General features: G+C 72.8%; 55 protein-coding genes and 1 pseudogene. 24 read left to right on the top strand and 32 right to left on the bottom strand.

What is annotated here, in order from left to right; genetic code table 11:
• Positions 1-24: 24 nt before the first annotated feature.
• A complete protein-coding gene (locus Aau02nite_RS11820; protein WP_212988418.1) occupies positions 25-912 on the bottom strand; it encodes an IniB N-terminal domain-containing protein in 888 nt (295 codons plus the stop codon).
• Between the two features lie 290 nt (positions 913-1202).
• Between Aau02nite_RS11820 and Aau02nite_RS11815 the strand changes: the two genes are divergently transcribed.
• From Aau02nite_RS11815 to Aau02nite_RS11795, 5 genes are all read left to right on the top strand, one after another.
• Positions 1203-2405 carry a hypothetical protein gene (locus Aau02nite_RS11815; protein ID WP_212988417.1) on the top strand — a complete coding sequence of 401 codons (1203 nt, stop codon included), beginning with the start codon at positions 1203-1205 and terminating at the stop codon, positions 2403-2405.
• Complete coding sequence (locus Aau02nite_RS11810) at positions 2402-4909, top strand: helix-turn-helix domain-containing protein (protein WP_212988416.1); 2508 nt, start codon at positions 2402-2404, stop codon at positions 4907-4909. Before Aau02nite_RS11815 ends, Aau02nite_RS11810 begins: the two co-directional genes overlap by 4 nt.
• Complete coding sequence (locus tag Aau02nite_RS11805; protein WP_212988415.1) at positions 4906-6621, top strand: sensor histidine kinase; 1716 nt, start codon at positions 4906-4908, stop codon at positions 6619-6621. The genes Aau02nite_RS11810 and Aau02nite_RS11805 overlap by 4 nt, the downstream gene beginning before the upstream one ends.
• Positions 6618-6986 (top strand): DUF742 domain-containing protein, encoded by a 369-nt coding sequence (locus Aau02nite_RS11800; RefSeq protein WP_212988414.1) that lies wholly within the window; start codon positions 6618-6620, stop codon positions 6984-6986. The genes Aau02nite_RS11805 and Aau02nite_RS11800 overlap by 4 nt, the downstream gene beginning before the upstream one ends.
• 84 nt (positions 6987-7070) lie before the next feature.
• The gene (locus Aau02nite_RS11795) at positions 7071-7826 is read left to right on the top strand and encodes a cellulose binding domain-containing protein (RefSeq protein ID WP_212988413.1); all 756 of its coding nucleotides are present in this window, start codon (positions 7071-7073) and stop codon (positions 7824-7826) included.
• 10 nt (positions 7827-7836) lie between these two features.
• On the opposite strand, the gene Aau02nite_RS11790 is transcribed toward Aau02nite_RS11795, so the two are convergent.
• From Aau02nite_RS11790 to Aau02nite_RS11780, 3 genes are all read right to left on the bottom strand, one after another.
• Positions 7837-8625, bottom strand: coding sequence for an SAM-dependent methyltransferase (locus Aau02nite_RS11790; RefSeq protein ID WP_212988412.1), 789 nt, complete (start codon positions 8623-8625; stop codon positions 7837-7839).
• A gap of 169 nt (positions 8626-8794) precedes the next feature.
• Positions 8795-10138, bottom strand: a complete 1344-nt coding sequence (locus Aau02nite_RS11785; RefSeq protein WP_212988411.1) for a DNA polymerase IV — start codon at positions 10136-10138, stop codon at positions 8795-8797.
• Between the two features lie 52 nt (positions 10139-10190).
• Complete coding sequence (locus tag Aau02nite_RS11780; protein WP_212988410.1) at positions 10191-11624, bottom strand: sugar porter family MFS transporter; 1434 nt, start codon at positions 11622-11624, stop codon at positions 10191-10193.
• Positions 11625-11893: 269 nt separating this feature from the next.
• On the opposite strand from Aau02nite_RS11780, the gene Aau02nite_RS11775 reads away from it, so the two are divergent.
• Positions 11894-12274 (top strand): ATP-binding protein, encoded by a 381-nt coding sequence (locus Aau02nite_RS11775; protein ID WP_212988409.1) that lies wholly within the window; start codon positions 11894-11896, stop codon positions 12272-12274.
• Between the two features lie 15 nt (positions 12275-12289).
• On the opposite strand, the gene Aau02nite_RS11770 is transcribed toward Aau02nite_RS11775, so the two are convergent.
• A complete protein-coding gene (locus Aau02nite_RS11770; protein WP_246595068.1) occupies positions 12290-13501 on the bottom strand; it encodes a PP2C family protein-serine/threonine phosphatase in 1212 nt (403 codons plus the stop codon).
• Positions 13502-13600: 99 nt separating this feature from the next.
• Here Aau02nite_RS11770 and Aau02nite_RS11765 point away from each other — a divergent pair, with 99 nt between their 5' ends.
• The gene (locus Aau02nite_RS11765) at positions 13601-14416 is read left to right on the top strand and encodes an SAM-dependent methyltransferase (protein ID WP_246595067.1); all 816 of its coding nucleotides are present in this window, start codon (positions 13601-13603) and stop codon (positions 14414-14416) included.
• A 9-nt stretch (positions 14417-14425) separates the two neighbouring features.
• On the opposite strand, the gene Aau02nite_RS11760 is transcribed toward Aau02nite_RS11765, so the two are convergent.
• Both Aau02nite_RS11760 and Aau02nite_RS11755 read right to left on the bottom strand, forming a co-directional pair.
• Positions 14426-15100: a response regulator gene (locus Aau02nite_RS11760; RefSeq protein ID WP_212988408.1), complete on the bottom strand. Its 675-nt coding sequence runs from the start codon at positions 15098-15100 to the stop codon at positions 14426-14428.
• Positions 15097-16464, bottom strand: a complete 1368-nt coding sequence (locus tag Aau02nite_RS11755) for a sensor histidine kinase (protein ID WP_246595106.1) — start codon at positions 16462-16464, stop codon at positions 15097-15099. Before Aau02nite_RS11755 ends, Aau02nite_RS11760 begins: the two co-directional genes overlap by 4 nt.
• A gap of 135 nt (positions 16465-16599) precedes the next feature.
• On the opposite strand from Aau02nite_RS11755, the gene Aau02nite_RS11750 reads away from it, so the two are divergent.
• Positions 16600-17232, top strand: coding sequence for a DedA family protein (locus tag Aau02nite_RS11750; RefSeq protein WP_212988406.1), 633 nt, complete (start codon positions 16600-16602; stop codon positions 17230-17232).
• 8 nt (positions 17233-17240) lie between these two features.
• Here Aau02nite_RS11750 and Aau02nite_RS11745 read toward each other — a convergent pair whose 3' ends face one another.
• From Aau02nite_RS11745 to Aau02nite_RS11725, 5 genes are read right to left on the bottom strand one after another with little or no spacing between them, the layout of a single operon-like run.
• Positions 17241-17663, bottom strand: coding sequence for an SHOCT-like domain-containing protein (locus Aau02nite_RS11745; protein ID WP_212988405.1), 423 nt, complete (start codon positions 17661-17663; stop codon positions 17241-17243).
• 11 nt (positions 17664-17674) lie between these two features.
• Positions 17675-17932, bottom strand: coding sequence for a hypothetical protein (locus Aau02nite_RS11740; protein WP_212988404.1), 258 nt, complete (start codon positions 17930-17932; stop codon positions 17675-17677).
• Positions 17932-18309, bottom strand: a complete 378-nt coding sequence (locus Aau02nite_RS11735) for a DUF2089 domain-containing protein (RefSeq protein WP_246595066.1) — start codon at positions 18307-18309, stop codon at positions 17932-17934. Before Aau02nite_RS11735 ends, Aau02nite_RS11740 begins: the two co-directional genes overlap by 1 nt.
• A gap of 25 nt (positions 18310-18334) precedes the next feature.
• A complete protein-coding gene (locus Aau02nite_RS11730; protein ID WP_212988403.1) occupies positions 18335-19144 on the bottom strand; it encodes an alpha/beta fold hydrolase in 810 nt (269 codons plus the stop codon).
• Between the two features lie 11 nt (positions 19145-19155).
• On the bottom strand, positions 19156-19821 hold the full coding sequence (locus tag Aau02nite_RS11725; protein ID WP_212988402.1) for a DUF4097 family beta strand repeat-containing protein: 666 nt from the start codon (positions 19819-19821) through the stop codon (positions 19156-19158).
• A 231-nt stretch (positions 19822-20052) separates the two neighbouring features.
• Between Aau02nite_RS11725 and Aau02nite_RS11720 the strand changes: the two genes are divergently transcribed.
• Positions 20053-20766, top strand: coding sequence for a helix-turn-helix domain-containing protein (locus Aau02nite_RS11720; protein WP_212988401.1), 714 nt, complete (start codon positions 20053-20055; stop codon positions 20764-20766).
• A gap of 3 nt (positions 20767-20769) precedes the next feature.
• On the opposite strand, the gene Aau02nite_RS11715 is transcribed toward Aau02nite_RS11720, so the two are convergent.
• The gene (locus tag Aau02nite_RS11715; protein ID WP_212988400.1) at positions 20770-21804 is read right to left on the bottom strand and encodes an aminotransferase class V-fold PLP-dependent enzyme; all 1035 of its coding nucleotides are present in this window, start codon (positions 21802-21804) and stop codon (positions 20770-20772) included.
• 78 nt (positions 21805-21882) lie between these two features.
• Positions 21883-22062, bottom strand: a complete 180-nt coding sequence (locus Aau02nite_RS11710; protein WP_212988399.1) for a hypothetical protein — start codon at positions 22060-22062, stop codon at positions 21883-21885.
• A gap of 108 nt (positions 22063-22170) precedes the next feature.
• Here Aau02nite_RS11710 and Aau02nite_RS11705 point away from each other — a divergent pair, with 108 nt between their 5' ends.
• The 5 genes from Aau02nite_RS11705 to Aau02nite_RS11685 all read left to right on the top strand — a co-directional run bounded on the left by Aau02nite_RS11705 (position 22171) and on the right by Aau02nite_RS11685 (position 26598).
• Positions 22171-22740 carry a TetR/AcrR family transcriptional regulator gene (locus tag Aau02nite_RS11705; RefSeq protein ID WP_212988398.1) on the top strand — a complete coding sequence of 190 codons (570 nt, stop codon included), beginning with the start codon at positions 22171-22173 and terminating at the stop codon, positions 22738-22740.
• Entirely contained in the window at positions 22737-23954 is a 1218-nt protein-coding gene (locus tag Aau02nite_RS11700) for a GDSL-type esterase/lipase family protein (RefSeq protein ID WP_212988397.1), read from the top strand. The genes Aau02nite_RS11705 and Aau02nite_RS11700 overlap by 4 nt, the downstream gene beginning before the upstream one ends.
• A gap of 528 nt (positions 23955-24482) precedes the next feature.
• A complete protein-coding gene (locus tag Aau02nite_RS11695; protein WP_212988396.1) occupies positions 24483-24647 on the top strand; it encodes a hypothetical protein in 165 nt (54 codons plus the stop codon).
• A gap of 157 nt (positions 24648-24804) precedes the next feature.
• Positions 24805-25485 carry a lytic polysaccharide monooxygenase auxiliary activity family 9 protein gene (locus tag Aau02nite_RS11690; protein WP_212988395.1) on the top strand — a complete coding sequence of 227 codons (681 nt, stop codon included), beginning with the start codon at positions 24805-24807 and terminating at the stop codon, positions 25483-25485.
• 129 nt (positions 25486-25614) lie between these two features.
• Positions 25615-26598 carry a methyltransferase gene (locus Aau02nite_RS11685; RefSeq protein ID WP_212988394.1) on the top strand — a complete coding sequence of 328 codons (984 nt, stop codon included), beginning with the start codon at positions 25615-25617 and terminating at the stop codon, positions 26596-26598.
• Positions 26599-26605: 7 nt separating this feature from the next.
• Here Aau02nite_RS11685 and Aau02nite_RS11680 read toward each other — a convergent pair whose 3' ends face one another.
• Positions 26606-27211 carry a TetR/AcrR family transcriptional regulator gene (locus tag Aau02nite_RS11680; protein ID WP_212988393.1) on the bottom strand — a complete coding sequence of 202 codons (606 nt, stop codon included), beginning with the start codon at positions 27209-27211 and terminating at the stop codon, positions 26606-26608.
• A gap of 89 nt (positions 27212-27300) precedes the next feature.
• Here Aau02nite_RS11680 and Aau02nite_RS11675 point away from each other — a divergent pair, with 89 nt between their 5' ends.
• From Aau02nite_RS11675 to Aau02nite_RS11665, 3 genes are all read left to right on the top strand, one after another.
• A complete protein-coding gene (locus Aau02nite_RS11675; RefSeq protein WP_212988392.1) occupies positions 27301-27510 on the top strand; it encodes a hypothetical protein in 210 nt (69 codons plus the stop codon).
• A gap of 11 nt (positions 27511-27521) precedes the next feature.
• Entirely contained in the window at positions 27522-28610 is a 1089-nt protein-coding gene (locus Aau02nite_RS11670; protein ID WP_212988391.1) for a Kelch repeat-containing protein, read from the top strand.
• Positions 28611-28710: 100 nt separating this feature from the next.
• Positions 28711-29415 carry a GTP pyrophosphokinase gene (locus Aau02nite_RS11665; protein ID WP_212988390.1) on the top strand — a complete coding sequence of 235 codons (705 nt, stop codon included), beginning with the start codon at positions 28711-28713 and terminating at the stop codon, positions 29413-29415.
• A gap of 12 nt (positions 29416-29427) precedes the next feature.
• Here Aau02nite_RS11665 and Aau02nite_RS11660 read toward each other — a convergent pair whose 3' ends face one another.
• Positions 29428-30414, bottom strand: coding sequence for a helix-turn-helix transcriptional regulator (locus tag Aau02nite_RS11660; RefSeq protein WP_212988389.1), 987 nt, complete (start codon positions 30412-30414; stop codon positions 29428-29430).
• 62 nt (positions 30415-30476) lie between these two features.
• Here Aau02nite_RS11660 and Aau02nite_RS11655 point away from each other — a divergent pair, with 62 nt between their 5' ends.
• The 3 genes and pseudogenes from Aau02nite_RS11655 to Aau02nite_RS11645 all read left to right on the top strand — a co-directional run.
• Positions 30477-31049: a DinB family protein gene (locus Aau02nite_RS11655; RefSeq protein ID WP_212988388.1), complete on the top strand. Its 573-nt coding sequence runs from the start codon at positions 30477-30479 to the stop codon at positions 31047-31049.
• Positions 31046-31507 (top strand): VOC family protein, encoded by a 462-nt coding sequence (locus Aau02nite_RS11650; protein ID WP_212988387.1) that lies wholly within the window; start codon positions 31046-31048, stop codon positions 31505-31507. Before Aau02nite_RS11655 ends, Aau02nite_RS11650 begins: the two co-directional genes overlap by 4 nt.
• A gap of 272 nt (positions 31508-31779) precedes the next feature.
• A pseudogene (locus Aau02nite_RS11645) lies at positions 31780-32211 on the top strand (alpha/beta hydrolase); the annotation flags it as partial.
• A gap of 298 nt (positions 32212-32509) precedes the next feature.
• Here the strand turns inward: Aau02nite_RS11645 and Aau02nite_RS11640 are convergent.
• Positions 32510-33391 (bottom strand): hypothetical protein, encoded by an 882-nt coding sequence (locus tag Aau02nite_RS11640; protein ID WP_212988385.1) that lies wholly within the window; start codon positions 33389-33391, stop codon positions 32510-32512.
• 129 nt (positions 33392-33520) lie between these two features.
• On the opposite strand from Aau02nite_RS11640, the gene Aau02nite_RS11635 reads away from it, so the two are divergent.
• Positions 33521-34387: an alpha/beta fold hydrolase gene (locus Aau02nite_RS11635; RefSeq protein WP_212988384.1), complete on the top strand. Its 867-nt coding sequence runs from the start codon at positions 33521-33523 to the stop codon at positions 34385-34387.
• Here Aau02nite_RS11635 and Aau02nite_RS11630 read toward each other — a convergent pair.
• From Aau02nite_RS11630 to Aau02nite_RS11615, 4 genes are all read right to left on the bottom strand, one after another.
• Entirely contained in the window at positions 34377-35252 is an 876-nt protein-coding gene (locus tag Aau02nite_RS11630) for a helix-turn-helix transcriptional regulator (protein WP_212988383.1), read from the bottom strand. The genes Aau02nite_RS11635 and Aau02nite_RS11630 overlap by 11 nt on opposite strands.
• 19 nt (positions 35253-35271) lie before the next feature.
• Positions 35272-36270, bottom strand: coding sequence for a type I glyceraldehyde-3-phosphate dehydrogenase (gene gap, locus Aau02nite_RS11625; protein WP_212988382.1), 999 nt, complete (start codon positions 36268-36270; stop codon positions 35272-35274).
• Between the two features lie 77 nt (positions 36271-36347).
• Positions 36348-37286, bottom strand: a complete 939-nt coding sequence (locus tag Aau02nite_RS11620; RefSeq protein ID WP_212988381.1) for a GlxA family transcriptional regulator — start codon at positions 37284-37286, stop codon at positions 36348-36350.
• Between the two features lie 7 nt (positions 37287-37293).
• Positions 37294-37920 carry a TetR/AcrR family transcriptional regulator gene (locus Aau02nite_RS11615; protein ID WP_212988380.1) on the bottom strand — a complete coding sequence of 209 codons (627 nt, stop codon included), beginning with the start codon at positions 37918-37920 and terminating at the stop codon, positions 37294-37296.
• A 95-nt stretch (positions 37921-38015) separates the two neighbouring features.
• On the opposite strand from Aau02nite_RS11615, the gene Aau02nite_RS11610 reads away from it, so the two are divergent.
• Both Aau02nite_RS11610 and Aau02nite_RS11605 read left to right on the top strand, forming a co-directional pair.
• Positions 38016-39062: a hypothetical protein gene (locus Aau02nite_RS11610; RefSeq protein ID WP_212988379.1), complete on the top strand. Its 1047-nt coding sequence runs from the start codon at positions 38016-38018 to the stop codon at positions 39060-39062.
• A gap of 149 nt (positions 39063-39211) precedes the next feature.
• Positions 39212-40480 (top strand): vanadium-dependent haloperoxidase, encoded by a 1269-nt coding sequence (locus Aau02nite_RS11605; RefSeq protein WP_212988378.1) that lies wholly within the window; start codon positions 39212-39214, stop codon positions 40478-40480.
• Between the two features lie 35 nt (positions 40481-40515).
• On the opposite strand, the gene Aau02nite_RS11600 is transcribed toward Aau02nite_RS11605, so the two are convergent.
• Positions 40516-41472, bottom strand: coding sequence for a class I mannose-6-phosphate isomerase (locus tag Aau02nite_RS11600; protein WP_212988377.1), 957 nt, complete (start codon positions 41470-41472; stop codon positions 40516-40518).
• A complete protein-coding gene (locus Aau02nite_RS11595; RefSeq protein WP_212988376.1) occupies positions 41469-41630 on the bottom strand; it encodes a hypothetical protein in 162 nt (53 codons plus the stop codon). The genes Aau02nite_RS11600 and Aau02nite_RS11595 overlap by 4 nt, the downstream gene beginning before the upstream one ends.
• Positions 41631-41684: 54 nt before the next feature.
• On the opposite strand from Aau02nite_RS11595, the gene Aau02nite_RS11590 reads away from it, so the two are divergent.
• Complete coding sequence (locus Aau02nite_RS11590) at positions 41685-42395, top strand: Clp protease N-terminal domain-containing protein (RefSeq protein ID WP_212988375.1); 711 nt, start codon at positions 41685-41687, stop codon at positions 42393-42395.
• A gap of 69 nt (positions 42396-42464) precedes the next feature.
• Here the strand turns inward: Aau02nite_RS11590 and Aau02nite_RS11585 are convergent, their stop codons facing one another.
• From Aau02nite_RS11585 to Aau02nite_RS11545, 9 genes are all read right to left on the bottom strand, one after another.
• On the bottom strand, positions 42465-45812 hold the full coding sequence (locus Aau02nite_RS11585) for a 3-keto-alpha-glucoside-1,2-lyase-like domain-containing protein (RefSeq protein ID WP_212988374.1): 3348 nt from the start codon (positions 45810-45812) through the stop codon (positions 42465-42467).
• A 169-nt stretch (positions 45813-45981) separates the two neighbouring features.
• Positions 45982-46758: an amino acid ABC transporter ATP-binding protein gene (locus Aau02nite_RS11580; RefSeq protein WP_212988373.1), complete on the bottom strand. Its 777-nt coding sequence runs from the start codon at positions 46756-46758 to the stop codon at positions 45982-45984.
• A 5-nt stretch (positions 46759-46763) separates the two neighbouring features.
• Positions 46764-47558: an amino acid ABC transporter permease gene (locus Aau02nite_RS11575; protein WP_212988372.1), complete on the bottom strand. Its 795-nt coding sequence runs from the start codon at positions 47556-47558 to the stop codon at positions 46764-46766.
• An 8-nt stretch (positions 47559-47566) separates the two neighbouring features.
• Positions 47567-48391, bottom strand: coding sequence for an ABC transporter substrate-binding protein (locus tag Aau02nite_RS11570; RefSeq protein ID WP_212988371.1), 825 nt, complete (start codon positions 48389-48391; stop codon positions 47567-47569).
• 112 nt (positions 48392-48503) lie between these two features.
• Positions 48504-51095, bottom strand: a complete 2592-nt coding sequence (gene rph, locus Aau02nite_RS11565) for a rifamycin-inactivating phosphotransferase (RefSeq protein ID WP_212988370.1) — start codon at positions 51093-51095, stop codon at positions 48504-48506.
• Positions 51096-51214: 119 nt separating this feature from the next.
• Positions 51215-52387 (bottom strand): alpha/beta hydrolase family protein, encoded by a 1173-nt coding sequence (locus Aau02nite_RS11560; RefSeq protein WP_212988369.1) that lies wholly within the window; start codon positions 52385-52387, stop codon positions 51215-51217.
• Positions 52387-52737 (bottom strand): transcriptional regulator, encoded by a 351-nt coding sequence (locus Aau02nite_RS11555; protein ID WP_212988368.1) that lies wholly within the window; start codon positions 52735-52737, stop codon positions 52387-52389. Before Aau02nite_RS11555 ends, Aau02nite_RS11560 begins: the two co-directional genes overlap by 1 nt.
• The gene (locus Aau02nite_RS11550) at positions 52734-53459 is read right to left on the bottom strand and encodes a hypothetical protein (protein WP_212988367.1); all 726 of its coding nucleotides are present in this window, start codon (positions 53457-53459) and stop codon (positions 52734-52736) included. Before Aau02nite_RS11550 ends, Aau02nite_RS11555 begins: the two co-directional genes overlap by 4 nt.
• 66 nt (positions 53460-53525) lie before the next feature.
• Positions 53526-54230: a VanZ family protein gene (locus tag Aau02nite_RS11545; protein WP_212988366.1), complete on the bottom strand. Its 705-nt coding sequence runs from the start codon at positions 54228-54230 to the stop codon at positions 53526-53528.
• Between the last annotated feature and the right edge of the window lie 413 nt (positions 54231-54643).

Below are 54643 nucleotides of genomic sequence, written 5' to 3'. Positions count from 1 at the left end.
GACCCCGGACCGGCGCCGCGTGCCTTACGGGTGCAGCCCGCCCAGCAGGCCGTGCGACGGCTCACTGTCCTCCGCCGGGTTGGTCACGCTGTGCAGCACGCCGCTGGTGACGTCGTGCCCGGCGCTGCCGACGCTGCTCAGGGTGCTGTCGAGGCCCTGAACCGGGTCGTGCGGCAGGACCCGGTCCAGGTCCGGCTTGATCAGGGACCCGACCGAAGAGGTTGCCCCGCCGACCCCGGCGACGTCAAGGTCCGGCGCGTGATCGAGCGAGATCGAGGCCGGCAGATTCGTGACCGTGCCCAGGCCACCGTCCAGAATGCCGACCGGGCCCGCGTCGGTGCCGGGAACCACGTGGTCCACGCCACTGACCACGTTGGTCACGCTGTGCTCGACCGGGGCCACCACAGTGTTGTCCAGGTGCAGGCCCGGGTCGTTGCCCGCGGACAGCCCGCCGACGTCCACCGGCACGGCCGCGGTCACGCCGCCACCGATCCCGGCCAGGCCGAGCGAGTTGCCCGACAGCACCGAGCCGCCGACCACGTCGTCACCGGCCACCGTGAGCACCGTGGCGTTGACGCCGGCCAGCGTGTTGGCGACGTTCAGATCGCCCGCGACCTGGCCCGGCATGACGGCCACCTGCGAGGTGATCGCCTGCAGCTGGGACACCGCGCCGGCGACGTCCAGGTTGGCCACCCCGGTGGTGAGGTCGTCGGCGCCGGTCACGCCGAACAGGCCGGTGACCGGGGCGGAGTCGACCACCAGCGGGATCACCTGCTGCACGTCGGCCGCGGTGACGTCGCCCAGGCCGGCGGCGTGCAGGGCGGTCTCCGGGTCGAGCTCGAAGGCCGAGCGGGCGGCCGGGTCGTAGATCAGGTTGAGGACGAAGTCCTGCAACGTCGGGGACGAGTCCATGAGGCTCCTTCGAGAACCGGGCTTGTGCGGCACCGGGGTCCGGCACCGCAGCAAACCGTACGGAGGGTGACCGGCGCGGGCATCGGGGTTGGTGCCCCCGGTCCCGCCGCGCCGATCGGTGATCCCGCCCGGCCCGGCGTTAGGGGGTTAGGGGATTCGCCGGCTTGATTTTTTGGGGGACGATCCACGAGCCGTCTTCTGGTACGAACATGTGGACCTATCCGGCCGAATGACGCCCACCGCGCTGTCACATCCGCAGTAATGGCCGTCGGTGATGGAGGAGTAACGACGTGCCCTACGTCCTGGGGATCGACATCGGCGCCGGCGCCACCAAGGCCGCCGTCTGCCGGCGCACCGACGGCGCCGGCGGAGGCTGGGGCCCGGCACAGCCGGTGACGCTGGGCCTGCGCTCGCGCACGGTCAGCTCAGGACTGGTGATGACCCCGGAGGGCGACGTCGTACCGGCCGACCACGGCCGCTCGCCGGCCGCCACCTCGGTCGGCGGCTACCTGCACCGCGTCGGCGACAGCCTGCCGATGCTGTTCGGCGACGACTACTTCCCGGCTCACGGCCTGGTCGCGGCGATGGCCCGCTGGGTGGTCGACCGGGTCTGGCAGCAGCTCGACGAGCCACCCGAGCGGATCGCCCTGGCGTACCCGTCGGTCTGGGGCCACGGAAGGCTGCACCTCGTGCACTCGGCGCTGGGCGAGGCCGACCTGGCGCAGACCGCGCTGGTCACCCGGGCCCGCGCGGTGGTCGAGACCCACCAGGCCGCGGGCCGGGTGCCGGCGGCCGGCGGCATGCTGCTGGCCTACCGGATCGGCGGCTCCAGCTGCGAGATCTCGGTCGTCGTGGTGCACGGGCCGGGCCGGCTCGAACTGCTCGGCTGCGCCGAACTGGCCGAGGTCAGCGGCTTCGATCTGCGCGACGCGACGCCGGCCGACGCCCGCGCGGTCATCCAGTCCACCGTGGACCTGGCTCTGCACACCGTGAGCAGCTGTGGCGCCACCCGAGGTGACCTTGGCGCGGTGCTGATCGCCGGCGGCTCCGACGACGTATATCCGCATGTGTCCGACCTGTTGTCCGCGGCGTTCCCGGTGCCGGTGCTGCGTGATCCCGATCCGCCGATGACGGTGGCCGCCGGAGCCGCGCTCGCGGTCCGGCCGCTGGTGCGCCGGCCCGCCCCGCCGGCCGCCCCCTCCACCGCGATCACGTCCCGCTCGCCGGGCGGCCAGCCACGCGGGGGTCAGCCGCCGCAGGGTCAGCTGCCGAACGGTCAACTGCCGGGCGGTCAGCTGCCGGGCGAGCACGTGCCGGGCGGTCCCATGCCGGACGGTCACATGCCGGGCGGTCATGGGCCGGACGGTCAGCTGTCCGGCGTCGTGGGCCGGCCGACCGCGTCGTGGCCCGAGATCACCCGGGACGACCGCGCGCCGGACCGGCCACCGCGGCCGCCGGTCGACGTCGCCGCGGTGCGGGTGGGCGAGCGATGAGCACACCGACATTGGCCGGGGCCGTGGCCGGTTCGCCCGCCGCCGACCTGCTCGCCGAGGTCGCCGCCGACCCCTTCGCCCCGCTGCAGGCGACGGTCGGCGCGCCGGGCGGTTTCGGCAAGACGGCGCTGCTGCGGGAGCTGGCCGGGGTCTGGCAGCGGGCCGGGGTCACGGTGGTCACCCCGTGGCGGCCCGCCGGCACCACCGGCGAGCAGGTGCTGCTGGCCGACGACGCGCACCGGCTGCCCGCGGCGCGGCTGGACGAGCTGCGGGCGTACGCGGAACGGCCGGAGGCCCGCATCGTGGTCGCGTACCGACCGTGGCCGCGCCCGGCCGGCCTGCCGGCCCTGATCGACGTGCTGCGCCGGGCGCGGCGCCCGGTGCAGCTGAGCGCGCTCACCGCCGGGGAGATCCACGCCCGGCTGGCCGCCGTCGTCCCGGACCCCTCCCCCGACCTGGTCGCCTTCGTGGCCGAGCGGACCGGTGGGGTGCCGCGCCACGTCGCCCGGGTGGCCGGGGCGCTCACCGCCGCCGACGCCGCCGCCCGCCGGGTGCCGGTCGCCGCGCTGAGCGCCTTCGCGACCGACCTCGACGAGCTCGACCCCGACCTGCGCACCCTGCTGCTGGCCGTGGAGGCCGGCGCCGGGCTCTCCTTCGACCTCGTCGCGGCGCTGCTCGAGCGGGACGCCGAGACGGTCGCCGGCCTGGTCGACGCCGGCCGGGCGAGCGGGCTGCTGGCCGCCGACGGCACGCTCGTGCCGCTGGCCCGGCAGGCGATCGCCGCGCTCGGCCCGATCGGGCACCGGATCGACGTGCGCCGGCGTCTGGCCGGCCTGCAGCTCGAACGGGGCGGCGCGGTGCTGCCGCTGGTGCGGCCCCTGCTGCGCGACGCCGGCGACACCGCGGGCGGCCTGGTGCCGGGCGCCGCGGGCACCGGGCTGGGCGAGGTCTACGAGGCCGCCGGCGAGGAAGCGCTGGGCGACGATCCGGAACTGGCCGCCCGGTTGTTCGCCGCGGCGGCCGGCGCGGGCCGCACCACCGCTGCCCGCCGGGCGCTGGCCACCGCGCTGGCCGGGGACCTCGACGAGGCGTCCCGGCTGGCCGATCAGGCCCTGGCGACCGGCACCGCGCAGCAGCGGGCCGAGGCGGCGTACGTCGCCGCCGCCGTGCTCACCCACCGCGGGCAGACCGCCCAGGCCGCGGCCCTCTACCAGTGGTCGCCCTCCACGGTCACCGCCGGCTTCGGCGCGGTCGCGCTGATCGGCGTCGGCCGGCCGGCCGACGCCGAGGCGCTGGACGCCTCGGGCACCGGGGAGCCGCCGACCTCGCTGAGCGCGGCCGCGGCGCTGATGGCCCGTGGCATGGCCGAGTCGGTCCGGGGCACCCCCACCGCGGCGCTGTCCACGCTGGTGCAGGCGGCCACCATGATGGAGCCGGCCGGACCGGCCGTGCTGCTGCCGGACAGCCCCGCCGCGCTCGGCGCGACCATCGCCCTGCACAGCGCCGAGCTCGACACCGCCGACGCCCTGCTGGCCCGTGCCGTGCAGGCGGCCACCGGCGGCACCCTGCTGGCCGACCGGCACCGGCTGCTGCAGGCCTGGACGCTGCTGCTGCGCGGCCGGATCGGCGACGCCCGGGCGGCGGTCCTGCCCGGCCGGCGCGGGCGGGACCGGTTGTTCGCCACCGCGCTGCAGGTCGGGCTGAGCCGGCGCGGCAGCGACCTGGTCGGCCTGCGCAGCGCCTGGCCGGACGCCTGCCACGCGCTGATCGGCCAGCCGGTCGACCTGTTCACGCTGCTGCCGCTGGGCGAGCTCGCCGTGGCCGCGGCCCGGCTCGGCGAACAGCACCGGGTCGCCGGGCACCTGGCCGAGGCGGACCTGCTGCTGGCCGCGCTGGGCGATCCGCCGCTGTGGAGTGCACCGCTGCACTGGAGCCGGTTGCACGCCGCGGTTCTCGTCGAGGACCACGACGCGGCGGCACGGCACGCGCGGGCGCTGGCCGGCCTGCGCGCCTTCAGCCCGTACACGGAAGCGGTCGCCGAGGCCGCCGCGCAGTGGGTCGAGGTCCTGGCCGACACGGCCGACCCGGACGCCGTGGTGGCCGCGGCCCGCCGGCTGAGCGGGCTCGGCCTGGCCGGCGACGGTGCCCGGCTGGTGGGCCAGGCGGCGATCCGCACCGCCGACCGCAAGGCGATGACCCTGCTGCTCGACTGCGCCCGCGCCCTGCAGGAGCGGATCGCCGGGCCGCACGAGTCCACCCCGGCCGCGGGCACCCGCTCGCGCGCCACCGAGGGCGGCCCGCAACTGCTCAGCGAACGCGAGCGCGAGGTCGCCGCCCTGGTCCTGGACGGACTCACCTACAAGCAGGTGGCCGAGCGGCTCTACCTCTCGGCCAAGACCGTGGAACACCACATGGCCCGCATCCGGCAGCGCCTCGGCGTCACCGACCGGCAGGCCCTGCTGACCCGGCTACGCGCCCTGATCGGTACGGGGGAACAACGATGAGCACGCGTACGAAGGTCATCACCGGCCTGGCCCTGCTGGTCACGCTCTGGGCGGCGGCCGCCGTGCCCGCGCTCACCGAGGCGGTGCAGGTGATGTCGGCGCGGCTCACCGCGAGCCACCTGAGCCGGCCGCTCGGCTCGCTGGTCCTGGCGCTCGAGGCCGAACGCCGGCTGTCGGCGGGCGACGCGCCGGCCGGACCGGAGCTGGCCGCCCAGCGGGCCCGTACCGACCGGACCCGGCAGGAGCTGCGGACCACCCGGGACAGCTGGATCTCGTGGCTGGCCGACTCGGACGCCACCCGGCAGACCGACGAGCTGCTGCGGCGCACCGAGGGGCTGGCCGGCGTACGGGCCGCGGTGGACGGTGCGCAGGTGCAGCGGGACCGGGTGGTCGGCTCGTACACCGCGCTGATCGACCCGGCCGGGGTACGGACACCGACGGTCTTCCCCGACCAGCTGGCCGGGTCGGCGGCCGGGTTGTCGGCGCTGAGCCGCTCCCGTGAGCTGCTCGCCGAGCAGGACGCGCACCTGGCCGCGGCGGCCGGGCGGCGCGGCGGGCTCACCGAGGCGGACCGGGCCCGGTTGTCGACGCTGGCCGGGGCGCGGCACACCCTGTTCGCGGCGGCCGGCAGCGATCTGCCCGCCGCCGCCATGACCGGGTACCGGCGGCTCGCCGGCGACACCCGGCTGGCCGAGGCCGAGAGCCGGTTGCTGGCCGGCACCGGCGGCGAGCCGGACTGGTCCGCGGCGTACAACCAGGTCAACACGGGGCTCTGGGAGCTGCAGGCGAGCGGGACCCGGGCGGCGGCGGACGCGGCCACCGGGCACGCGGTCGTGACCGTGGTGCGGGCCGGGGTGGTGGGCGGGGTCGGGCTGATCGCGGTCATCGCCGTACTCCTGGTCGCGCGCCGGGCAGGCAACCGGGCGACCGCTCCCGGCGGCGCGGGCGGTCCGGGCGCCGACCGGGCGGCCGGCGCCCCGCCGCCCCGGCTCGCGCCGCTGCTGCGCGATCTCGAACGGCGCAACCAGGGACTGCTGCACCGGCAGTTGCGGCTGCTCGACGCGCTGGCCCGGCGGGAGTCGGACGACGAGACGCTGGGTGATCTGTTCCGGGCCGACCACCTGGCCAACCGGATGCGGCGCAACCTGGAGAAGTCGATCACCCTGGCCGGTGGCACCCCGGCCCGCCGCTGGCGCAACCCGGTGCCGATCGCCGAGGTGGTCCGCGGGGCCGCGTCCGAGATCGCCGAGTACGGCCGGGTGTCCACCTCCCAGGTCGAGCCGGTCCTGCTGGCCGGGACTGCGGTGACCGACCTGATGCACCTGCTGGCCGAGCTGATCGAGAACGGGACGACGTTCGCACCGGCCGAGACCCGGGTCCGGGTGACCGGCTCGGGACAGGACACCGGATACCGCGTCACCGTGACCGACGTCGGGCCGGGGATGGACGAGGACGACCTGGTCACCGCGGCCCAGGTGATGGACGATCCCGACCCGCCGGCCGGCGGCACCTGGTGGGGCCTGTACGCGGTGGGCCGGTTCGCCGCCCGCCACGACATCACCGTGGTGCTGCGCAACGGCGACGACGGTGGCCTGGCCGCCGAGGTGATCGTCCCGGCCGCACTGATCAGCCCGGCCCCGGACGACCCGGCGGAGCAGCCGGCCGGCACCGACCCGACGCTGGACGAGCTGGAGCCGGTGATGCAGCCGTGACGATCTCCGACGAGGCATGGTACGACGAGGACGCCGGCCCGCTGGTCCGCCTGTACGCCCGGGTCGGCGGCCGGACCACGGTGCCGCACGATCTCGAGCTCGGCACGATCATCCACTGCGCACCCGGCGTCACCGCCCCGGACGGGCTGTCGGCCGACCAGCAGGCGGCGCTGCGGCTGTCCCGGCGGCCGATGGCGCTGCCCGAGCTGGCGGTGCACCTGGGCCTGCCGATCGGGCCGACCCGGCTGCTGCTGGGTGAGCTGCGCGAGGCGGGCCTGATCCTCACCGGCCGGCCGGCCGAGGTCCGGCGCGGCTCGTCCCCCGCCGTGCTGCAGCGGCTCCTCAGCGGGCTGCGCGCGCTGTGAGGACCGCCCTGCTGGACACTGTCGACTTCCGAAGCACCTTCGACGTCCGATGCACCGTCGGCTTCCGCTCACCGAGGGCTTGAGATGAACGACACCGATTCCCGGCCGCGGCGGTCCCTGGTCGTGGTGCTCCTGGACGGGGTGCTGCGGCTGGTCGCGGCCGTGCACTCCGGCGCGACGCCGACCCCCAAGGTGCGCGAGGCCGGCGGGCGGCGCGGCGCCGGGCGGTATCTGCTGGTGGCCGGGGTGCTGGCCGCGCTGGCCGGCACCGCCGTGCTGGTCGTGATCCTGGTGCGGGCACCCGACGGCGGCACGCCGCCACCCGATCGGGCGGCCGCGCTGCCCGGACCGCAGTCCCCGGCGGCAGCGCCGAGCGTGGCCGTGACGACCACTCCCACTGTGCCCGGCACGACGGCGACGCCGGGTGCCACCACGACCGCACCCACCACCGTGACCACCGCACCGGCGCCGTCGCTCACGTCCAAGGTGCCGATCACCGAGAATGCGCCGGTGCCGCTGACCGCGTCGTACCGGACGTCGTCGGTCACGGCCGGGCTGCTCGGCTACCGGATGACCGTCTCGGTGGCCAACCCCGGAAAGGCCGCGAAGGACGGCTGGACCGTGACGGTGATGCTCCCCCGGTCGACGCTGCGGGTCTCCGGGGTCGACGGCGCCACCGCGGCTCAGGACGGGCCGGTGTGGACGTTCACGCCGGACACCACGACCGCGCTGGTGCCGGCGGGCGGCGCGGTCGAGCTGGCTTTCGAGGTGCACGGCGCGACGCTGATCAACGCGGCCCCGCAGGACTGCCGCGTCGACGGCAACCCCTGCGGGGACTGAGCGCCGGTTCCTACGGCTTGCGGCCCACCGCGCCGTACTGGTCGATCTCGGGTGCCTCGGTGTCCGGGCGCCACCGGGTGACCGGGACCAGGCCGGGCTCCACCAGCTCCAGGCCGTCGAAGAGCTGAGCCAGGCGGGCCGGGCTGCGCAGGTGGTACGGCAGCGCGGCGGACTGGTTCCACAGGCGGGCCGCCTCGACGACCTCCGGACTGGTGTCGGTGCCGTCGTACAGGGCGAGGTAGCTGCCGGACGGCAGGTCCGCCAGCGCCTTACCGACCATGCCCCGGGCGACGGCGTCGTGCTCGACGTGGCCGAGCACGCCCATGAACAGGACCGCGACCGGCTGGGAGAGGTCGAGCGTCTTGGCCGCCTCCCGCAGCACCAGGTCGATGTCGTGCATGTCGGCGTCGATGTAGCTGGTGGCGCCCTCGGGCTTGCTGGTGAGCAGGGCCCGGGCGTGGGCGAGCACCAGCGGATCGTTGTCGACGTAGACGATCCGGCTGTCCGGGGCCACCGACTGGGCGACCTCGTGGGTGTTGTTGGCGGTCGGCAGGCCCGTACCGATGTCCAGGAACTGGCGGACACCGGCCTCCCCGGCGAGATAGCGCACCGCCCGGGCCAGGAACGCGCGGCTCAGCCGGGCGTTCTCGGCCAGCGCCGGCTGACCGACGAGGATCTGGTCGCCGACCGCCCGGTCCACCGCGAAGTTGTCCTTGCCCCCCAGCAGGTAGTTCCAGATCCGGGCGGTCTGGGGCACCGAGGTGTCCAGGGTGGGGTGCTGCTGCTCGTCGTTCGCCACGTGCCACTCTCCGAATCGGACGGTACAGGCCGGCAGGTCGGCGCCAGCCTAGACTGCGGCGTCACGCTACAGCGACACCCGATCGCAGGACACCGCCACAACGGACCGGGAGCCGGCCGGGGCTGAAGTCGAGCGCGACGCCCTGGCCGTCGCAGCAAGTCGCCGCGCCTCAGGCCGGTACGGTCCAGTCCGGCGGCTCGGCGGGATGCAGTTTCGCGTCGTCGACCGCGAAGGTCCGCACGGGTCCCGGCGGCGTGGCCGGTCCCTCGAAGCGCACGGTGACCCGGCCCAGCCCGCTGCCCCAGACCCAGCCCGGACCGTGGTCGTCGTGCCGCACGTCCTGCCCGGGGCGCCACTGCGCCGACACGGGCTCGACGGGCTCCGGCGCCACCTCCGCCGCCTCCGCGACGACCGCGTCGACGTCCGGCGCGGCGGGCGAGGACGAGCTGAACAGGTCGTCCTGCGCGAAGTCGGTCAGGGTGGTCATGCCGACCCCGAGCAGCCGGATCCCGGCCGAGGTGTCGACGTCGGCCAGCAGCCGGCGGGCCAGCTCGGCCAGCAGCCGCGGGTCGTCGGTGGGCTGGTCGCGGGTCAGCGAACGGGTGATCGTGGTGAAGTCGTGGTGGCGGATCTTGACGGTGACGGTCCGTCCGGAGATCCCGGCGGTGCGCAGCCGGCCACCGACGCGGGCGGCCAGCAGATCCAGTTCCCGGGTCAGCCGGCCCCGGTCGGCCACGTCGACGTCGAAGGTCTCCTCCGCCGACACCGACTTCGCCTCCCGCTCGGTCACCACGGCGCGGTCGTCGTCGGCGCGGGCCAGCCGGTACAGGCCCGCGCCGTGGGCCTGGCCGAACCACTCGATCAGGTCGGGCAGGGGCACCGCGGCGAGCTGACCGACCGTGTGGACCTGCGCGCGGCGCAGCCGCTCCTCGGTGGTGGGACCGACCCCCGGGAGCCGGCTGACCGGCAACGGGTGCAGCACGGTGCGTTCCTCGCCGGCCGCGACGACCAGCAGTCCGTCGGGTTTGCGCAGGTCAGAGCCGATCTTGGCGAGCAGCTTGGAGGAGGCGGCGCCGACCGAGCCGGTGATCCCGCCGGTCGCCTCGGCCACGGCGGCCTTGAGCCGCCGCGCGACCGCGGTGACGCCGGCGGCCGACAGGTCATGGTCGCCGGCGGCGAGATCGAGGTACGCCTCGTCGATGGAGACCTGCTCGACCACGGGCGAGACCTCGGCCAGCAACGCCATGAACACCTCGCTGGTCCGGCGGTACGCGCCGAAGCGGGGCGCCAGGAAGGTCGTTCCGGGCGGGCAGCGCCGCCGGGCCTCGGCCGTGGGCATCGCGGAACGGGCTCCGAACGCACGGGCCTCGTACGAAGCGGTCGCCACCACCCCGCGGCCGGCGACGCCGCCGACGATGACCGGCCGGCCCCGCAGGGACACCTTGTCGCGCTGCTCGACGGCGGCGAACATCGCGTCGAGATCCACGTGCAGAATGCTCGGCTCGCGCCTCACCGGCGTCCCGCTCCCCGCTCGTCCACCCTCCCAGTGTCACCGCTGCGTGCGGTCAGGCGCGGCGGGAGGCGAAGTCCGCGGGCTTGAACCTGCCCTTGGCCAGGTGGTCCTCGATCTGCTCGAGGCTGCGCCCGGTCAGCTCGGGCATCTTGCGGTACAGGAAGACGAACGCGATGACGTTGAACGCCGCGTACATCCAGAAGGTCTGCCCGGTGCCGATCGCCTTCATGGTGCTGAGCAGGGTCAGGGTGATCAGCACGTTCGTCCCCCACAGCGACGCGGATTGCGCCGCGGCGCCGGCGGCCCGGGTGGCCAGCGGATAGATCTCCGATCCGGTCAGCCAGCCCATGAGCTGGATGCCGCCGGCGGTGAAGGCCATGAAGGCGATCAGCGTGGCGATGATCCACGGCGTCATCGACTTGCCGTCGTTGCCGGAGACGAAGAACCAGCCGAGCACGGCGAGCGCGGCCGCGGCGCAGGGCAGGGTGAGCAGGGTCAGCCGCCGCCGGCCCACCCGGTCGATGATGACCAGCCCGATGAGCTGGGCGATCAGGTACGTCAGCCCCAGGGCCACGGAGACGCGCAGCGCGGTGGAGTCGGAGAAGCCGTTGTCGGTGAGGATGGTCGGCGTGTAGTAGACGATCATCTCGATGCCGGACAGCTGGGTGAAGATCGCCAGCCCGCAGCCCACCACGAGCGCCGGCCGCACCCACGCCGCCCGCAGACCGGCCCACCCGCGGGTGCCGGCCTGCTTCTCGGCCCGGACGTTGTCGCTGATCTCCCGCAACTCGTCGGACAGGTCGCTGTCCGGGTGGCGTACCCGGGCCAGCGCCTCCCGGGCCCGGTCGGCGTGGCCCTCCCGGGCGAGCCAGCGCGGGCTCTCCGGCAGGCGCAGCATCAGGGCGAACATGATCGCGGCGGGTACGGCGGCCATGCCGATGGCGACGCGCCAGTCGATGACCTGGGTCGCGCCGACGATGGTGGCGATGACGATGCCGACGCCGATGGCGATCTGGAAGAAGAGCACCAGCCGCCCGCGGTAGGCGGTCGGCGCGAGCTCGGCGACGTAGACCGGTGCGGTCTGGGTGGCGCCGCCGACGGCGAAGCCCAGGACCAGGCGGCTCAGCGACAGAGTGACCGGATCGGGCGACAGCGCGGCCGCGATCGACCCGACGACGAAGACGATGCCGATGAGCAGCAGCGTGCCGTGCCGGCCCCGGCGCTCGGCCAGCCGGCTGCAGGTCAGCGCGCCGATGACCGCGCCGACCAGGATCGACGCCGCGATCACCTGCTCCCACAGGTGGCCGATGCCGAAGTCCTCACCGATCTGCAGCAGCGCTCCGGAGATGATGCCGGTGTCGTAGCCGTAGAGCAGGCCCGAGACGGCGGAGACGAGCGCGACCACGACCACCGAACCCGTCAGCCGGTCTTCGCGCCCCGGCGGCGACAGCTGCGTCCCGGGCCCGTCGTGATCGGTCTGGCTCATCTCTTCCTCCGGCGCAGTGATCCATGTCCTGTGCGCCCGCAGTGCCCCGGGACAGCCGGAACTAACATCATCTATTCCCGCGGTCCGGTTCACCCGATCGGGGTATCGCGGGAACGCCACCGAGCTCGGCCATCGGATCCGCGCCGACGACGGTCCGGCTGCGATCCTCGCGCTCATCAGGCAGCTCGAGGCCGAGCGCGGGAAACACCGGGCGCCGGGGCGCGCACCCCGCTGGGCGTAATCGGCGTTACGGAGGGTAGAAAGCTGTCATGGATCCGTTGCGGCTGTCGTTCGCTCACCGCACCGACTACGCGGCTCTGCGGCAGTACGCACGGCAGATCCTCGGCCAGTGGCAGACCCCGGAGCTGGTCGACGACACGCTGCTGGTGATCACCGAGCTGGTGGAGAACGTCGTGCAGCACACCGGCAACGGGGGCGAACTGGTGCTGCTCCGGCGCGACGACGCCGTCCGGATCGAGGTGACCGACACCAGTTTCGAGCTGCCCCGCGTGTACGGCCCGGACCCCCGCCGCATCGGTGGACGCGGCCTGCTGCTGGTCGCCGCGCTGACCCGGGCCTGGGGTGCCCGCCCCAGCGACCACGGCAAGATCGTCTGGGCCGACGTGCCGCTGAGCGAGCAGACCGGCTGACCCGCCCGGGCCGGATCAGGGGTCGCGGCGTACGACCAGCACGGCGATGTCGTCGGTGGGCCGCTCGGTGCCGGTGCTCGCCATGATCGCGTTGCTGACGGCCTCGGCGCTGTCCGGGCGGATCGTGTCGGTCAGCCGCTTGATCCCGACGTCGATGATCTCGCCGCGGTGCTCCACCAGCCCGTCGGTGTAGCAGACCAGCACGGCACCGGGCAGGAAGTCGATGATCGTCGCGGTCCGGATCCGGGCCGGCCGGCCGATGCCCAGCGGCGGGCCGACGGGTATCCGCGGCACCGCCGCCGGTTGACCCGGTACGGCCAGGATCGGCGGCAGGTGCCCGGCCAGGGCGACGTGCACGGCGGTGCGGTCGGGACTGATCATGGCGTAGAGCGCGGTGGTGAGATTCCCCGCCTCGAAGTGGTGGACCTTGCGGTCCAGCAGGGTGAGGACCTCGGCCGGGTCGTCGGAGATCAGGGCGTACGCCCGCAGCGCACTGCGCACCCGGCCCATCACCACCGCCGAGGCCAGCCCGTGCCCGGACACGTCACCGATGACCACGCCCAGCCAGCCGGACGGGAGCGCGAAGACGTCGTACCAGTCCCCGCCGATGCCGAAGTCGTGCCCCGGCACGTAGCGCGCCGCCATGTCCACGCCGGCCGCACCGGGCAGCAGGGTGGGCAGCAGACTGCGTTGCAGAGCCAGCGCGGCGGCCTGGTCGAGCTTGTTCGACCGGATCTGCCCGGCCCGGCCGGCGCGGTCGGCGACGAGTTGCAGCAGGTGCACGTCGTCGTCGGTGAACGCGCGGGGGGTGAGGCTGCCGATGTGCAGGACGCCGACCACGTCGTCGCCGGCCAGGATCGGGACCCCCAGCAGCGACCGGACGCCCTTGTCGAGCAGGATCGGGTTGACCACGTCGTCGGCGGTGACATCGGCGATGGCCACGGGTTGCCGGGTGGCCGCGACCCGGCCGGCGAAGCCCCGGCCGATCGCCACCCGGAAGCCCTGCCGGACCTCTTCCTCCAGGCCCTTCGCGGCGGTCGCGACGAGCTGACGGGAGTGGACGTCCACCAGCAGGATGACCGCGGTGTCCACGCCGAGCAGATCCCGGACGCGGTCGAGCAGTTCGTCGAGCAGATCGGCGGCGGGCAGTCTCGACAGAGCCATGTCGGTGACGGCCTCGAGCCGGCGCAACCGCTCTTTGTCCCTGATGCTCTCGGTCTCCACCACACCAGCAGCCTAAGGCCCAGCGGCCCCGGCCTCACGCGGCAGCCACGCACGGGTGGACCGTCGCCGCGCCGCGCGGCGTTCGGCGATATCGTTCAGCCCGTGAACGACACGAACGCAGCGGCCCCCGGCATCGACCCGACCAAGGCGCACCCCGCCCGGCGTTACAACTACTGGCTCGGCGGCAAGGACAATTTCGCCGCCGACCGGGCCTCCGGTGACGAGCTGGAGCGGCTCTTCCCGAAGGTGCGCCTGGGCGCGCTGGCCAACCGGGCGCTGCTGCAGCGGGCCACCCGCTTCCTCGCCGCGGAGGCCGGCATCCGGCAGTTCCTCGACATCGGCACCGGCCTGCCGACCGCGGACAACACCCACCAGGTGGCGCAGCGGCACGCTCCCGAGAGCCGGATCGTCTACGTGGACAACGATCCGCTCGTCATGGTGCACGCCCGGGCCCTGCTCGACAGCAGCCCGGAGGGCCGTACGGCCTACATCGAGGCCGACCTCAACGATCCGGGCGCGATCCTCGACGACCGGGTCCTGCACGAGACGCTCGACCTGACGCAGCCGGTCGGCCTGATGCTGATCGCCGTCCTGCATTTCATCCACGGCCACGGCGCGGCCACGGCGATCGTGCGCCGGCTGGTCGACGCGCTGCCGCCGGGCAGTTACCTGGTCGCCACGCACGCCACCTCCGACTTCGGCACCCCCGAGCAGCAGGCGCTCTACCAGCAGCTCGTCGAGCAGGGCAAGTCCGATGTGTGGACCCGGAGCCGGGAGGAGTTCACCGGCCTCTTCGGCGGGCTCGAGCTCGTCGAGCCGGGCGTGGTGCCGGCCAGTGAATGGCGTCCGGCGCCGCACGAGCAGATCCCCGCGCCGTCGGACATCAACCTGTGGGCCGCGGTGGGCCGCAAGGGCTGACGGCTCTCCTCAGACCTGACCGCCGGGCGTGACCAGCCCGGTCTCGTAGCCGAAGACCACGGCCTGGACCCGGTCGCGCAGGCCCAGCTTCTGCAGGATCCGGCTGACGTGGGTCTTGGTGGTCTGCTCGGCGATGAACAGGGAGGCGGCGATCTCGGCGTTCGAGCGGCCCAGCGCCAGCAGGCGCAACACCTCCCGTTCCCGGTCCGTGAGCCCGTTGAGCGCCGTGGCGCCGGCCGGCCGGCGCGGGCGGGCCGCGACGAAACTCTCGATGAGCCGGCGGGTGATGCTGGGCGCCAGCAGCGCCTCGCCGGCGGCCACCACCCGGACGGCCCGGAGCAGGTCCTCGGGCTCGCTGTCCTTGAGCAGGAAGCCGCTCGCGCCGGCCTGCAGCGCGGCATAGATGTAGTCGTCCAGGTCGAAGGTCGTCAGCATCAGCACCCGCGGTGTGTGCTCCCCGGCGCGGTCCGGCCCGAGCAGGGCTCTGGTCGCGGCCAGTCCGTCCAGCACCGGCATCCGGACGTCCATCAGTACGACGTCCGGGCGCAGGCTGCGCGTGCGCTGCACGCCGAGCTGCCCGTTCTCCGCCTCGCCGACGACCGTGATGTCGTCCTGGGCCTCGAGGATCGCCCGGATGCCGACCCGGATCATCGACTGGTCGTCCACGATCAGCGTGCGGATCACTCCTGGCCTCCGATCGGCAGCGTCGCCAGCACCCGGTAGCCGCCCTCGGCGCGCGGGCCGGCCTGCAGAGATCCGCCGACCAGGCGCACCCGTTCGCGCATCCCCGGCAGCCCGTGACCGGCCCGGCCGGGCGCTTCCATGGGCTGCGCCGGCTGCGCCGACGCGTCGTTCTCCACGGACAGCACCAGGTCGAGCTCGTCGAGGTCGAGGCCGATCGTGGTACGGGCACCGGGCGCGTGCCGGATCACGTTGCTCAGCGACTCCTGGACGATCCGGTACGCGGTCAGGGCGACGCTCTCCGGGAGCACTGCCTCGCGTACCGCCTCGGCCTCGCGCAGCTCGACCGGCACGCCCGCGCGCCCGGCCGACTCGACCAGTTCCGGCAGCCGGCCCAGCCCGGGCACCGGCGTCAGCTCGGGGTCGGCGCTCTCGTCGCGCAGCACGGCCAGCAGCTGGCGCATCTCCCGCATCGTCGCGCGGGCGCCGGCCGCGATCCGGGCGAACTCCGCCTTGCTCTCCGGGTCCAGGTCCTTGATCCGGTACGACGCGGAGGTGGCCTGCATGTGGATCACCGACATGCTGTGCGCGACGACGTCGTGCAGCTCACGGGCGATCCGGGTGCGTTCCTCGGCGACCGCCCGCTGGCTCTGCTCCACCTCGACGTCGCGCCGGGCGTCGGCCAGCTCCCGGCGGACCTCCTGCCAGCCCCGGGTCATCAGCACGGCGCCGAGGGCGAGGGTCGACAGGATCGGGTAGAGGATCATCATCGTCAGCCCGTCCGTGAGGGTCCGCCCCCGCGGATCGAGCAGCGCCACCACGGTGAGCAGCAGCACGCTGGCCGACCAGGTCACCAGGGCCATCCGCCGGCCGGCCCAGGCGGCGACCAGCGCGATGTGCGCGACCAGCGTGAACAGGCCGGACACCGTGAGCGGCCAGGTCGACCCGGAATCGGGCGGGATGGCCACCGCGAACACCGCGACGGCCACGAACTGCAGCGCGGTCGCCACCCGGGGCCGCAGCAGGATCAGCACCAGCGCGGCGCTCTGCGCGATGCCCGCTACGAACGCGAGCAGCGGTAACACGTCGAACTCCGTGACAGCCAGCGTCACGTTGAGCGGCAGCAGCGTGAACGCGAGGAAACCGGCGATCAGCCACGGCAGCAACCACGTCAGCACCGGGCGGTTACGCCGGCGCAGGCCCGCCACGGAATCAGCGGCCGGCTCGCCGGCCCCGGCCAGGATGGGGCGGACAGCCCCGAGGGCGTGTGGGACCACCATCACCACCCGCGACAGGCGCGAGAGCACCGGCCGGCGCTTCCCGGGCGCCGCCGAGCCGTGCTCCTGCTCCGTTTCCGCACGCGCCATCACGCAGCGACACTACCCAGATCGGTCACGCGCGGCGTCCAACCGCAGAGGTATCCGACCCCCTACCCGGGGATGACCCGCGGCGGTACCGGAGATCGACGCCCGCCACGATGCCCCGCGCCCACGCTTCGGCCCATGGATCTGATGACTCTGGTGGGCCCCGTGATGACGTCCCCGCTGCTCTACCCGCTGCTCGCGGGCCTGTGCAGCCTGGACGGCGTGCTGCCGATGATCCCGTCCGAGGCCGCGGTGCTGGCCTCCGGCGTGTTCGCCCACTCCGGCACGCCGAGCGTGGTGCTGGTCGTGCTGGCCACGGCGCTGGGCGTCTTCGTCGGCGACCACCTCGCGTACGGCCTCAGCCGCAGCGTCCTGGGTCCCCGGCTCATCAACCGTTCCCGGCATGTCAGCCGGGCCGTGGCCGCGGCGGGCCGGCAGCTCGACCGGCGTACCGGGCTGCTGATCGTGATGTCGCGGTTCCTGCCGGGCGGCCGGGTGACGATGAACCTGGCCTGCGGCACGGCCCGGCTGCCGCTGGCCCGGTTCAGCCCCGCCTCGGCCGTCGCGGCGGTGGCCTGGGCCGCGTACACGGCGGGGCTGGGCTTCGTGGGCGGCGCGGCTTTCGTCGAGAATCCGTTGCTGGGCCTCGGGGTGGGCCTGGGGCTGTCGTTCGCGTTCGGCGGCCTCATCGAGCTGGTCCGCCGCCGGATCAGCAACCGCAAGCCGCACCCGGGCCACCCCGCCGAGACTCTCCCGGCCCGCGCCGGGTGATCCGCGGCCTACTCGCAGAAGACCCGCACCTGGGCATCGGGCTGGTCCACCTCGACGGTCATCTCGTCGAGGTGGTCCACCAGCGCCTCGAGCTGCTCCGGTTTGAGCTGCGTCAGGTCGAACGGCACGCCCGACCGGCTCAGTTCGGCGTTGGCCCGGCCCAGGGCCTGCGGCGGGATCAGGGCGGCCAGCCGCACCCCGGCCCGCAGCAGTTGCAACGGCACCCGGACGTCGACCCGGCCGCGCTCGCCGTTCTCCACGGAGTCCACCATCACGCGCAGGTACTTCACCTTGCCGTGGGGTCGCGCGGCGAGGCCGGCGGCCGGCGGCGGCTGGTGGCGTTCGAGCGCGGCGATGAGCCGCTCGGCCTCCTCCGCGGTGATCCTGCCCTCGGCCAGCAGATCGAGGATGTCCCTGCGCTGTTCGTTCATCGCGAGCTCTCCTATCGGACGGTGACGAGCACGGCCGTGCGGCCCTGCTCGATGTCGACCCGGGTGCCGGGCAACGCCGAGACGGTGTGCCAGCCCGCACCGAGGGCCCGCGCCACGCTGACGCGGTGGACGCGGCACGCCACGGTAGCCGCCAGGACGGCCAGGACCAGGACCGGCAGGAACACGAGCACCACGGGCAGCACGGGCACCCAGATCCGGATGGGGCGGCCGCTCCGGTTCTGCACCCGTACGGTCACCAGCTGCGGCATCACGTGTCACCGTCCAGTTCGAACAGTGCCTGCCGGGCGGTGATCTCGCTGCGGCGGAGCCGGTCGATGACGTCGGCCCGCGACGGCGCCGGATCGGTCTCGACGAAGGTGAGCTGCTGGGTGATCCGGTTGAGCCGGGACTTGATCGTCGGGTAACTCACCCCGAAGATCCGCTCCATCTCCTTGATCGAGCCGTGGCACCGCACGAACGCCGTGACGAAGACCTGATCCTCGACGGTGAGCTGAGCCAGCTGCGGCGGCTCGAACGCGCCCTCGATCGCGATGTCACTGCCGGCCAGGCGCACCCGCTCGACCACGAACGACCGGCCCCCGGTCAGACCGGTCAGCTCCTGCCAGTCCATCGCCTGATCTGTCATATCTCAAGGTATACACCATCAATCCTTAACGTTTATTGTTCCGATCTTGAGATTCTTGATTCGCCACCGCTCGGACCGCGTCGGCGACGGCCGCGAAGTCCTTCTTGAGAATCGCCCCGTGGCCGCTGGCGACCTTGGCCGCGATCCGGATGTGCGGGTTGCGCACGGTCACCGCTTCCAGGCCGGCGCGGATCTTCTCCTGCTCGTCACCGCGGCTGCCGAAGGAGGTCCCGGAAGCGACGACATAGCGCACCGGGACGGTGATGCCGTCCAGCACCGGGCCCAGCTCCCGCTCACGGGAGAGCCGGCCGAGCTCGATGTTGCTGTCCGCCTGCTGGCCGGCGGTCATCCGCGGGGCCAGGCCGGTCGGGCGCAGCAACGGCAGGAACCAGCGCATCCGCCGGAACAGCTTGCGGATCCGCAGCTCCATCGCCGCGTCGAGCCAGTCGTGCGGGAACGCGCCGTCGACCAGGACCGCACCGAGGGCGCGCTGCGGATTCCGGCCGGCCCAGTGCGCCGCGACGACCGCCCCGTAGGACCAGCCCACCAGCAGGGCCCGGTCCACGCCGCGGGCCGCGAGGACGGCGTCGACGTCCCGGACGGCCGCCTCGAACGAATAGTCCGCCGACCGCTCCGACTTGCCACGGGCCCGCTCGTCGTAGGTGATGTGCCGCCATTGCGGTCCCAGTTCCGCGAGGACCCGGCGCCAGTACCCCTGGGTGGCGAACTGGCCGTTGAGGTAGATGACGGGGACGCCGGGGCCGCCGGTGTCGGTGACGGCCAGGGCCGTGTCCTCGACCGGCACCATGCCGGTCCAGGTGGTGTTCTCGCTCATGGTCTCCCCTTTCACAGGCTGTGGGCGGCGATGTCGCCGTGCGAGGTGGTGGCGCGGATGGCGAGGTCGGCGGCACCGTCGTTCCTGAGGGCGTTGCTGACCCGGCCATGGCCGGTGCCGGCGTCCAGGACCGCCGAGACGCCGGCGGCGGCAGCGACCGAGATGTCGCCGGACTCGGTGCGCAGCACGACCGTGCCGCGCACCGCCTCCGCGATCCGGATGTCACCCCGGGTGGTACTGATCTCCGCGGGGCCGTGCAGCCGGCCGACCTCGACGTCGCCGTCGACCGCGGTCAGCCTGACACTCCCCGCTTCGTCGATCTTGATCTGGCGGTACGCGCCCTCGACAGCAAGGTCGCCGAGCCGGCCGACGCCGCGGAACTCGGCGGCAGCGGCCTGGGCCTCGATCCGCGAGCCGGCGGGCACCCGCACGGTGACCTCCACGGACCCCGGGGCGCCGAGAAGCTGGTGGCGGGACGCCGGGGCGTGGATCCGGAGCACGCCGTCCGAGTAGGCCACCGTGGTCTGCTCCGCGGTCCTGAGGTCGCGGCTCGCGGCGGGATCGGCCGGCCGGACCTCGACGACGGTGTCGGCCCGGTCGGCGGCGATGACCTGGATACGCCCGGCGGGGATGTCCAGGACCGCGGAGATGGGGGCGGGGGTGTCGAATGTCGGCATCGTGTTCTCCCGTGCTCGCTCGTTGTTTCCGATGCGAGAAACGCTACGTTGCCTTTCTGTATCAGGCAACGTGCTTGTTGCACTGGACGAGCGTTTTTGCAGCTCAAATCCGCGCAATCATTGCAATGACAATGCTGAATAATGCAACGCGCACACGGCGATCATTGCAATGGGACAGGAGTGAACGCTATGGTGGCGACACCGGAACAGCCACGGACCGAGGAGATCACGATGCCGGGAGGCAGGCTCACCCAGCAGGAACGCCAGCAGATCGGGCTGGGACTGGCCGACAGCCTCCCCTACGCCGAGATCGCCCGCCGCCTCGATCGCCCGACGTCGACGATCACCCGGGAGGTGATGCGCAACGGGGGCCCCACCGCGTACCGGGCCGATCTGGCCCACCGCGCCACCGAACGCCGCGCCCATCGCCGCCGGCCGACGACGGCCCGAGGCGCCGGGCCGGCCGCCCAGCCGTCCGGACGCGACGCCGAGGCCCTGGCCGAGTACGAGGAGACGCTCACCACCGTCCTCATGGGCGCGGGCCTTCCCAAGATGTCGGCCCGGGTGCTGACCTGCCTGTTCACCACGGACGCGGGCAGGCTCACCGCGGCCGAGCTGGCCCGGCGCGTCCAGGTCAGCCCGGCCTCCATCTCCAAGGCGATCGCCTTCCTGGAGAGCCAGAGCCTGGTCGGCCGGGAGCGCGACGAACGCCGCCGCGACCGCTACATCGTCGACGACGAGCTCTTCTACCAGGCGACGATCGCCAGCGCCCGCGCCAACGACCAGCTGGTCGAGACCGCGCGCCGGGGCGTCGCGCTCCTCGGCCCGCACACCGCCGCCGCCACCCGCCTGGAGAACATCGCCCGCTTCCTCGACTTCATCAGCGAGAGCATCGTGCGCGCCGCCGAGCAGGCCCGCGACGTCCTGCACACTCCGGTGCGATGAAGGTCAGCCGGTCAGCACGTCCAGCGCCCGGTCCACATCGGCCTGGGTGTTGTAGACGTGGAACGACGCGCGGAGCCGGCCGGCCCGCTGGGCCACCCGGACGCCGGCCGCCGAAAGGGCGGCTCCGGCGTCGCGGGCGTCGAAGGTGACGATCGCGCTGTCCCCGGCCGGCCGGTCCAGCCCGGCGAGGAAGCGGTTGGCCAGGGCCACATTGTGGTCGTGGATCGCCGCGATGCCGATCTGCTCCACCACGGCGAGCGCCGGCGCGGCCCCGATCCAGCTGAACCACGCCGGTGACACGTCGAAGCGCCGCGCGTCGCCGGCCAGCCGCATCTCCGGGCCGTAGTAGGAATCGCGCAGGTCGGCCCCCGCGAACCAGCCCGCGGCGATCGGCCGGACCCCGTCACGGAACCGCGGGCTCAGATACGCGAACGCCGCACCCCGCGGGCACATCAGCCACTTGTACGCGCTCACCACCACCACGTCCGCGAGCTCGGCGTCGAACGGCAGCCACCCGCACGCCTGGCTGGCGTCGACGACCACCGTCGCCCCCACCCCGCGCGCGGCCGCGATGACCTGCTCGTACGGGGCGACCTCCCCGGTGGCCGACTGCACCAGCGAGAACGCCACCAGGTCGCAGCCCGCGGCCACCGTCTCCACCAGCCGGTCGGTCGGCACCGTGACCACCTTCAGCCGGTCGCCGTGCACCAGCCAGGGGAACAGGTTCGACGTGAACTCCACCTCGGGCACCACCACCCGCGACCCGTCCGCGACGGCGGTGGCGACCGGGGCGAGCAGCTGGGACGCCTGCGCACCGACCGCGACGTCGCCCTCGGGCACAGCGAGCAGGCGGGCGAAGCCGGCACGGGCCAGCCCGGTGGCTCCGTCCCAGTCGGTGGCGAAGGTGGCGCCGGTCCGCCAGTCGCCGAGCGCGGCCTGCAGCGCGTCCCACGCGGGCGCCGGCGGCAGGCCGTAACCGGCCGTGTTCAACCAGCCGGGCAGGGCACTCCAGAGCTGCTGCGCTTCTCTGATCTCCACTTCGACGAGTGTGTCAGCGCACCCGCCGGGCCGAAGCAGCCAATCGGCGCGTCGTGGCCTCCGCGGGGCCTCGCGACCTCAGCCCCACTCCCGGCGGACCATGGGCTGGTCCGGTTCCTCGTGCACCGGCTCGGCCTCCTCGGACTCGACCAGGTCCTCGGGGCTCACCCGCGCGGGCAGGTGACCGAACCTGGCCTGTCGCTGCTGGGCGAGCTCATCCTCCGTACGGGGCTCGATCTGTTCACGATCGCCACTCATCGCGGACCTCCCTGCTGACGCGCGGAACGCGCACCCCATTGTCCACCCACCCCCTTGCCTAAAGGTATTAGGCAGATGCATAGTTGGATTAGGAAGGGAGGGCTGACTGTGTCCCGAGCGGGTCTGACGCCGGAGCGGCTGGTGCGCGCCGGGGCCGAGCTGGCCGACGAGGTCGGCTTCGACCAGGTCACCGTGTCCGCGCTCGCCCGACAGTTCCAGGTCAAGGTGCCGAGCCTGTATTCGCACGTCGCGAGCTCACGCGACCTCAAGACCCGGATCGCCCTGCTGGCCCTGGACGAGCTGGCCGACCTCAGCGCGGCGGCTCTGGCCGGCCGGTCGGGCCGGGCCGCCCTGGCGGCGCTGGGCGACGTCTACCGCGACTACGCCCGCACCCACCCCGGCCGTTATGCCGCGACGCGCATGCGGCTCGGCCCGGCGACCGCGGCCGCCAGCGCCGGGCCGCGGCACGCGCAGCTGCTCCGCGCCGTCCTGCGCGGCTACGAGCTGGGCGGGGCGGACCAGACCCATGCCGTACGGCTGATCGGCAGCACTTTCCACGGCTACATCAGCCTGGAGCTGGCCGGCGGCTTCGACCACAGCAGCCCCGACTCGCAGCAGTCCTGGACCCGCATCATGGACGCCCTGGACGCCCTGCTGCGCAACTGGCCGGCGGAGTGACTCTCCGCCCTCGACCCCGAGGTGACGTCATCAACACCTGGATCACCACCCCGCTGACCGCCGGCCTCGTCCGCGGAGCCGCCGAGCTGGAACGCACCGAACACGGCCTGCGGCCGCACCGGCTGCCGGCCCGGGCCCGGGCCCAGACGCCGGACCCGCAGCTGGCCATGGTGGAGGCCCAGCCCTCCGGCGTACGGATCAGCTTCCGCACCCGCGCCACGGCCGTCGAGCTCGACACCCTGGCCACCCGCCGGGTCTACGCCGGCCTGCCGCCCCGCCCGCACGGCGTGTACGACCTGCTCGTCGACGGCCACCTGACCAGCCGGCGCAGCGTGGCCGGCGGGGCCACTCTGACCATCGACATGGCCACCGGGAGCACCAGTCACCAGCCCGGCCCGGTGGGTACCGTGTCGTTCACCGGCCTGCCGGACACCGACAAGGATGTCGAGATCTGGCTGCCGCACAACGAGGCCACCGAGCTCGTCGCCCTGCGTACCGATGCCCCGGTCGTGCCCGCCACCGGCGGTGACCGGCCGGTGTGGCTGCACCACGGCAGCTCGATCAGCCACGGCTCGGACGCCGCGAGCCCGTCCACCACCTGGCCGGCGGTCGCCGCCGCCGCGGGCGGTGTGGACCTGATCAACCTGGGCCTGGGCGGCAGCGCGCTGCTCGACCCGTTCACCGCGCGTACCCTGCGGGACACCGCGGCCGACCTGATCAGCGTCAAGATCGGCATCAACCTGGTGAACGCCGACCTCATGCGGCTGCGCGCCTTCGTCCCAGCCGTGCACGGCTTCCTCGACACCATCCGGGAAGGCCACCCCAGCACTCCCCTGCTGGTCGTCTCCCCGATCTACTGCCCGATCCACGAGGGCACCCCCGGCCCGGCCTCCTTCGACCTCGGGGCCCTGCGGGACGGGCGGGTCGAGTTCGTGGCCACCGGCGACCCCGCCGACCGCGCCGCCGGCAAGCTGACGCTGCGGGTGATCCGCGAGGAGCTGGCCCGCATCGTGGCACAGCGCGCCACCGACGACCCCCACCTGCACCACCTGGACGGGCTCGGCCTCTACGGTGCGGCCGACTTCGCCGACCTGCCGCTGCCGGACCGGCTGCACCCGGACGCCGCCGCCCACCGCCGCATCGGCGAGAACTTCGCCCGGCTGGCCTTCGAGGGCACCGGCGCCTTCGCGGCCCACCGGAGCGGTCGTGGCTAGCCGAGCAGCCCGGCGCGCTGGGACCCCGCGTTCGCGGTCGCTCAACGTGGCGACCTTGCGCAGCTCCTCCGCCGCCGCGACGGGCGCGGCCGGCAGCCGGTCGAGCACCTGCCGGCCGACCGCGCCGGCGACCGCGCCGCCCTCGGGGCAGCAACGCGCGCACCGCGGCGGCATGCTGTCCGATGTGGACCTCGTCGAAGGCCGCCCGCTCGACGGTGCCCAGGGTGATGGTGAGCCAGATTCCGGCGGTGCAGAGGGCCAGGACGCCGCCGATGGCGAGGGTCACGGCGGCGAGCACGAGCCGCGACCGCCGGCGGTCGCGGCCGACCAGCTCGGCGAAGTCGGCGCGGGCGGCCGGGGGTGGCGCGGGCCCGGCCGCGGCGGCGGCCCGGGGAGCCTCGTCCTGATCCCGGGGGTACGGCAGAGTCGCCGCGAGCCGGAACCCGCCGCCGGTGGTCGTACCGTGGAAGAGCATGCCGCCCGCCACCCGGACCCGTTCGGTGAGGCCGAGCATCCGGGGCCTCCGACGTGGCGGAGCGGGCCTCCTCGGCCAGCAGCAGCGACGTGGCCCGTACGGTGGCCGATGTCGCCTCCTCCGCCGCGGACGGCGCCCGGACCACCCAGCAGGCCGCGGCCGAGCTGACCCGCCTGGCCAGCGAGCTGACCAGCATCGTCGGCGGCTTCCGGCACTGAGCGGCCGCCCGCACGCGGGCCGGACCGGCAGCCGCCGGTCCGGCCATCTCGGCATACTCTCGGCCTAATCCTCACCAATCATTGAAATTGATTTACCTCGATGTCATACTGGGAGCGCTCCCATAGCAACCCTCGCGTCGACGAACGGAGATGATCCATGAGTTCCCCCCAGCTCGGACAATCCGGCAGGCGATCCCCCTCACTTGTCCGCCAGCCCATCCGAGCGCTCGTCCTGTTGCTCGCCGTCCTGGTCGGCACGGTGCCCTGGGCCGGCGCGGCGCAGGCCCACGGCACCATCGTCGATCCGGCGACCCGGGCCTACCAGTGCTGGCAGTCCTGGGGCAGCCAGCACACGAGCCCGGCCCTGCAGCAGCAGGACCCCATGTGTTACCAGGCGTTCCAGTCCAATCCCGACACCATGTGGAACTGGATGAGCCAGTTGCGGGACGGCCTCGGCCAGCAGTACCAGGCCCGCACGCCTGACGGGCAGCTCTGCAGCAACGGACTGGCCAGGAACGACAGCCTGAACCAGCCCGGCGCCTGGAAGCGGACCAACGTCGGCAACAACTTCTCGGTGCGCCTGTACGACCAGGCCAGCCACGGTGCCGACTTCTTCCGGGTCTACGTCAGCAAGCAGGGGTTCAACCCGGCCACGCAGCGCCTCGGCTGGGGCAACCTGGACTTCATCACGCAGACCGGACGCTACGCCCCGGCGCAGAACATCACCTTCAACATCAACACCTCCGGCTACACCGGACATCACATCGTCTTCTTCATCTGGCAGGCCTCGCACCTCGACCAGGCCTACATGTGGTGCAGCGACGTGAACTTCGCCTGATCGACCCGCACGGCACCACTCCGGCCCAGGACGCCACCGTCCTGGGCCGGATTCTTTTCCCTGGCGACCCGTCCCGGATCCACCCATCGATGAGTGACAATGTGGACCGGAGCGCGAGGAGGTGCCGCGATGTCCCGGGTGTTCGAGTCGCCGGACGGTCCGCCCGGACCGGCCCGCATCATCGATCTGTACTGCGGCTACATGATTTCCCAGACGTTGTTCACGGCCGTCGAGACCGGCCTGTTCACCGCGGCCGGGCCGGATCCCGCCACCCCGGCCGAGCTCGCCGATCGCTGTGGTATCCCGGAACGCAGCGCCCGGGCGATGGCCGATCTGCTGGCCGACGCCGGCCTGCTGGTGCGCGACGGTGCCGCGTTCCGCACCGCGCCGGACGCGGAGGCGTTCCTGACCGGACGCGGGCCGGTCGATCTGCGGCCGATGGCGCGCTACTGGGCGACGGTGAGTTATCCGGCCTGGGGCAAGGCCGGCGAGGCGTTCCGGACCCGGCGCGGCGTGCGCCCGGTGCTCGACCAGGAGCAGACCGAGGCGTACGAGTCCACGGTCGCGCTCGTCACCGCCGAGACCGCGGCCGACCTGGCCCGCACCTACGACTTCGGCCGGCACCGGCGGCTGCTCGACGTGGGCGGCGGGTACGGCACGTTCGTCCGGCCGGTACTGGCCGCGTACTCCCATCTCACCGCCACCCTGATCGACCTGCCCGAGGTGGCCGAGGTGGTCGCCGGGCAGGCGGTCCCGCGGCTCACCGCCATCGGCGCCGACGTCTTCGCGGCGCCGTTGCCGGCCGGGCACGACGTCATCCTGGTCGCCAACCTGGTGCACCTGCTGCCCCCGGACCGCATCACCGAGCTGTTCCGGCGCCTGCGGGCGGTCGCCGAGCCCGGCACCACCCTGCTGCTCGTCGACTGGTGGCGCACCGACCAGGCGCCGCACCCGTCGGCCCGCTTCGGCGCCGGCGAGTTCCTCGTCATCAGCGGCGGCGACCTGTACCAGGTCGACGAGGTGGCCGGCTGGCTGGCCGGGACCGGGTGGAGCTTCTCCGGCCTGACCGCGCTGCCACCGCCGTCCGGCGTGATCACGGCCGTCCCGGACTGAGCCGGCTCTACCGGGGGGCCAGGCCCCGCAGCGCGTAGTCGATCAGGTTGGTGACGAACTCGTCGTCCATCGGGGCGTGCGCCGTCATGAGCCGGAAGTAGACCGCCCCGTAGATCAGGTCGATGGCGGTCTCCGCCTCGAGGTCGTCGCGGATCTGGCCGCTGCGCTGGGCCTGCGCGAACACGGCCCGGCCGACGACGCGGCGGGCCTCCAGCCAGCGGGTGCGGAACGCCTCGGCCAGGTCCGGGTCACGCTGCGCCTCGCTGATCAGAGCCCGGACGACGGGCCCCACCGGCGTCTCGCTGAACACCCGGACCAGCGCGGTCACCTGGGTGCGCAACGCGGTCGGGAAGTCGTCGGTGTCCGGGTACGGGACCTGCGGCTCCACCGCGGCCAGGAACGCGTCCAGAGCCACGGCGCCCCGCGACGGCCACCACCGGTAGATGGTCGCCTTGCCCACACCGGCGCGCGCGGCCAGACCCTCGATGGTGAAGCCGGTCAGTCCCTTCTCCACCAGCATCGCCATGGCCGCTTCGAGGATGGCCTCGGTGGTGCGGGTGTCACGGGTCCGCCCCCGGGTCCGGCGTACCGGCTCCGTGCCCTGCTGCGTCATGGGCCTCAGCATAACGAGACTCCTCGTCTTGCAAAACGATACGGCTCGTATTACAAATAGAGGATCGCCGCGCCGAAAGGAAGACCGCCATGCCGTACCTGATCCGTCGCCGCACCGTCGCGACTCTGGCCGCCGGCTCCCTGGGCCTGTCTCTCTTCTGGGCCGCCGCTGCGGTCGCCGGCTCCCTGGAGCCGGCGGCGCGGCACGACCCGTCCGGTCCCGGGCTCGTGATCAAGGTGCCCGCCCCAGCCCGGCCGCTGTGCGACCCGGGCTCGGTCACCGCGTCCCTACCGAGCTGAAAGGAAAAGCCATGCCCTCCAGGTACGCCCGCACCGCCGGTGGCATCCTCGCCACCGCACTCACCACCACTGTTCTGGTGCTCCCGGCCGGTGCCGCCCAGGCCCATCCCGGGCACCCGGGGCCGCACGTCCCGGCGAGCCCGGCGCCCGCCCCGGCGTACGGCAACGGCTGGCGCCCCCTGGCCCCGATCGCCGGCGGACCCCGGCAGGAGCACAGCGTCGCCGCCATCGGCCGGCACGTGTACGTCATCGGCGGGATCAAGCCCGACGGCGCCGGCGGCGTGGCCACCGTGCCCGACGTCGAGGTCTACGACACCCGGCGCGGGACGTGGCGCCCGGCCGCCCCGCTGCCCGTACCCATGAACCATCCCAACGTGGCGACGGTCCGCGGCAAGCTCTACGTCCTCGGCGGGCTGTCCGGCGGCTCGTCCTGGCAGGCACTGCGGGACAGTTACGTCTACGACCCGGCCAACGACCGGTGGAGCACGCTGCCGCCGATGCCGGCCGCTATCGCCCGCGGCAGCGCCGCCATGGGCGTCCAGGGCACCCGGATCCATCTCGCCGGCGGGATGCGGACGCTGACCCCGGGACCCGGTGGCCTGCAGGACACGGTCACGAACGTGGACGCGTACGACGTCACGACCGGCACCTGGACGTCCCTGCCCGATCTGCCGGAAGCTCGCGACCACGTCGGTGGTGTGGTCATCGGCCGGACCTTCTACGTGCTCGGCGGCCGCGACCGGGGTCAGGTCAACGTCCGCGACACCGTGTACAGCCTCGACCTGCGCGGCGGCGGGTGGACCGAGCGTGCCCCCATGCCGACCGCCCGGGGCGGGATCGCCGCCGCGGCCGTCGGGACGACCATCTACACCTTCGGCGGCGAGGGCAACGTCGTCGACGGCACCAACACGGTGTTCGACCAGGTGGAGGCGTACGACACCCGCCGGGACCGGTGGCAGCGCCTGGCGCCCATGCCGGTCCCGCGGCACGGCACCGCCGCGGTCACCGTGGGCGGCACCGTGCACATCCCGGGCGGCGGCGACCAGGGCGGCGGCTCCCCGTTGGACGTGCACGACGCGTTCCGTCCCCGGATCCGCTGACCGGATCGGCCGCCGGATACCACGACTGGTGTACGGCGGCCGGCCGGAAAGCCTGCGGCTGGTGGATGTGCCGGGACGCGGCACCGGGCAACCATGAAGCATGATCGAGGCAGACCAGCTCATCCCGCGACCGGTACGGCGTGAACTGCGCGCGAATCCCTTCGAGCGGGGGGCCGAGCTGGGCACCGCGGTGGGTGACCTCAGCGCCTTCATGATGACCTACAAGTTCGGTCTCGACGAGGTGCTCACGAAGGTCGGGATCCTGCGTGAGGAGTTCACCTTCACCCACGACGTCAACCCGATCGAGCACGTCAAGTCGCGGCTCAAGTCGCCCGCCAGCATCGCGGAGAAGGTGCTGCGCAAGGGGTACGGGCTGCAGCCGGAGAGCATCCGCCGGCACCTGCTCGACATCGCCGGTGTCCGGATCACGTGCAGTTTCATCTCCGACGTCTACCGCGTCGCCGACATGCTCACCCGTCAGCAGGACGTGAAGGTGATCCGGACCCGGGACTACATCCGCGATCCCAAACCGAACGGCTACCAGAGCCTGCACCTGATCCTCGAGATACCGGTCTTCCTCTCCGACCGGGTCGAGCTGGTCCCGGTCGAGGTGCAGATCCGTACCGCGGCGATGGACTTCTGGGCCGGCCTCGAGCACAAGATCAATTACAAATACCACGGTGACATCCCGGCCGGCCTGATGGAGGAGCTCCAGGAGGCCGCGACGGTGGCCGGCAACCTCGACCGGAAGATGGAACGGCTCCGCACGGAGCTGGGGCAGCGCGACGTGGTCGAGCGGCGCTGACCGCTGCGGCGGCTATCCGTCCGCCGCCGCGGCTGTGCCGGCTGCCAGCAGGCGCCGGGCCAGGGCGCGGCAGCGTCCGGCCAGTTCCGGGGGATCGAGCACCTCGAAATCGTGTCCCAGGAGGACCACGTGCATGAGCACGAAGTCGAGACTGCCGGCCCCGCTGAGCACCTCGCAGCTGTGGCTCCCGCGCGGCCGGACGACGGCCGCGGACGCCGGCACCTGCGCGCGGACGGTGTCGGCCGGCGCGTGCACCAGGAATCGGGCCTGGTGCCGGTAGACCCGGCTGGCCACGCCCTCCTGCACATGCGTCGCCGCGTCAGGGGCCGGGCGCGGGCGGAAGTGCCAGGTCCGGGCGGCCACCTCGATCATCCGGTCGACGCGGAAGCTGCGCCAGTCGTCGCGGTCGAGGTCGTAGGCGAACAGGTACCAGCGGCGGTCGGAGGCGACCAGCCGGTACGGCTCGACCCGGCGCGGGCGTACCTCGCTGCCCGACGGATAGCCGAAACCGGCCTCGACCTGGTCGCGGCACGCCCGGGCCAGCGTCATGAGGACCTCCGGGTCGACCGGGGTACGGCCGCCGTCGCCGAAGGACTCCACCGAGCCGGCGAGCGCGCGGACATCGTGCCGCAGCCGCAGGGGCAGCACCTGGTCCAGCTTGGTCAGCGCCCGCAGCGCGGCATCGCCGGCCCCCGCCACCGCGCCGCCCGCCCCCGCCAGCAGCGAGACCGCGGTGGCGATCGCCTCCTCGTCGTCGAACAGCAGCGGCGGCAGGTGCTGTCCGGGACCGAGCTGGTAGCCGCCGCCGACGCCCTGGCTGGCGTGCACCGGATAGCCGAGCGTGCGCAGCCGCTCGACATCGCGGCGCACCGTGCGTGGCGTGACCCCGAGCCGCCCGGCCAGCTCCGGACCGGTCCAGACCTGGCGCTGCTGCAGCAGTCCGAGCAGGGTGAGCACCCGCTCGGTGGTGCCCCGCTCGCCGCCGTCCGTCGCGTCCATCCACCCACCCTGTCAGAGATAGCGGACCGATACTGTCCGCCATAGGTGGCAAGGTGGGCGGCATGGAAGCAGACACGGACTGGAACACCACGCTGCGCGAGCAGTGGGAGTTCCACTGGGAGCGGCAGCTCCGTGCCCGGCTCGACGGGCTCACCGACGAGGAATACCTCTGGTCGCCGGTGCCGGACGCCTGGAGCGTACGGCCACGCGGCAGCTCCACGGCGCCCGTCCAGGTCGGTGCCGGGGACTTCACCATCGACTACGCGTTCCCGGAGCCGGTCCCGGCCGCGTTCACCACGATCGCCTGGCGGCTCGGGCACGTCATCGTCGGCGTGCTCGCCGCCCGCAACGCGGCGCACTTCGGTGCACCGCCCGCGTCGTACGAGTCGTGGGAGTACGCCGGCGACGCACGTACCGCGCTCGGTCAGCTCGAGGCCCAGCTCGGCGTCTGGCTGGCCGGCGTCCGCGACCTCGGCCAGGCCGGGCTGCGGACGGCCGTCGGCGCGAAGGAGCCGTACCCGGACGCGAGCATGGCCGACCTGGTGCTGCACATCCACCGCGAGCTGATCCACCATCTGTCCGAGGTCTGCCTGCTGCGCGACCTCTACCTGCACACGAACGGAGCAACCCGATGAGCCGCGAGATCCAGGTGACCTTCGACGCCCACGACCCGGCGGCGCTGTCCACCTTCTGGCGTGACGCCCTGGGCTACGTCCACCCCGGCCCGCCCGGCGTCGAGCTGCCCGAGGACGCCGACCCGCTGGCTGCCTGGCAGGACTTCCTCGAGCGGGTCGGCGTACCGAAGGAGGAGCGCAACACGCGCTCGGCCATCGAGGACCCGCAGGGCCGGGGGCCGCGGTTGTTCTTCCAGCAGGTGCCGGAGGACAAGGTGGCCAAGAACCGCGTCCATCTCGACGTCCGCGCGGCCCCGGGTCTGGAGGGCGAGGAGCGGATGGCCGCGCTGGAGGCCGAGTGCGACCGGCTCGTCGCGCTCGGGGCCCGGCGGGTGAGCCGCTCCGAGCCCGAGCCGCCGATGAGTTCCGGCTTCATCGTGATGACCGACCCCGAGGGCAACGAGTTCTGCCTCGACTGAGGACGGCCGGCCCACCGGCCCGCCCCGGCGGGCGGGCCTCAGGGTGGGCGGTCAGGGCCATCTCAGGGTGTTTCCCGATATCGGCTCGCGTCGACGCCGATCGATGCTGGGGTGATCCAGCGAAGGGAAACCCCATGACCCGCAGCACCACCGGACGAGGCATCGCCGCGATCCCGATCGGCGCCCTGGCCCGCCCGGACTGGCCCGGCTTCGCCGCGGCGGTGCTGTCGCTGTCCGAGGGCACCCGGGTCCCGGCCGCCATCCCGCCGATCAGCACCGCCGTGTTCTGCAACGACTGGCCGGTGCCGCTGCGCGACTACACCGACTACGCCGAGCTGGTGAGAACGGCCGCGGCCGTGGCACCCGACGTACGCTACGGCGCGGGCCTGCTCGCCGTGGGCACGTGCCTAGGCTGGCCGACGCCGGTCCGCAATCCGATCCACACTCCCCGGATCCACACCCCGATCCCGCTGCTGCTGCTCAACGCGCTGCACGACCCGCGCACCGGCTACGAGTGGGCGAGCAACGTCGCGGCCCAGCTGGGCCGGCACGGCCGGCTGGTCACCTACGAGGGCTGGGGCCACGGGGCGTACCGGACGACGCCCTGCACGACGGCGGCGGTCGACCGGTATCTGGTCGACCTCGAGCTGCCGGAGAAGGGGGCCCGCTGCGCCGCACCCCCGCGGGTGCCTGCGAGGTCCTGAGACAGCATCCGGGTGCCTCGACGGTCGGCTACGGACGGTCGAGATGACCCGCGCGATCTCCCGCATGTCGTCCGCCGGGTTGCCCAAGGCAGCCCGGCGGACGCCTGAGGCTGTGCCAGGAACAGACCGGGCGAGCCGCTCGGGCCCGCCCGCCGATCATGAGGTCTGCGCCGGGCCTACGATCCGCCTCGCGGCGCGGTCCGGGCGGCCGAGTACCACTCCGTATTCGCCCGCCCGGCCCACGTGCGACCCGAAACCTCAACCTCGCCTCGGCGTCGCCGTATTCGACAGACCGGCCCTAGCCGGCCAGGACGACGCGGACCGGGGCGCCCGCGCCGGTGCCCTCGATGACGGCGGTGCCGGTCGCGTCCGGGGCCGCGTCGATGCGGACGGTCGGGTCGACGCCCGGCTGTCCCCACGGCGAGGCCCAGACCAGCGACAGCTCGCGGGTCTCCCCCGCGGCCAGCGGGGCGAGCAGGCAGGCCGGGACCTCCGGTCCGGCCAGCACCGACACGCAGTCGGTCCAGGCCTGGGTCTCCTCGCTCGGAGTGAAGAACCGGACCACCGGGTACGGCACCGGCTCGGCACTGATGTTGGTCACCGTGACGCCCACCGTGCCGCGCCACACGCCGTCGGCCTCCTCGGCCAGCCGCAGCTCGGAGGCCGCGATGTCGAACGTGCCGGTGAGCGGCGCGAACGACACCTGCCAGGTGGTCCGGGCGGCGGTCCGCGGAACCGGCGCGCCGCCGCTCTCGCGGGCCACCTCGACCTGGACGCCGACCGTGGCGCCGGGGCCCCGGTCGCTGGTGATCCAGCCGAACGCGAACTCGCGGGTCTCCCCCGCTGCCAGCGGAGTGGACCAGCAGCGGAGCGAGGTCGCGCTGGACTGGGCCCGCGGGCACCCGTCCAGGGTGCTGTGGTCGATCGCCAGCAGGCTCGAGTTGGGCAGGGTGAGCAGCGGCGACGGGATGGTGCGGTTCGTCAGGTTGGTGATGGTGACCGTGTGGGTGCCGGTCCGCTGACCGGAGAGGCTCGGCTGGCCGTAGACGAGGTCGGTGGCGGTGATGGCCATCGGCGCGGGCCGGCCGGCCGGTGCGGCCGCGGCCGCGCTCATGCCGGTCAGCGCCGTGGTCGTGCCGAGCAGGGCCGCCACGAGCGTACGGCTGATGGTGCGATTCATCTGGACTCCTCTTCGTCCCCCGTGAAACCACCTGAAGTGGTCCACAAAGGAGGGAGTGTAGGACGGCGCCGCAAGCCTCGTACCGATGGTGCGTGGCTCGCCGGCGGGCCGCGTCCTACCGTGCTGATCATGACCGCATTCACCCCGATCGTCCTGGTGCACGGGTTGTGGCACGGCAGCTGGTGCTGGAGCCGGCTGACCGGACCGCTGGCCGCGCACGGCGTACCCTCCGTTGCTGTTGATCTCGACGGGCACGGCCTGGCCGGGCGCTCGCCGGCGGCCCGCTGGTCGCGGCCGTTCGATCCGGCCGGCTTCGCCACCGAGCCCGCGCCGTCGGCCGCCGTGACCGCCTCCTCGGCCGCTGCGACCCTCGTCGCCCAGATCCGGCAGGCCGGCGGGGGCAGGCCCTGTGTGGTCGTCGCGCACAGCATGGGCGGTGTCGTCGCCACCGCGGCGGCCGAGCAGGCCCCGGAGCTCTTCGCCGAGCTGATCTACGTGACCGCGTTCGCCCCGGTCGACGGACGGTCCGCGGTGGACTATCTCGCCGGTGCGGAGAACGACGGCGAGCTGGTCAGCCGGCTGCTGACCGCGGACCCGGCCGCCGTCGGGGCGCTGCGACTCGATCCCGGCGAGGTGTCGCGGCACGCGTCCGTCCGCCAGACCTTCTACCACGACGTCGACGAGCACGTCGCCCGCGCGGCCATCGGGCTGCTGGGCCCGGACGGCCCGGCCGGCATCCCGGGTGAGCCGCTCACCGTCACCCGCCAGCGGTACGGGTCGGTACCGCACACCTACGTCGTCTGCACCGAGGACCGGGCCGTGCCGCCCGCGCTGCAACGCCGGTTCGTCGCGGACATCGACGCGGTGTCGGCCCACCCCACCGCAGTCGTCGAGCTGGCGACCTCGCACTCGCCGTTCCTGTCCGCGCCGGAGGCCCTCGCCGGGGTGATCAGCGCGGCCTACCGGGCCCGCCGATCCGAGCCGGTCACCGCCTGAGGGCAGCGACCGGGCCGCTCAGGGTGGCCGCGAGCCGCGCCAGCCGCTCGTCGGTCCCCGTGCCCGGCACCGGGTGCAGCAACAGCATCCGCTGCCGGGACAGCGGGCTCAGCGTCACCGAGCAGTCGAGGTCGAGCCGGCCGGCCTCGCGGTGCTCGACCCGTTTGGTGGCGCAGTGCAGCACGGACACCTCGTGCCGGTCCCACAGGCCCGCGAAGTCGGCGCTGGCCGCGCGCAGGTCCGCCACCAGCGCCGCCGCCCGCGGATCGTGGTCCCGGCCGCCGGTGATCGCGCGCAGGTCGGCCACGTACGCCCGGCCGGTCTGCTCGTGCTGGCTCTCCGGTTCGAGGGTGCGCCGCCACTCGGCGGAGGTGAACCAGAGCCAGATCAGGTTGGCCTGCCATCCGGGCCGGCCCGCGAACTCCCCGAACAGCGCGATGTTCAACGAATTCTGGGCCACGACCGTGCCGAGCTCGTCGGAGATGAATCCCGGCGCGGTGGCGGCCGCCGCTTGCAGAACGGCGAGCAGGGAGGGGTCGACGTATCCGGCGGGCTCGGGTGCCGGCGGCGCGGCCTGACCGGCCAGCCGGTACAGGTGCCCGCGTTCGTCGTCATTGAGCTGCAACGCCCGGGCCAGGCTGCTCAGCATGGTCGCCGACGGCTGCGGGCCCCGGCCCTGTTCCAGGCGCTCGTAGTAGACGGCCGACATGTTCGCGAGCACCGCCACCTCGTCGCGGCGCAGTCCCGGCGTCCGCCGCCGCCCGCCCCCGGGCAGCCCGGCCGCCGCCGGTGTGAGCGACTCGCGGCGCCGCCGCAGGAAGTCACCGAGGTCGTGCCGCCGGGTGCGGTGCGTCGTGCGGGACATCAGGAGAACCTACCGGACCTCAGGCGGAGGCCATCAGCTCCAGGGTGTCGATGACGCGGTGGGCGAAACCCCACTCGTTGTCGTACCAGGCGACCACCTTGATGTGCCGGCCGTCGACGCGGGTCAGGGCGGCGTCGAAGACGGCCGAGGCCGGGTTGCCGGTGATGTCGCTGGAGACCAGCGGGTCGTCGCTGTACTCGAGGATGCCGTGCAGCGCGCCGCCGGCCGCGGCCCGGTACGCCGCCAGCACCTCGGCCCGGCTCACCTCCCGCTCGACGGTGGTGTTGAGCTCCACCAGCGAGCCCACCGGCACCGGCACGCGGATCGAGTCGCCGGTGAGCTTGCCGTCGAGCCGCGGCAGCACCTTGCCGATCGCCTTGGCCGCACCGGTGGTCGTGGGCGCGATGTTCACCGCGGCCGCGCGGGCCCGGCGCAGGTCGCGGTGCGGGCCGTCGTGGAGGTTCTGCTCCTGGGTGTACGCGTGCACGGTCGTCATGAAGCCGTGCTCGATGACGGCCAGGTCGTCCAGTACCGACGCCAGCGGCGCCAGTGCGTTGGTCGTGCAGGAGGCGTTGGAGACGATCAGATGCCGGTCCGGGTCGTACGTGCCGGTGTTGACGCCGAAGGCCAGCGTGACGTCGGCGCCGTCGGAGGGCGCACTCACCAGCACCCGCCGCGCGCCGGCGTCGAGGTGGGCCCGGGCGGCCTTGGCGGCGGTGAAGCGGCCGGTGGCCTCCAGCACGATGTCGACGTCGAGCCCGGCCCAGGGCAGGGCGGCCGGGTCGCGTTCGGCGTACACCCGGATGCGGTGGCCGTCGACCACCAGGTCGGCCCCGTCGATCTCGACCGGGCGGCCCAGGCGCCCCAGCGCGCTGTCGTACCGGAGCAGGTGGGCGAGGGTCTCCGGGGCGGCGAGGTCGTTGATCGCCACCACCTCGAGCTTGCTGTCGCGCTGCAGCAGGGCCCGCAGGGTGTTGCGTCCGATGCGTCCGAAGCCATTGACGGCGATGCGAGTCATGGCTTCATCGTGGGCGACCCTTGCGCGCCGCGACAGTGGCTGGAGAGCCACCGTGCGCAAGGATCTCGCCAGCAAGATCAGGACGAGAACGTGTTGCGGTACTCGGTCGGTGAGGTGCCGAGGATGCGCTGGAAGTGCAGGCGCAGGTTGGCGGCCGTACCCAGGCCCACCCGGGCGGCGATCTGCTCCACGCCCAGGGCGGTGACCTCGAGCAGCTCGCGGGCGAGGTCGACGCGGGCCCGCAGCACCCACTGCATCGGCGTGTACCCGGTGTCCTGGACGAACCGCCGGGAGAAGGTGCGGGCCGAGACCCGGGCGTTGCGGGCCAGCGCTTCCAGCGTGAGCGGCTCGTCCAGCCGGGCCAGGGCCCACTCGCGGGTGCCGGCGAAGACGTCGCCGAGCGGCTCCGGAACGCTGCGGGGCACGTACTGGGCCTGGCCACCGCTGCGGTACGGCGCCGCGACGAGCCGGCGCGCCACGATGTTGGAGAGCCCGACGCCGTGGTCGCGGCGCACCAGGTGCAGGCACAGGTCGATGCCGGAAGCCGCACCGGCCGAGGTGAGCACGTCGCCCTCGTCCACGAACAGCACGTTCTCGTCGACGCGTACCTGTGGGTACTTCTTCGCGAGGGCCCTCGTGTAGTGCCAGTGGGTGGTGGCTCGCTTGCCGTCCAGCAGACCGGTCGCGGCCAGCGCGAACGCGCCGGTCGAGATGGCCGCGAGCCGGGTGCCGCGCCGGTGGGCGGCCTGCAGCGCGGCGATCACCGCGTCCGGCGGTTCGGTGGTGGCGGGCTGCCGGTAGCCGGGGATGAAGATCGTGTCCGCGTGTGCGAACGCCTCGATCCCCTCGGCCACGTGGTACGACAGCCCGTCGCCGCCGGCTACCGGACCGGGCGCGGCCCCGCACACGTACACCTGGTACGGCATCGTCGGGCGGTTGGCGAACACCTGCGCGGGGATGCCGACGTCGAGCGGCTTGGCGCCGTCCAGCACGAGCACCGCGACCCGATGATTCATGGCGCCGCTACCTTCCGGCGCCGAGTGGGGCCGGGGCCAGCAGGGCCCGCACGCCGGCGAGGTAGCCCGCGGTATCGGTCCCGGCCACCAGCAGACGCTGCAGGATGAAACCCTGCACCAGGCTGAGCATGGCCGCGCCCACCTGCTCCGGCACCGCGTCGGCGGCCAGCAGCCCCGCGGCCTGCCGGCGGCGGGCGACCTCGGCGAAGTGCCCTCGCAGCCGCTGATACGCGGCGCCGGCGCGGGCCGCGAGCTCGGGATTCCGGAGTGCCTCGGCCCACACCTGCACCCCGATCCGGGTGAGGTCCGTGCCGATGACCGGATCGTCGGCGATCCGGCCGCTGATCGCTTCGAGGATGGCGGTCAGGGCCTGCTCGAACGAGGGTGTGGCCCCGTCGGCGAGCAGCTCCGCGAACACCTCGTCGGCGGCCGACAAGGCCCGCTCCGCCACGGCGCCGATCAGCTCTTCCTTGCTCCGGAAATACCGGTACACCGCGCCCGCGGACAGGCCGGACGCGCTGATGATGTCGGCCATCGAGGTGGAGTGGAAACCGTTGGTGGCGAAGAGCCGGGCCGCGGCGACCAGGATCTCGGCGCGGCGGTTGGTGCGGTACTGCTCGGAGACGCGGGGCATGGGACCGACAGTAAAGCGAACGTTCGTTCTTGACAAGGAAGCGACGGGGCGCGCACTATCAAAACGAACATCCGTTCTCTTTTAAGGGAGTCCCCATGGCCACGCAGGCCCCACCGGCAGGCACCTCGGCACCGTCACCCTGGGCGCGGGTCGCCGGGGCGGTCGCCCTGCTCACCCTGATCATCAGCGTGCTGCTCACCGCGTTCGCCTGGCCGTCGGTGCGGTCCTCGGTGCACGACGTCCCCATCGCCGTCGTCGGGCCGGCCACCGCCGCCGGCCAGGTCAGCGCCGCTCTGGACCAACGCCAGCCGGACGCCTTCGAGATCACCCGGGTCGACACGACGGCCGCCGCCGAACGGCTCATCCGCGACCGCGAGGTCTACGGCGCCATCGACGTCAGCGGCGGCAGCCCGCAGGTGATCACCGCCTCGGCCGCCGGCGCCCCGGTCGCCCAGGCCCTGCAGGGTGTCGCCACCGCGCTGACCCGGGCCCAGTCCCCGGGCGCCGGTCCGGCGGTCGCCGTCCGCGACATCGTCGCCCTGCCCGCCGACGACCCGCGCGGCGCGGGCCTGACGGCCGGCGCCCTGCCGCTGGTCCTGGGTGGCCTGCTCGCCGCGGCCCTGCTCACCACGCTCGTACGCGGCACCGGGCGGCGGGTCATCGGCGCCCTGGCCTTCGCGGTCACCGGCGGCCTGGCCATGGCCGCGATCCTGCAGTTCTGGCTCGGCTCTCTCAACGGGGCCTACCTGGCCAACGCCGGCGCCGTCGCGCTCACCATCGCCGCCACCGCCCTGACCGTGCTCGGCCTGGAATCACTGCTCGGCACCGCCGGGCTCGGTCTCGGTGCCGCCACCATGATGCTCCTCGGCAACCCGCTGGCCGGCACGGCCACCGCGCCCGAGATGCTGCCCGGCTGGTCCGGCACCCTGGGCCAGCTGCTCCCGCCCGGAGCCGGCGGCCAGCTGCTGCGCTCCACCGCCTTCTTCGACGGCAACAATGTCGCCGCACCGCTGAGCGTGCTGGCCGCCTGGGTCGCCTTCGGTCTCGCCCTTTCCCTGGTCAGCGGCCTGCGGGCCCGCCGCACCAGCACGGTGGCCGGCACCGGCGCGGCGGCCCGGCCGAAGGCGGCCGCCACGGTGTGACCCGCCCGACCGGATCGGCATCCGCCGATCCGGGACGGCGGCCGGCGGACTCAGCCGCATTTCCGTCAGAAGGGTTGCCCCGCCCATCGGCGCGGTTCGATGCTTGGGCCCGCGTGAACCGGCGCCCCACCCACCCGACGGGGGATCTCATGGCACATCGCGTCCGTTTCCGGAAGCTGCTCGGTGCGGCGGCCGGGGCCACCCTCGGCCTGACCGCCCTGACGCCCACCGCAGCGCCGGCCGCACCCGCGGCCCCGCCCAACGCGGTCCTGACCTGGAACATCCACGCCCAGACGGCCATCTACGAGGTGGCCCGGCAGTCGCCCACCGCGGGCACCCGGAGCTTCGCGATGGTCCAGGGCGCCGTGTACGACGCGGTCAACGCGATCGCCGGCGCCCCGTACGAGCCGTACCTGGTCGCTCCTCGGGCCCACCGCGGTGACTCGGCCCCGGCGGCTGTGGCCACGGCCGCTCACCGCGTACTCCTGGCGCTCTTCCCGGCTCAGGCCGACGCCCTGCGCGCGCAGTACGACGAAGCGCTCGCCCCGATCGCCGACGGCCCGGCCGAGCGCGGCGGCATCCGGGTCGGCGAGGCCGCGGCGGCGGCCATGATCGCCGACCGCCGCGACGACGGCGCGTTCGGCGACGCCACCTGGCCGGTCGGCACCACCCCCGGCGCATACCGTCTCACTCCGCCGAACAATGTCCAGGCCGGCGGCTGGTTCCCGTTCCTGAGGCCGTTCGCGGTCGACCCCGCCGACCACCGCGTGCCCGGACCGCCCGCCCTGACCAGTGCCGCCTACGCGCGCCAGCTGAACGAGGTCAGGTCGCTCGGCTCGGCCACCAGCACGACCCGCACCGCGGACCAGGCCGAGGCGGCGGCCTGGTGGGACGACTATCGCCAGGTGGAGTGGTCGATCAAGCGCGACCTGGCCGCCGGCCACCGGCTGAACGCCTTGCAGACCGCGCGCATGCTGGCGATGGCCGACGTCTCCACCGCCGACGCGATGATCTCCTGCTACCAGCAGAAGCGGCGCTGGAGTTTCTGGCGTCCGGTGACCGCGATCCCGCTGGCGGACACCGACGGCAACCCGGCCACCGCGGCCGACCCGGCCTGGACGCCGTTGCGCGTCACCGCGCCGTCGCCGGAGTGGCCCTCCGGCCACGCCTGCTACACCTCGTCGATCATGACCGCGCTGCGTTCATTCTTCGGCCGTGACGACCTGTCGTTCAGCGCCTACAGTGCCGAGTCCGGCACCACCCGGCACTTCGACAGCCTCTCCTCGGCCCGGACCGAACTGATCGAGGCGCGGATCTGGGCCGGGGTGCACTACCGTGGCGCGGCCGTGCACGGTGACCGGCTCGGCGAGGCGGTCACGCGGGACGTGCTGGCCGGCGAGTTCGGCCGCCGGCCCTGACCGTCCCGGGGCGCCGTCCCGTCGCGGCCGGCGCCCTAGTTCGACGGTTGCCCGGCCGCCAGACGGATCACGTCCACCTGGCCGTCGATCCGGAGCGGGCCGGCGGCGTACGGCACCAGCAGCGTGTCCCCCCGCCGCAGCGCCAGGTCGTCCTTCTCCCCGGTCAGCCGGCCCTGGCCGGCCACCACGACCAGCACGCTGAAGCCCTGCTCCAGACGGTCACCGCCGCGCAGGCGGCGGGCGGCGAAGAACTCGTCCGCGGCCTCGGGCAGGAGCCGCTGCCCACCGCGTAACGTGGCGAGGCGCTCCGGCGTCCACGCTGCGCGGTCGACGCATTGCAGGGCCTGGTCGTAACCGAGGCCCAGGTGGCCGTCGGCGAGACCGAAGCCCTCGTACTCCAGCAGCACGGAGAAGTCGGTCGGTTCCTGGATCTCGACGAGCAGGATGCCGTCACCGATCGCGTGCGGCAGCCCGGCGGGGCACAGGATGGCGTCGCCGGGCGCCACCGGGATCTTGTTGGTGGCCGCCAGCATCGGCCCGGTCCGCTGCCCGCTCACCCAGCCGGCCAGCTCCGCGGCCACCACGTCGCGGGCGAAACCGAGATGCACGTACGCGTCCGGGCGCGCCGAGACGATCACCCACGCTTCGGTCTTCCCGTACGGCGAAGCCAGATGCGCGGTGGCGAAGCGGCGGTCCGGGTGGACGTGCAACGGCAGCCGCTGTCCCGCGTCGAGCAGTTTCACCAGGATCCCGGTGTCGGAGCGACCCGGCCCGAGCCAGTAGCGCGGATCGGCCTCGATCGCCTCCGCCAGCACCCGGCCGTCGGGCAGGGTGGACAGGCCCGAGCCGGCGAGCCCGAAACGGGTGGTCACCGAGGCCACCCAGTCCTCGGGGCGGTCGGTCAGGGCCGGCCCGTTGCGGAACTCGGCGATCCGGCCGGCGCCGCGGTAGAACGTCTCGGGCTGGTTGGCCGGCAGGGCTTCGACGGTCATCGAGCCTGCCTCCGGGCGACCGCGGTGAGGAAGCCACCGACGAACGTGTCGCCGAGCCCGGCGGTGGTGGGGTTCCCGACGTCGAGCGCGAGCCCCGGCACCCAGTGGACCACGGCGCCCGTCCGCCCGCTCAACTCGGCGGCGAAGTCGACACACACCTTTTCGTCAACTACGAGTTGACGCAAATCGCGCGTCAACCTATGGTTGACGGCATGACCACACCTGAACCCGTCGCCGCTTCGGTCCGGCTCGACGACCTGATCGAGGCCATCAAGAAGACCCACTCCACCGCGCTCGATCAGCTCTCCGACGCGGTCCTGGCCGCCGACCACCTCGGCGACGTGGCGGATCACCTGATCGGGCACTTCGTCGACCAGGCGCGCCGTTCCGGCGCCTCCTGGACCGAGATCGGCCGCAGCATGGGCGTCTCCAAGCAGGCCGCCCAGAAGCGCTTCGTGCCCAAGGGCGAGGCGCCGGACCTGGACGCCAGTCAGGGGTTCAGCCGCTACACGGACCGCGCCCGGAAGGTCGTCGTGACGGCGCAGGAGGAGGCCCGGGCCAAGGGCAACAGCCAGATCAGCGTGGCTCACCTGCTGCTCGGTCTGGTGGCCGACCCGACCGCACTCGGCGCCCGGGTGATCGTCGCGCAGGGCGTGTCGCTGGACAGTGTCCGGCAGACCGCCACCGCGACGCTGCCGGCGGCCGCCGACACAGTGCCGGCGCTCATCCCGTTCGACGCACACGCCAAGAAGGGCCTGGAGCTGACCTTCCGGGAGGCCCTGCGGATGAACCACAACTACGTGGGCACCGAGCACATCCTGCTCGCGCTGCTGGAGCTCGAGGACGGCACGGGTGTCCTGGCCGGACTGGGCATCAGCAAGGCCACCGCCGAGGAGGCCGTCACTGCCGCCCTGGCTTCCTGAATCGTTGACGTGTATCGACGGCAGCGGCGGGTGCCGGGCAGCGACCAGGCCCGGCACCCGCCGCTCGCGTCACGCGGGCTCTATCCAGAGGTTGCGGTAGCGGACGTTCGCGCCCGGGTCACCGTGGTCCTGCAACCGGATGGGCAGCATGTCCGGACCCTCGGCCGCCCCGTTGCCGGTGGGGCCGTCGATCGCGACGTTGTTGTGCACGGTGGTGCCGTTCCAGACCACCGTGACCCGGGCGTTCTCGATCTTCGTGGCCCCGTCGTAGCGGGCCGCCCGGAAGGTGATGTCGTAGGTCTGCCACGTCTCCGGGGCCGTCCCGGCGTTCGCGGACGGTGCCCGCTTCAGGTAGATGGCGGCACTGTCGTTGTCGGCCAGGGTCGGCTTGCCGTACGAGTCCAGGATCTGCACCTCGTACCGGTCCTGCAGGTAGATGCCGCTGTTGGCCCGGGCCTGTCCGGTCACGTCGGCCGGCAGGTTCGGCAGCCAGAACTCGGCGTGCAGCTTGAAGTCGCCGAAGGTCTGCTTGGTGCGCAGATCGCCGCCGAGCACCTCGGCCGAACCGCCGGAGATCGGCCAGGTCGGTGCGCTGCCGTCGGCGTTCTGGAACGCCTGCAGGTTGCCACCGTCGAACAGCGTCACCCGGCTGGCGCCGTTGTGGGTCCACTTCTGCTGGGCCACATCGGCCCACCGGTAGATCTGCACCTGGGTGCCGTCGGCGCTGGCTCCGCCGGCGACGTCGAGCACCTTGCCGGACTGCGGGTTGAGCAGCGAACCGTTGGCCTGCGCCTGCCATACCTGCGCGGCGCTGTTGTTGCACGTGTACAGCTGGACCTTGGTGCCGTCGGCGGTCCCGCCGTTGTCGATGTCCAGGCACTTGCCGAGCGCCCGCAGCGAGTCGCCGACGCGGGTCCAGCTCTGCGCGGACGTGTTGTTGCAGGTGTGGATCTGCACCTTGGTCTTGTCGGCGGCCCCGGCGTTGTCGACGTCGAGGCACTTGCCGGCGATACCGGTGATGGTGCCGGTCCGCGCGGTCGCGGTGCTGCCGCCCCCGGTGCCCACGGTCAGACTGTCCAGATTGACGTGACCGACGTCGCCGGTGTCCATCTTGTAGGCGACCGTGTTGCCACCGGCCCGCAACGTCACGGTGTCGGTCTTGGTCGCCCAGGTGTCCCAGTTCCCGGTGTCGGCCAGGCTGACCTGCCGCACCTTGCTCCCGTTGACGTACAGGCTCAGGGTCTTGGCCCCGGCCGACGGGTTCGGGCCGTTGCTGAAGCGCAGCGAGACCGGGTACGACCCGGCCGCCGGCACGTCGACGCTGAAGGTGGTCGCGGCACCCACCGTGCCGTAGCCGGCGACGAAGCCCGACCCGGTGTAGCCGGTGTGGTCGGACGCCACACCCGCACTACCGCTGAGCCCGGCGTTCTCCGCCTCGACCCGGTCCGTCCGCGGCGTGGTGCCGTCGGTGAGGCTGTTGAGCGTGTACCACGCCTCGGTGCTCCACAGCGAGGCGCCGGACGTCGAGGTGAACGGGCGCGGGGAACGCACGTGCACGACCCGGCCCGGCTTGAGCCCGTTCAGCTTGAGCGTCACCTTGAGCCGGTCCGCGGACAGGGTCGCCGACGCCACCTGCAGCGTCTCCTCGTCGACCTTCGGTCCGCCGTACGACGGGGTCGGGACGTAGCGCCACTGCTCGGCCCGGTAGCGCGCGGCGAGCTGGGCGGCGGTGCCCTCGGAGACGGGCTGGGTGTACTCCAGCTCGAAGCCGCCGGCGACAGCGCGCATCGCCTTGATGTCGAAGACGCTGGTGCCGTTGGGGGTCAGCTTCTGCAGCCCGTACGTGAGCTTGCCCTCCTGGCCCCAGTTACCGCCGGCACCGAGCCCGCCGTAGTAGAGCGCACCGTCGGGTCCCTGGCTCAGGCGCAGCACGCCCGACTCCAGTCCCTGGGTCAGCCGGAAGACCGCGCCCTGGTACTGGCCGTTGACCTTCTCCAGGAAGGCGCGCTGGATACCGCCGTACGTGACGTCACCGAAGAGCATCTGCCCCGAGTACGGCCCCGAGGTGAGCATCAGCGGGGTGCTCGGCGAGTTGGCGATCTCGTTCTGCGGCAGCCACAGCACCGGCTGGGTGACCGGCTGGTTGTCGAACGGGCCGTCCGGGTTGGTGTAGTGGTTGAAGAACCGGTTCGGCTTGACCTGCACCAGTTTCGAGGCGGGCAACCAGCCGCCCTGGTTGTCCAGCACGAAGATGTCGCCGTCGGGCCCCCAGCCCAGACCGTTCGGAGTGCGCAGGCCGCCGGCGACGTACTCCACCGCGCCGGTCGTCCGGTTGATCTTCAGGCTGGTGCCGCGGTTGGGTGAGCCCTGCGGCTGGGTGGTCGCGCCGCCGAGGTCGATGGAGACGGACAGGTTCAGGTAGAAGTAGCCGTCCTTGTAGAGCAGGCCGAACGCGAACTCGTGGAAGTTGCCGTCGAACGGCCAGGTGGCGACCCGTCGGTACTGATCGGTGACGCCGTCGCCGTTGGTGTCGTTGAGCTCGGTCAGCTCGTGCTTCTGGGAGACGTAGATCTTGCCGTCGACGATCTTCAGGCCCATCGGCTCGCGGAGCCCGGTGGCGACCTTCTTGTAGGTGACCTGGCTCGGTGAGGTGCTGCCGGTGACGCCACTGAGGACGTACACCTCGCCGGCGATCTTGTCGCTGCCACCCCAGGTGGCGATGGCCAGGCGCCCGTCGGGATACCAGTCCATCGCGCTCACCTGCGGCTGGAAGCCGGCCGGGCGCAGATTGGTCAGGGTGTAGCCGGGGTGCACGCCGGTGAGCGGAAGGCCGTCGCCGCCGCTGTCCCCGGCGGTCTCGCAGTCCTTGCGCCCGGGCGCGGTCACCCGGACCACGCCGGCATCGGTGCTCAGGGCCGAGTTCGGCACGACGGTGAACGCCGTGGCTCCCGGCGGGCGCCACTCCAGAGTGAGCTGCTGGCCGCCGCCGGCCTCGAAGAAGTCGATGTGCAGGCCGTGGTACCCGGTGGTGAGGTTGACGGTGCCCTCCATGGAGGTCACCCCGTGCAGCCCGTCGTGGTTGACGACGGTCGCGCCGTCGATCAGCAGCCGCGAGCCGTCGTCGCTGGTGAGCCGGAACGTGTACGCGCCCGCGGTGGTGATGTTGACGTTGCCGATCACCTCGGACTGGAAGTTGTTCTCGAGGCCGAAGTCGGCCGCGGCGCTCCAGTTGACCGTCGGCATGAGCTTGTCGACGTTGGGGGTCTGGCCGGGCTTGAGGGTGCAGATCCGGTCACGCGCGGTCTGCAGATCGAAGGTGCGCAGCGTGACGCCGGGCTGCTGGGGCGGGACGGCCGCAGCGGCGGGGACCGCTTGCAGCAGGCTGGCCAGCAGGGCGGCGCCGACCAGGAAAGACATTCGGGGACGGGTGAACATCGACATTCTCATAGAGCGCTCTCCCCAGACACCGGGACGGTCGGGATCGAGGGTCGACGACCATCGATGCCTGGGAACGCTAGGCTCCTTCTGCACAGAAGTCCACAACTTTGGTTAACCAGCTGTGAACTTTTGCGTTTTTCATCAGAAGTCAGTCCGTCAGGTGAGCCCCGATCTCCGACTCGCTGACCCGGGTCGGCTCCAGCACCCGGTGCAGGAACTCGCGGGTGCGCTCCTCCCGTGGACTGCCGAACACGGTGGCGGGCGGCCCTTCCTCCACGATCGCGCCGCCGTCCATGAAGACGACGCGGGAGGCGACCTCGCGGGCGAAGGCCATCTCGTGGGTGACCACGAGCATCGTCATGCCCTCGGCGGCCAGGCCCCGCATGACCGCGAGCACCTCGCCGACCAGCTCCGGGTCGAGGGCGCTGGTCGGCTCGTCGAAGAGCATCAGCTGCGGGTCCATCGCCAGGGCGCGGGCGATGGCGACACGCTGCTGCTGGCCGCCGGACAGCTGCGCGGGATACGAGCCGGCCTTGTCGGCCAGGCCGACCCGGTCGAGATTCACCGTGGCGATCCGGTCGGCCTCGGCCCGGCTGCGTTTGAGGACCCGGCGCTGCGCGATGGTGACGTTCTCCCGGACGGTCAGGTGACCGAACAGGTTGAACTGCTGGAAGACCATGCCGATGCCGCGGCGGACGGCGTCGATGTCGCAGTCCGGGTCGGTGACCTCGACGCCGGCCACCCGGATCGAGCCGGAGTCCGGCTCCTCCAGGAGGTTCACACAGCGCAGCAGCGTGGACTTGCCGGAGCCGGACGGGCCGATGACACAGACGACCTGGCCCGGATCGACGACCAGGTCGATGCCGCGCAGCACCTCCAGCTTGCCGAAGGACTTGTGCAGGCCGTCGATCCGGATGGTGGACATCGCGGTCACCTCTCTCTCCGGGCCCGGCGCTCCAGCCCGCGGACCAGCTGGGACAGCGGCAGGGTGATCACCAGGTAGAGCAGCCCGGCCACCACCAGGGGCGTCGGGTTGACCCGGGTGTTGAGCGAGTCGCCGGCGAACTTGGTCAGCTCGATCGTCGTCGAGGTGACACCGAGGACGTAGACCAGGGAGGTGTCCTTGGTCAGCAGGATGATCTCGTTGGTCAGCGGCGGGATGACGATGCGGAACGCCTGCGGCAGGACGATGGAGACCATCGCCCGGGTGTGCGACATGCCCAGCGTCCGGGCCGCCTCGAGCTGGCCCTTGGGCACCGCCTGGATGCCGGCGCGGATGGTCTCCGCCATGTAGGCCGCGGCGGTCAGGCCGAGACCGACGGTGACCGAGCCGTAGACCCCGCCCGGGATCTCCCGGTCGGGGAACGCCAGCGGCACGCCGTAGCCGACCATGAACAGCACCAGCAGCGCGGGCAGCCCGCGGAACAGCTCGATGTAGGCGGTGGCGAGCCAGCGGTACGGCAGGATCGACGACAGCCGCATCAGGGCCAGCACCAGCCCCAGCGTCAGGCCGAAGACGAACGCCAGCAGGGTGTAGACGATGGTGTTGCGCAGCGCGACCGTGATCGCCTGCGGGAACATGCTCCGGGCGACGTCGAGCCGGAAGAACGCCTCGGACAGCCGGCCCCAGTCCGCGGCGCTCACCGCGGCCAGGATCACCAGCGCGAGGACGACGTAGCCGGCGACGCGGGCGATCCGCTGCCGCCGGCGGCGACTCATGACCATGGCGCGGATCAGCCGACCGGCTTCTCGCCGATCCAGCTCTTGTAGATCTTGTCGTACGTGCCGTCGGACCGCGCCCCGGCGAGAGCCTCGTTGACGGCCTTGAGCAGCGCCGCGTTGCCCTTCTTGACGGCGAAACCGTACTGCTCGCCGGTGTCGAAGCCGGTCGCCACCACGACCTTGCCGGGGTTGGCCTTGATGTACTCGTTCCAGACCGGCAGATCGTTGACGGCGGCCACGACCTGGTTGGTGGCCAGCGCCTGCTGCAGCGCGGCGAGGTCGCGGTAGGACACCACCTCGATGTCCAGCTTCTTCTCCTTGACCTGGGCGTTGATGTACTCCTCGCCGGTGGTCCCGCCCTGCACGCCGAGCCGCTTGCCGGCCAGCTCCTCCAGCGTCTTGACCTCTTTGCCGGTGAGCACGGCCAGTGCCTGGGTGGCGTCGAAGTACGGGTCGGAGAAGTCGAGCACCTTCTTGCGTTCCTCGGTGATGGTCATGCCGGCCGCGGCGAGGTCGCACTTGCCGGCGTTGAGGTCGGAGCCGGACTTGATGCCCTCGAACGGCGTGTCCACGATCTCCTGGGTCACCTTCAGCTTGGCGGCGACCAGGTCGACGAGGGCGACGTCGAAGCCGACGACCTTGCCGGCCGCGTCCTTGGACTGGAACGGCGCGTACGGCAGGTGGGTGCACGTGGTCAGCACCCCGGACTTCACCAGCGCCACGCCGGTGTCGGTGGTGCCCCCGGTGTCCTCTTTGGCGCAGCCGGCAACGCCGCTGAGCGCCAGCACCGCGGCGGCGGCGAGGGCTGCCACGCGACTCGTTCCCTGCATGTTCATGGTCTTCTCCCCGGTCCCGGCCCACGCCCGCGGCGGGCGATGACAGGTTAGTCCAGGGCGATCAAGAACATCTATGCCCTACCGGAGGACGAGGCGTTCGACACAGAGATCGTCAGGACAGGATCTCGACGTACCCGTCGGTGCCGTGCACGCGGATCCGCTGTCCGTCGCGGATGAGCCGGGTCGCCCGCTCCACGCCCACGACGGCCGGCAGGCCGTACTCGCGAGCGATCACCGCGCCGTGGGTCATCGGCCCGCCCACCTCGGTCACCAGGCCGGCGATTCCGACGAACACGGTCGACCAGCTCGGGTCCGTGTAGGACGTGACCAGGATGTCGTCCGTCCCGAGATCAGCCTCGGCCAGGTCGAGGACGACGCGGGCGCGGCCCTCGACGGTCCCGCCGGAGACCGGGATGCCGGCCAGGGCGCCGGCCGGCACGCCGTCGCGCCGGTACGCCCCGGCGACGGCCTCCCCGTCCGAGGTGAGCACCCGCGGCGGCGTCAGCGCCTGATGGGACCGGAACTCCTCCCGGCGCTGCCGGATGAGCCCGGGATCCACCCGGTGCGAACGCGCGACCTTGTGCAGCTCCGGGAAGGTGAGGTAGTAGATGTCCTCCGGATCGGCGAGCACGCCGGCCTGCACGAGGCGCTCGGCCTCCCCCAGCAAAGCCTGCTTGTAGACGAAGGAGCGGCTGACGATGTTGTACTTCGGGTACTCCCGGTAGCCGATGAAGGTGCGGACCCGCTCGATCATCCGTTCGGTCTCGCCGGCCTTCTGCTCGCCGTCCGGCAGCTCCCGCAGCCGGGCGAGGACCTCCCGCGCCTTGGCCTGCGCCTGCCGGCGTCCCTGCTCGAAGCGCCGCCCGGCCGCACCCGGCTCGAAGTTCCTGACGTTGTCGAGGATCGCCGGGACGAGCGTGCCCGGGCGCTCACGCCACCGGGGCCGGGTGATGTCGATCTCGCCGACGCAGCGCATCCCGTACCGGTCGAGGTAGGTTTCGATGGCATCGCGCGCCTCGGCCCCGCCCGCCAGCTTCGGCAGCTCGTCGAGGATGTCCTCGTCCCCGGCACCCCGCAGGAACTCCACGACCTGCGGGTACGGGCGGATCACGTCGGCCACGTCGAGCAGCGCCAGCCCCATCTCCGAGGTGATGTTGCCGGGGGCGGACAGCGTGAGGGCGTCGGCCGCGTTCCGCTCCCCCAGCCAGCCCAGCAGCCGGTCGTTGAGCCACCAGGTGGCCTCCATCCCCGCCATGATCGCCTGGATGCTCAGGGCATCGCTGAGCAACCGCTTGTGTTCCTGGAAGGCCGCCAGCAGGAAGTCGAACAGCTCCGGACCTGTCACGGCCGCGATGTCGCGCCGCAGGGCGGCGAGCGACGACCGGCTGCGTTCGATCAGCTCGGTGACGATGGCCGGATCGGTCTCGATCGCGGTGGGTGCCGCCCCGGCCGCCGGAGTTCCAGCCACTTGCCCGGCCGGGGCGGCGTCCACGGGCGGGAGGAAACCGGGACGGTCGAGAACGGTCTGCAGCGCGTCCCGGGTCAGCGGATCCGACCGGCTCGCCATCTCCAGGATGCCGGCGCGGCCCGCGGGCGTGGCCAGCGCCCGGGTGACGTCGACGAACAGCCGCCCGCCGGCCTCGTGCATCGGCGCCATGGCGGTCAGCTGCCACATGGAGTAGCCCAGCGGCCGCATGGCGTCGGTCATCATCTGCTGATGGCCGACGGAGAGGTAGACACGGTTCTCCCGGTCGCCGGCCTGCGGGACCGGGAACAGCGTGGTGATCGGCCGGCTCTGCACGATCCGGAAGTCGTCGCCGGTCAGGCACCACTCGATGTCCTGCGGGCGGCCGAAGTGGGCCTCGATCCGCCGGCCGAGCTGCACGAGCCGTACGACCTGGGCGTCCGTCAGGGCCGGCTGCCGCTGCCGCTGCGGGTCGATCGCCACTTCCTGGGTACCGCCGGCCGGCCCGGCCTGCACGGCCCGCTCTTTGGCGGCGATCGCCCGGGCCACGATCTGGCCGTCGCGCACCGTGAAGACGTCGGGGTTGACCAGGCCGGAGACCATGGCCTCGCCGAGGCCGAACCCGGCGTCCACGGTGGCGACCTTCCGGTCGCCGGTGACCGGGTCGGCGGTGAACAGGATCCCGGCCGCGTCCGGGAAGACCATCTTCTGCACGACCACGGCCATCAGGACCGTCCGGTGGTCGACGCCGTTGCGCCGGCGGTAGATCACGGCCCGCTCGGTGAACAGCGAGGCCCAGCAGCGGCGCACGTGCGCCAGGACCGCTGCGGGCCCCACCACGTTCAGGTACGTGTCCTGCTGGCCGGCGAACGAGGCGGTCGGCAGGTCCTCCGCTGTCGCGCTGGAGCGCACGGCGTACGAGGTCTCCGCGCCGAGCCGGCCGGTGATCGCCGCGGCGATGTCCTCCGGGACGGCGATCCCCTCGACGGTCCGGCGGATCCGCGCGCTCAGCGCGCGGATCGCCTCCCGGTCGTCCGCCTCCAGCCGGGAGAGCTGATCGAGCAGCGCGTCGACGTCCGGGGCCTGCGCCAGGATCCGCCGGTAGGCGTCCGTCGTGACGCAGAATCCGGCCGGCACGTCGATGCCGTCGAGCCGCGACAGCGCGCCCAGGTGCGCGCCCTTGCCGCCGACCACCGCACTCTGCGTCTCATCGACCTCTTGCAGATCCAGCACGTCCACGTCGTGACTCCCGTTTTCGCAGGTGGCGGCTCTCCGGCCGACGATTCTGCGCGCTACCCCGGGTCTTGCCGCAAGCCCCCCGGTCCGCTATACGTTGAGAGTGGCAGGGAGTGCGCCCGTCACGGCAGGAACCGCACCTCCGGGAAGGCCCGGCTCGGACCGTCGAGCAGGTGTCCCCGGCTGCGCAGGTGCAGGTCGAAGAACGCGAGCGGGTACGCCTGCTGGATCCGTACCGCCCGGGCCGGGTCGAGGGTGCCGATCCAGCCGGCCAGGGCCTCGTCGCTCATCCCGGTGATCGCCGCGAGCTGCGGGACCAGCCACTGACCGTCGCAGTACGACCCGTGCAGGGCCCCGTCGGCCTGCACGTTGAGCCGCCAGCCCCGCAGGAGCGACCAGAACTCCTCGACGCTCGGCTCGGCGGCCCGGGTGAGCTCGGCGGTCATCAGCATGAAGGGCCGGTCCAGTCCGGTGACCGGCGGTTGCGACTGCATCGGGCCGTCGAGACCGAGCCCGGCCCGCACGCGCCGGTCCGTGTTCATGACCAGCGCGGTGGCAGTGGCACCCTTCGACCAGCCGAACATGCCGATGCGGCGCGGATCGAGCACGGCGCCGAGGCCGGCCGGCAGCCGGGGGCGCCCGGTGCCCGGGTTGCGGCCGGCGGCGAGGTCCTCGACGCGGTCCAGCACGAACCGGATGTCGTGGGCGTGATCCCACGGCGTCACCGGAATCTCGTCGTCGGGCACGGTGAGCCGGCCGCCGGGCAGCTCGCTGTACGAGTCGAACGGGTGGTCCACCGTGACGACGACGTACCCGTGGCTGACCAGTTCTTCCACGACGATGGTGGCCTCCGAGCGGTGGCCGCCGGCGCCGTGGGAGAACAGGATCACGGGCCGCCGGCCCGCGGTCCGCAGGGCCGGGGCTCCCTCGTGCCCGGTCGTGCGGGGCGACGCTGCGACCCCGGGGTCGAAGCCGTTGGCCGCCAGCAACGCGTGCAGCGGCGCCGCGGACATCCACGGCGCCACCGGGTGACGCCCGGCGCCGGGCGCGGCGGGATACCAGAGGCTGACCATCAGGTCGCGGTGCTGCCCGGTGACCGGATCCGGGCGGGACCGGTCGACCAGGTGCAGCGACACGGTGCCGATGCGGTGCGGCCCGGTGGGTGCGGGCAGCGTGAGCCGCACGGGGCCGGGCGTGGCTCGCGCAGCTTGCTGGTGGCCGGCGCCCAGGGGCACGGCCACCCCGGTCGCGAGCGCGGCGGTGAGCAGATGGCGACGGGTCAGGGCGGTGGTCATCATTCCTCCGGGGTGCGGGTGGTCTCGATCTGGGTGATGAGCAGCTTCAGGCGCTTGATCTCCTCGGCGAGCGCATGGCTGCCCGCGGTGGTGAGGGTGATCCAGGTACGGCCGCGGCGCCCCTCGTAGCCCTTCTCCACGTCGATCAGGCCCGCCGTCTCCAACACGCTCAAGTGCTTGGAAAGGTTGCCGGCGGTCAGGTCCAGCTGGGTACGCAGATAGCCGAACTCGACCCGGCGCGCCTCGTGGGTGATGGCGAGGATCCCCAGCCGTACCCGCTGGTGCACCACCTCGTCCAGCCCGGTGACCGGGTGGGCGGACGGGTCCGGCGTGTCGGCGTCGGCGGTCACCGCTGACCCCGGCGAACCTTGGCGAAGGCGATCCCGCCCGCCAGCAGCACGGCGCCGATGATGAGCTGGGACGGCGTCATCGACAGCCGGATCTGCATCTCTGTCCCGGACAGGAACGACGGAACCGCCCAGCCGGGCAGGTTCATGCCGTCGGTCGTCGGCAGCACCAGCACCACGAGCGCCAGATAGCCCAGGGCGAACAGCAGCAACGCCACGTTGCGTTCCAGGCGGGCCAGCACCAGCAGCGCCAGCCCGATCAGACCCCATGGCGCGATCAGCCGATCCAGAGCGAACCACCAGAAGGGAAGGGGACCGCCGTCGAAAGGCGGGTGGGTCGGGAAATACGCGGCCGCTGCCGTGTAGGCGGCTGTGAACACGACGGCTGTCGCGGCGCCGGTGATCGCGTACGGGAGCACGCGGGCGCCCAGTCCCCGCGCCCGGGCGGCCCGGACGTAGCGGACGGCGATCGCGGCATAGGCGATCAGCAGCGCGGGCGGCCAGTAGTAGAGCAATCCCCGGCGCGCGAACACGCAGCCGCTGCCGTCGCAGTCCACCTGCATGAAGAGCCAGTCGAACGGGATCGCCACGAAGGTCACCGCGGCCAGCACCAGCAGCGCCACGTGCGTCAGGCGCTGGTCGCGGCGCACGCGGCCGGCCAGTTCGCGTACGTCGGAGAGGAGTCGCCGGGGATCGTCGCCGGCCGGCCTCGATTCTGCGGTCATGCCAATAGGTTTCCACAGCAAACCAATTGGCGCTAGTCCTCCGCCCGGCTCGTGCCGGGCTCGAAGTCAGCGCGCCGCCACCGGCTCGGGACGGGGCCGGTCGGACGACACCGGCGCCGCGGCGCTCCACCAGCGGCGCGACACCAGCCCGGCCAGCACGGCGCCGGTCGCGTTGACCAGGACGTCGTCCACCGAGGACACCCGGTCAAGCCGCAGGACGTACTGGGCGAGCTCGATGAGGATCGAGCTTCCCGCGCCCAGCGCCAGGATCCGCGGCACGGACGCCAGCGCCGCGAACCGCATCGGGGCGAAGACCCCCAGCGCCGCGAGGATCAGCAGGTTCCCGCCGATGCCGAGCGGGCCCATCGTCACCAGGTCCCGCAGCGGGACCAGGCTGACCCGGCCGGGTACGACGCCGGCGCCCGGCCCCGGCTGCATGGTCATCCACACCAGCGGCACTGTTCCGTAGACCATGCCCACCTCGGCCACCGACTTCCGCCACGCCGAGGCGGCACCGGCGGCGCGGCGGCGGTAGGCCAGCGCCCCGGCCACCAGAGCGGCCAGCGGCAGTCCGAGCAGCGTCATGAGCACCACGCCGTTCTCGGTGTCGTAGCAGCCGTGCCAGTGTCCGGCCAGGCAGCTCGGCGCGGCCATGCCGAGCGGCCGCCGCACGACGTACGCCAGGCCCGCCAGGACGACGACCGCCAGGCCGGCGATCGCGATCCCGCGCGTGCGGCGGGGCGGCGCTGACGGAGACGCGATCTGCTTCATCGCCCCATTGAAGCCAGCGGGCTGTTTCGCGGGTGTACGCGATTTTCGATACGCCCACGAAACACGGCCCGCCACCGAGAGCGACTACGCGACCGAAGCGCACATAACCAAAAAGGGCCAAGAATTGAGAGCGCCGATATGCACTTCCGCATCAGAGCCCTGAACTGCGAAAACAGTCACATGCCGGGAGACATCGACGTTTGCCACTTGAATGCCCCGAAACAATCTGGCAATCTCTCGCATCAGGATGTTAACGGTCTCATCCGCCCGTTCCCAGGAAGGCACATCCCCTCATGAGATTCCGTATTCCTTCCGGAAGACCGCGCACCTTGCTGCTCTCGGCCGCGACCGCCGGTGCGGTCGTCGCCGCCAGCATCGCGGTCGTCGGCACCGCCGAGGCAGCCAGCACGCTG

Source organism: Actinoplanes auranticolor (assembly GCF_018332655.1).
In the GTDB taxonomy this organism is placed as follows: domain Bacteria; phylum Actinomycetota; class Actinomycetes; order Mycobacteriales; family Micromonosporaceae; genus Actinoplanes; species Actinoplanes auranticolor.
This window is presented reverse-complemented; position numbering and strand designations above follow the sequence as displayed.

Excerpts from the sequence above, each read along its gene's own strand:
- Aau02nite_RS11820 (WP_212988418.1), bottom strand. The coding sequence starts at position 912 with ATGGACTCGTCCCCGACGTTGCAGGACTTCGTCCTCAACCTGATCTAC.
- Aau02nite_RS11810 (WP_212988416.1), top strand. The coding sequence starts at position 2,402 with ATGAGCACACCGACATTGGCCGGGGCCGTGGCCGGTTCGCCCGCCGCC.
- Aau02nite_RS11805 (WP_212988415.1), top strand. The coding sequence starts at position 4,906 with ATGAGCACGCGTACGAAGGTCATCACCGGCCTGGCCCTGCTGGTCACG.
- Aau02nite_RS11795 (WP_212988413.1), top strand. The coding sequence starts at position 7,071 with ATGAACGACACCGATTCCCGGCCGCGGCGGTCCCTGGTCGTGGTGCTC.
- Aau02nite_RS11780 (WP_212988410.1), bottom strand. The coding sequence starts at position 11,624 with ATGAGCCAGACCGATCACGACGGGCCCGGGACGCAGCTGTCGCCGCCG.
- Aau02nite_RS11775 (WP_212988409.1), top strand. The coding sequence starts at position 11,894 with ATGGATCCGTTGCGGCTGTCGTTCGCTCACCGCACCGACTACGCGGCT.
- Aau02nite_RS11755 (WP_246595106.1), bottom strand. The coding sequence starts at position 16,464 with ATGGCGCGTGCGGAAACGGAGCAGGAGCACGGCTCGGCGGCGCCCGGG.
- Aau02nite_RS11750 (WP_212988406.1), top strand. The coding sequence starts at position 16,600 with ATGGATCTGATGACTCTGGTGGGCCCCGTGATGACGTCCCCGCTGCTC.
- Aau02nite_RS11745 (WP_212988405.1), bottom strand. The coding sequence starts at position 17,663 with ATGAACGAACAGCGCAGGGACATCCTCGATCTGCTGGCCGAGGGCAGG.
- Aau02nite_RS11740 (WP_212988404.1), bottom strand. The coding sequence starts at position 17,932 with ATGCCGCAGCTGGTGACCGTACGGGTGCAGAACCGGAGCGGCCGCCCC.
- Aau02nite_RS11735 (WP_246595066.1), bottom strand. The coding sequence starts at position 18,309 with ATGACAGATCAGGCGATGGACTGGCAGGAGCTGACCGGTCTGACCGGG.
- Aau02nite_RS11730 (WP_212988403.1), bottom strand. The coding sequence starts at position 19,144 with ATGAGCGAGAACACCACCTGGACCGGCATGGTGCCGGTCGAGGACACG.
- Aau02nite_RS11725 (WP_212988402.1), bottom strand. The coding sequence starts at position 19,821 with ATGCCGACATTCGACACCCCCGCCCCCATCTCCGCGGTCCTGGACATC.
- Aau02nite_RS11720 (WP_212988401.1), top strand. The coding sequence starts at position 20,053 with ATGCCGGGAGGCAGGCTCACCCAGCAGGAACGCCAGCAGATCGGGCTG.
- Aau02nite_RS11710 (WP_212988399.1), bottom strand. The coding sequence starts at position 22,062 with ATGAGTGGCGATCGTGAACAGATCGAGCCCCGTACGGAGGATGAGCTC.
- Aau02nite_RS11690 (WP_212988395.1), top strand. The coding sequence starts at position 24,805 with ATGAGTTCCCCCCAGCTCGGACAATCCGGCAGGCGATCCCCCTCACTT.
- Aau02nite_RS11685 (WP_212988394.1), top strand. The coding sequence starts at position 25,615 with ATGTCCCGGGTGTTCGAGTCGCCGGACGGTCCGCCCGGACCGGCCCGC.
- Aau02nite_RS11680 (WP_212988393.1), bottom strand. The coding sequence starts at position 27,211 with ATGACGCAGCAGGGCACGGAGCCGGTACGCCGGACCCGGGGGCGGACC.
- Aau02nite_RS11675 (WP_212988392.1), top strand. The coding sequence starts at position 27,301 with ATGCCGTACCTGATCCGTCGCCGCACCGTCGCGACTCTGGCCGCCGGC.
- Aau02nite_RS11670 (WP_212988391.1), top strand. The coding sequence starts at position 27,522 with ATGCCCTCCAGGTACGCCCGCACCGCCGGTGGCATCCTCGCCACCGCA.
- Aau02nite_RS11665 (WP_212988390.1), top strand. The coding sequence starts at position 28,711 with ATGATCGAGGCAGACCAGCTCATCCCGCGACCGGTACGGCGTGAACTG.
- Aau02nite_RS11660 (WP_212988389.1), bottom strand. The coding sequence starts at position 30,414 with ATGGACGCGACGGACGGCGGCGAGCGGGGCACCACCGAGCGGGTGCTC.
- Aau02nite_RS11655 (WP_212988388.1), top strand. The coding sequence starts at position 30,477 with ATGGAAGCAGACACGGACTGGAACACCACGCTGCGCGAGCAGTGGGAG.
- Aau02nite_RS11650 (WP_212988387.1), top strand. The coding sequence starts at position 31,046 with ATGAGCCGCGAGATCCAGGTGACCTTCGACGCCCACGACCCGGCGGCG.
- Aau02nite_RS11640 (WP_212988385.1), bottom strand. The coding sequence starts at position 33,391 with ATGAATCGCACCATCAGCCGTACGCTCGTGGCGGCCCTGCTCGGCACG.
- Aau02nite_RS11635 (WP_212988384.1), top strand. The coding sequence starts at position 33,521 with ATGACCGCATTCACCCCGATCGTCCTGGTGCACGGGTTGTGGCACGGC.
- Aau02nite_RS11630 (WP_212988383.1), bottom strand. The coding sequence starts at position 35,252 with ATGTCCCGCACGACGCACCGCACCCGGCGGCACGACCTCGGTGACTTC.
- gap (WP_212988382.1), bottom strand. The coding sequence starts at position 36,270 with ATGACTCGCATCGCCGTCAATGGCTTCGGACGCATCGGACGCAACACC.
- Aau02nite_RS11620 (WP_212988381.1), bottom strand. The coding sequence starts at position 37,286 with ATGAATCATCGGGTCGCGGTGCTCGTGCTGGACGGCGCCAAGCCGCTC.
- Aau02nite_RS11615 (WP_212988380.1), bottom strand. The coding sequence starts at position 37,920 with ATGCCCCGCGTCTCCGAGCAGTACCGCACCAACCGCCGCGCCGAGATC.
- Aau02nite_RS11610 (WP_212988379.1), top strand. The coding sequence starts at position 38,016 with ATGGCCACGCAGGCCCCACCGGCAGGCACCTCGGCACCGTCACCCTGG.
- Aau02nite_RS11605 (WP_212988378.1), top strand. The coding sequence starts at position 39,212 with ATGGCACATCGCGTCCGTTTCCGGAAGCTGCTCGGTGCGGCGGCCGGG.
- Aau02nite_RS11600 (WP_212988377.1), bottom strand. The coding sequence starts at position 41,472 with ATGACCGTCGAAGCCCTGCCGGCCAACCAGCCCGAGACGTTCTACCGC.
- Aau02nite_RS11590 (WP_212988375.1), top strand. The coding sequence starts at position 41,685 with ATGACCACACCTGAACCCGTCGCCGCTTCGGTCCGGCTCGACGACCTG.
- Aau02nite_RS11585 (WP_212988374.1), bottom strand. The coding sequence starts at position 45,812 with ATGTCTTTCCTGGTCGGCGCCGCCCTGCTGGCCAGCCTGCTGCAAGCG.
- Aau02nite_RS11580 (WP_212988373.1), bottom strand. The coding sequence starts at position 46,758 with ATGTCCACCATCCGGATCGACGGCCTGCACAAGTCCTTCGGCAAGCTG.
- Aau02nite_RS11575 (WP_212988372.1), bottom strand. The coding sequence starts at position 47,558 with ATGGTCATGAGTCGCCGCCGGCGGCAGCGGATCGCCCGCGTCGCCGGC.
- Aau02nite_RS11570 (WP_212988371.1), bottom strand. The coding sequence starts at position 48,391 with ATGAACATGCAGGGAACGAGTCGCGTGGCAGCCCTCGCCGCCGCCGCG.
- Aau02nite_RS11560 (WP_212988369.1), bottom strand. The coding sequence starts at position 52,387 with ATGACCACCGCCCTGACCCGTCGCCATCTGCTCACCGCCGCGCTCGCG.
- Aau02nite_RS11550 (WP_212988367.1), bottom strand. The coding sequence starts at position 53,459 with ATGACCGCAGAATCGAGGCCGGCCGGCGACGATCCCCGGCGACTCCTC.
- Aau02nite_RS11545 (WP_212988366.1), bottom strand. The coding sequence starts at position 54,230 with ATGAAGCAGATCGCGTCTCCGTCAGCGCCGCCCCGCCGCACGCGCGGG.